Source organism: Actinomadura physcomitrii, assembly GCF_008923205.2.
In the GTDB taxonomy this organism is placed as follows: domain Bacteria; phylum Actinomycetota; class Actinomycetes; order Streptosporangiales; family Streptosporangiaceae; genus Spirillospora; species Spirillospora physcomitrii.
Genome location: NZ_WBMS02000001.1, coordinates 191236 through 248054 on the forward strand (window position 1 = coordinate 191236; position 56819 = coordinate 248054).

The 56819-nt window shown below is 74.2% G+C and carries 54 protein-coding genes (2 of these 54 only partly in view); 22 read left to right on the plus strand and 32 right to left on the minus strand.

Translation table 11 applies throughout. From position 1 onward, the window contains the following. Positions 1-653, plus strand: the 3' portion of a protein-coding gene (locus F8568_RS00845) for a DUF58 domain-containing protein (RefSeq protein ID WP_151590127.1). It extends 640 nt beyond the left edge of the window; the window shows 653 of its 1293 coding nt (coding positions 641-1293); its start codon lies beyond the left edge, outside the window; the stop codon is at positions 651-653. A 123-nt stretch (positions 654-776) separates the two neighbouring features. Here the strand turns inward: F8568_RS00845 and F8568_RS00850 are convergent, their stop codons facing one another. Then, entirely contained in the window at positions 777-1772 is a 996-nt protein-coding gene (locus tag F8568_RS00850; RefSeq protein WP_151590129.1) for a stage II sporulation protein M, read from the minus strand. Positions 1773-1841: 69 nt separating this feature from the next. Between F8568_RS00850 and F8568_RS00855 the strand changes: the two genes are divergently transcribed. Next, complete coding sequence (locus F8568_RS00855; protein WP_151590130.1) at positions 1842-2885, plus strand: RDD family protein; 1044 nt, start codon at positions 1842-1844, stop codon at positions 2883-2885. 41 nt (positions 2886-2926) lie between these two features. Here the strand turns inward: F8568_RS00855 and F8568_RS00860 are convergent, their stop codons facing one another. From F8568_RS00860 to ahcY (F8568_RS00875), 4 genes are all read right to left on the minus strand, one after another. Further along, positions 2927-4183 carry an MFS transporter gene (locus F8568_RS00860; protein ID WP_160573454.1) on the minus strand — a complete coding sequence of 419 codons (1257 nt, stop codon included), beginning with the start codon at positions 4181-4183 and terminating at the stop codon, positions 2927-2929. 57 nt (positions 4184-4240) lie between these two features. Next, a complete protein-coding gene (locus tag F8568_RS00865; protein WP_151590132.1) occupies positions 4241-4819 on the minus strand; it encodes a hypothetical protein in 579 nt (192 codons plus the stop codon). A 3-nt stretch (positions 4820-4822) separates the two neighbouring features. Next, positions 4823-6079 carry an adenosylhomocysteinase gene (ahcY, locus tag F8568_RS00870; protein WP_151590134.1) on the minus strand — a complete coding sequence of 419 codons (1257 nt, stop codon included), beginning with the start codon at positions 6077-6079 and terminating at the stop codon, positions 4823-4825. A 68-nt stretch (positions 6080-6147) separates the two neighbouring features. Continuing rightward, complete coding sequence (gene ahcY, locus F8568_RS00875) at positions 6148-7578, minus strand: adenosylhomocysteinase (RefSeq protein WP_151590136.1); 1431 nt, start codon at positions 7576-7578, stop codon at positions 6148-6150. A gap of 215 nt (positions 7579-7793) precedes the next feature. Between ahcY (F8568_RS00875) and F8568_RS00880 the strand changes: the two genes are divergently transcribed. Beyond that, positions 7794-8177 (plus strand): MerR family transcriptional regulator, encoded by a 384-nt coding sequence (locus F8568_RS00880; RefSeq protein ID WP_151590138.1) that lies wholly within the window; start codon positions 7794-7796, stop codon positions 8175-8177. A 64-nt stretch (positions 8178-8241) separates the two neighbouring features. Continuing rightward, complete coding sequence (locus F8568_RS46485; protein ID WP_202124345.1) at positions 8242-8727, plus strand: hypothetical protein; 486 nt, start codon at positions 8242-8244, stop codon at positions 8725-8727. A 24-nt stretch (positions 8728-8751) separates the two neighbouring features. Here the strand turns inward: F8568_RS46485 and F8568_RS00890 are convergent, their stop codons facing one another. The 7 genes from F8568_RS00890 to F8568_RS00920 form a co-directional block, all read right to left on the minus strand. Further along, a complete protein-coding gene (locus F8568_RS00890; protein ID WP_151590140.1) occupies positions 8752-9423 on the minus strand; it encodes a response regulator in 672 nt (223 codons plus the stop codon). A 36-nt stretch (positions 9424-9459) separates the two neighbouring features. Further along, positions 9460-11073: a sensor histidine kinase gene (locus F8568_RS50110; RefSeq protein ID WP_328600660.1), complete on the minus strand. Its 1614-nt coding sequence runs from the start codon at positions 11071-11073 to the stop codon at positions 9460-9462. Between the two features lie 367 nt (positions 11074-11440). Beyond that, positions 11441-12400, minus strand: coding sequence for a cation diffusion facilitator family transporter (locus F8568_RS00900; RefSeq protein ID WP_151590142.1), 960 nt, complete (start codon positions 12398-12400; stop codon positions 11441-11443). Then, a complete protein-coding gene (locus F8568_RS00905; RefSeq protein WP_328600661.1) occupies positions 12401-13537 on the minus strand; it encodes a bifunctional phosphoglucose/phosphomannose isomerase in 1137 nt (378 codons plus the stop codon). After that, positions 13534-13716 (minus strand): Trm112 family protein, encoded by a 183-nt coding sequence (locus tag F8568_RS00910; RefSeq protein ID WP_151590144.1) that lies wholly within the window; start codon positions 13714-13716, stop codon positions 13534-13536. Before F8568_RS00910 ends, F8568_RS00905 begins: the two co-directional genes overlap by 4 nt. Before the next feature lie 7 nt (positions 13717-13723). Further along, a complete protein-coding gene (locus F8568_RS00915) occupies positions 13724-15079 on the minus strand; it encodes a phosphomannomutase/phosphoglucomutase (RefSeq protein ID WP_151590146.1) in 1356 nt (451 codons plus the stop codon). A gap of 128 nt (positions 15080-15207) precedes the next feature. After that, positions 15208-15585 carry a DUF3499 domain-containing protein gene (locus F8568_RS00920; RefSeq protein WP_151590148.1) on the minus strand — a complete coding sequence of 126 codons (378 nt, stop codon included), beginning with the start codon at positions 15583-15585 and terminating at the stop codon, positions 15208-15210. 231 nt (positions 15586-15816) lie between these two features. Here F8568_RS00920 and F8568_RS00925 point away from each other — a divergent pair, with 231 nt between their 5' ends. Further along, positions 15817-16233, plus strand: a complete 417-nt coding sequence (locus F8568_RS00925; RefSeq protein ID WP_151590150.1) for a metallopeptidase family protein — start codon at positions 15817-15819, stop codon at positions 16231-16233. 20 nt (positions 16234-16253) lie between these two features. On the opposite strand, the gene F8568_RS00930 is transcribed toward F8568_RS00925, so the two are convergent. From F8568_RS00930 to F8568_RS00945, 4 genes are all read right to left on the minus strand, one after another. Beyond that, positions 16254-17699: a DUF5719 family protein gene (locus tag F8568_RS00930; RefSeq protein WP_151590152.1), complete on the minus strand. Its 1446-nt coding sequence runs from the start codon at positions 17697-17699 to the stop codon at positions 16254-16256. 1 nt (position 17700) lies between these two features. After that, positions 17701-21009, minus strand: a complete 3309-nt coding sequence (locus F8568_RS00935; RefSeq protein ID WP_151590154.1) for a glycosyltransferase — start codon at positions 21007-21009, stop codon at positions 17701-17703. Between the two features lie 233 nt (positions 21010-21242). Next, positions 21243-21458 (minus strand): WhiB family transcriptional regulator, encoded by a 216-nt coding sequence (locus F8568_RS00940; protein ID WP_171064042.1) that lies wholly within the window; start codon positions 21456-21458, stop codon positions 21243-21245. Positions 21459-21739: 281 nt separating this feature from the next. Then, positions 21740-22654, minus strand: coding sequence for a hypothetical protein (locus tag F8568_RS00945; protein ID WP_160573455.1), 915 nt, complete (start codon positions 22652-22654; stop codon positions 21740-21742). 172 nt (positions 22655-22826) lie between these two features. On the opposite strand from F8568_RS00945, the gene cofD reads away from it, so the two are divergent. Further along, complete coding sequence (gene cofD / locus F8568_RS00950; RefSeq protein WP_160573456.1) at positions 22827-23777, plus strand: 2-phospho-L-lactate transferase; 951 nt, start codon at positions 22827-22829, stop codon at positions 23775-23777. Beyond that, positions 23774-25060 (plus strand): coenzyme F420-0:L-glutamate ligase, encoded by a 1287-nt coding sequence (locus F8568_RS00955; RefSeq protein ID WP_328600662.1) that lies wholly within the window; start codon positions 23774-23776, stop codon positions 25058-25060. The genes cofD and F8568_RS00955 overlap by 4 nt, the downstream gene beginning before the upstream one ends. Before the next feature lie 11 nt (positions 25061-25071). Here the strand turns inward: F8568_RS00955 and F8568_RS00960 are convergent, their stop codons facing one another. Together F8568_RS00960 and F8568_RS00965 are read right to left on the minus strand one after the other, a co-directional pair. Beyond that, a complete protein-coding gene (locus F8568_RS00960; RefSeq protein WP_151590158.1) occupies positions 25072-26088 on the minus strand; it encodes a substrate-binding domain-containing protein in 1017 nt (338 codons plus the stop codon). Between the two features lie 505 nt (positions 26089-26593). After that, positions 26594-27532 (minus strand): GlxA family transcriptional regulator, encoded by a 939-nt coding sequence (locus F8568_RS00965; RefSeq protein WP_151590160.1) that lies wholly within the window; start codon positions 27530-27532, stop codon positions 26594-26596. 184 nt (positions 27533-27716) lie between these two features. On the opposite strand from F8568_RS00965, the gene F8568_RS00970 reads away from it, so the two are divergent. The 3 genes from F8568_RS00970 to F8568_RS00980 all read left to right on the plus strand — a co-directional run bounded on the left by F8568_RS00970 (position 27717) and on the right by F8568_RS00980 (position 29248). After that, the gene (locus F8568_RS00970; protein ID WP_151590162.1) at positions 27717-28352 is read left to right on the plus strand and encodes a DJ-1/PfpI family protein; all 636 of its coding nucleotides are present in this window, start codon (positions 27717-27719) and stop codon (positions 28350-28352) included. Between the two features lie 2 nt (positions 28353-28354). Continuing rightward, positions 28355-28801, plus strand: coding sequence for a hypothetical protein (locus tag F8568_RS00975; RefSeq protein WP_151590164.1), 447 nt, complete (start codon positions 28355-28357; stop codon positions 28799-28801). Between the two features lie 84 nt (positions 28802-28885). Continuing rightward, positions 28886-29248 carry a DoxX family protein gene (locus F8568_RS00980; RefSeq protein ID WP_151590167.1) on the plus strand — a complete coding sequence of 121 codons (363 nt, stop codon included), beginning with the start codon at positions 28886-28888 and terminating at the stop codon, positions 29246-29248. A 2-nt stretch (positions 29249-29250) separates the two neighbouring features. Here the strand turns inward: F8568_RS00980 and F8568_RS00985 are convergent, their stop codons facing one another. The 6 genes from F8568_RS00985 to F8568_RS01010 form a co-directional block, all read right to left on the minus strand. Beyond that, on the minus strand, positions 29251-30222 hold the full coding sequence (locus F8568_RS00985; RefSeq protein WP_151590169.1) for a serine/threonine-protein kinase: 972 nt from the start codon (positions 30220-30222) through the stop codon (positions 29251-29253). A 50-nt stretch (positions 30223-30272) separates the two neighbouring features. Continuing rightward, a complete protein-coding gene (locus F8568_RS00990; protein WP_160573473.1) occupies positions 30273-31004 on the minus strand; it encodes an anti-sigma factor in 732 nt (243 codons plus the stop codon). Further along, entirely contained in the window at positions 31001-31627 is a 627-nt protein-coding gene (gene sigK, locus F8568_RS00995) for an ECF RNA polymerase sigma factor SigK (protein ID WP_151590173.1), read from the minus strand. Before sigK ends, F8568_RS00990 begins: the two co-directional genes overlap by 4 nt. A 32-nt stretch (positions 31628-31659) precedes the next feature. Then, on the minus strand, positions 31660-33069 hold the full coding sequence (locus F8568_RS01000; protein WP_151590175.1) for a sulfite exporter TauE/SafE family protein: 1410 nt from the start codon (positions 33067-33069) through the stop codon (positions 31660-31662). Beyond that, on the minus strand, positions 33066-34439 hold the full coding sequence (locus tag F8568_RS01005) for a tetratricopeptide repeat protein (RefSeq protein WP_151590177.1): 1374 nt from the start codon (positions 34437-34439) through the stop codon (positions 33066-33068). The genes F8568_RS01000 and F8568_RS01005 overlap by 4 nt, the downstream gene beginning before the upstream one ends. Positions 34440-34549: 110 nt before the next feature. Continuing rightward, the gene (locus F8568_RS01010; RefSeq protein ID WP_151590179.1) at positions 34550-36085 is read right to left on the minus strand and encodes a DUF4331 domain-containing protein; all 1536 of its coding nucleotides are present in this window, start codon (positions 36083-36085) and stop codon (positions 34550-34552) included. A 418-nt stretch (positions 36086-36503) separates the two neighbouring features. On the opposite strand from F8568_RS01010, the gene F8568_RS01015 reads away from it, so the two are divergent. From F8568_RS01015 to F8568_RS01030, 4 genes are read left to right on the plus strand one after another with little or no spacing between them, the layout of a single operon-like run. Beyond that, positions 36504-36884: a hypothetical protein gene (locus F8568_RS01015; RefSeq protein ID WP_151590181.1), complete on the plus strand. Its 381-nt coding sequence runs from the start codon at positions 36504-36506 to the stop codon at positions 36882-36884. A 1-nt stretch (position 36885) separates the two neighbouring features. Further along, positions 36886-37635 (plus strand): transcriptional regulator, encoded by a 750-nt coding sequence (locus F8568_RS47580; protein ID WP_151590183.1) that lies wholly within the window; start codon positions 36886-36888, stop codon positions 37633-37635. A gap of 1 nt (position 37636) precedes the next feature. Further along, on the plus strand, positions 37637-38089 hold the full coding sequence (locus F8568_RS47585) for a roadblock/LC7 domain-containing protein (RefSeq protein ID WP_328600663.1): 453 nt from the start codon (positions 37637-37639) through the stop codon (positions 38087-38089). A 50-nt stretch (positions 38090-38139) separates the two neighbouring features. Continuing rightward, on the plus strand, positions 38140-38511 hold the full coding sequence (locus F8568_RS01030; RefSeq protein WP_151590185.1) for a hypothetical protein: 372 nt from the start codon (positions 38140-38142) through the stop codon (positions 38509-38511). 192 nt (positions 38512-38703) lie between these two features. Here F8568_RS01030 and clpB read toward each other — a convergent pair whose 3' ends face one another. From clpB to dnaK, 5 genes are all read right to left on the minus strand, one after another. Next, entirely contained in the window at positions 38704-41301 is a 2598-nt protein-coding gene (clpB, locus tag F8568_RS01035) for an ATP-dependent chaperone ClpB (RefSeq protein WP_151590186.1), read from the minus strand. A gap of 22 nt (positions 41302-41323) precedes the next feature. Next, positions 41324-41770 carry a heat shock protein transcriptional repressor HspR gene (locus F8568_RS01040; protein WP_151546116.1) on the minus strand — a complete coding sequence of 149 codons (447 nt, stop codon included), beginning with the start codon at positions 41768-41770 and terminating at the stop codon, positions 41324-41326. 4 nt (positions 41771-41774) lie between these two features. Continuing rightward, the gene (dnaJ, locus tag F8568_RS01045) at positions 41775-42941 is read right to left on the minus strand and encodes a molecular chaperone DnaJ (RefSeq protein ID WP_151590188.1); all 1167 of its coding nucleotides are present in this window, start codon (positions 42939-42941) and stop codon (positions 41775-41777) included. A 100-nt stretch (positions 42942-43041) separates the two neighbouring features. Further along, on the minus strand, positions 43042-43665 hold the full coding sequence (gene grpE, locus F8568_RS01050; protein ID WP_151590190.1) for a nucleotide exchange factor GrpE: 624 nt from the start codon (positions 43663-43665) through the stop codon (positions 43042-43044). A gap of 148 nt (positions 43666-43813) precedes the next feature. Further along, positions 43814-45673, minus strand: a complete 1860-nt coding sequence (gene dnaK / locus F8568_RS01055) for a molecular chaperone DnaK (protein WP_151590192.1) — start codon at positions 45671-45673, stop codon at positions 43814-43816. Between the two features lie 302 nt (positions 45674-45975). On the opposite strand from dnaK, the gene F8568_RS01060 reads away from it, so the two are divergent. The 7 genes from F8568_RS01060 to F8568_RS01090 all read left to right on the plus strand — a co-directional run bounded on the left by F8568_RS01060 (position 45976) and on the right by F8568_RS01090 (position 55184). Further along, entirely contained in the window at positions 45976-49362 is a 3387-nt protein-coding gene (locus F8568_RS01060) for a S8 family serine peptidase (RefSeq protein ID WP_151590194.1), read from the plus strand. Between the two features lie 74 nt (positions 49363-49436). Next, positions 49437-50048: an RNA polymerase sigma factor gene (locus F8568_RS01065; protein ID WP_151590196.1), complete on the plus strand. Its 612-nt coding sequence runs from the start codon at positions 49437-49439 to the stop codon at positions 50046-50048. Continuing rightward, complete coding sequence (locus tag F8568_RS01070; protein WP_151590198.1) at positions 50041-51246, plus strand: hypothetical protein; 1206 nt, start codon at positions 50041-50043, stop codon at positions 51244-51246. Before F8568_RS01065 ends, F8568_RS01070 begins: the two co-directional genes overlap by 8 nt. Before the next feature lie 77 nt (positions 51247-51323). After that, positions 51324-51893: an RNA polymerase sigma factor gene (locus tag F8568_RS01075; protein WP_236008230.1), complete on the plus strand. Its 570-nt coding sequence runs from the start codon at positions 51324-51326 to the stop codon at positions 51891-51893. Continuing rightward, positions 51890-53101, plus strand: coding sequence for a CU044_5270 family protein (locus F8568_RS01080; protein WP_151590200.1), 1212 nt, complete (start codon positions 51890-51892; stop codon positions 53099-53101). The genes F8568_RS01075 and F8568_RS01080 overlap by 4 nt, the downstream gene beginning before the upstream one ends. 152 nt (positions 53102-53253) lie before the next feature. Next, positions 53254-53868 (plus strand): RNA polymerase sigma factor, encoded by a 615-nt coding sequence (locus F8568_RS01085; RefSeq protein WP_151590202.1) that lies wholly within the window; start codon positions 53254-53256, stop codon positions 53866-53868. Then, entirely contained in the window at positions 53865-55184 is a 1320-nt protein-coding gene (locus tag F8568_RS01090; protein ID WP_151590204.1) for a hypothetical protein, read from the plus strand. The genes F8568_RS01085 and F8568_RS01090 overlap by 4 nt, the downstream gene beginning before the upstream one ends. 27 nt (positions 55185-55211) lie before the next feature. Here the strand turns inward: F8568_RS01090 and F8568_RS01095 are convergent, their stop codons facing one another. The 3 genes from F8568_RS01095 to F8568_RS01105 form a co-directional block, all read right to left on the minus strand. Then, positions 55212-55649, minus strand: coding sequence for a YdeI/OmpD-associated family protein (locus F8568_RS01095; RefSeq protein WP_202124347.1), 438 nt, complete (start codon positions 55647-55649; stop codon positions 55212-55214). A gap of 85 nt (positions 55650-55734) precedes the next feature. Then, positions 55735-56127, minus strand: coding sequence for a VOC family protein (locus tag F8568_RS01100; protein ID WP_151590207.1), 393 nt, complete (start codon positions 56125-56127; stop codon positions 55735-55737). Positions 56128-56205: 78 nt separating this feature from the next. Next, complete coding sequence (locus tag F8568_RS01105; protein ID WP_151590209.1) at positions 56206-56619, minus strand: VOC family protein; 414 nt, start codon at positions 56617-56619, stop codon at positions 56206-56208. Between the two features lie 128 nt (positions 56620-56747). Between F8568_RS01105 and F8568_RS01110 the strand changes: the two genes are divergently transcribed. Beyond that, on the plus strand, positions 56748-56819 hold the 5' portion of the coding sequence (locus F8568_RS01110; RefSeq protein ID WP_151590211.1) for a sigma-70 family RNA polymerase sigma factor. 804 nt of this gene lie beyond the right edge of the window; 72 of the gene's 876 nt are visible here — the first part of the coding sequence; the start codon lies at positions 56748-56750; the stop codon falls past the right edge of the window.

Here is a 56819-nt window from a genome sequence, read left to right on the forward strand (position 1 = left end):
ACGTGGTGGTCCGGACGTGGCGTCCCGAGCGCGACCGCCGGATCTACCTGGTGCTGGACACCGGCCGCACGTCCGCGGGCCGGGTCGGGGACATCCCGCGCCTGGACTGCTCCATGGACGCGGCGCTCCTGCTGGGCGCCCTGGCGTCCCGGGCCGGGGACCGCGTCGACATGCTCGCCTACGACCGGCGCGTCCGTGCGCGCGTCGAGGGCGCGTCCCGGACCGACCTGCTGCCGTCGATGGTGCACGCGATGGCCCCGCTGGAGCCGGAGCTGCTGGAGTTCGACGCGGCGGGGATGGTGTCGACGCTGATGGCGCGGGTCCGCCAGCGGTGCCTGGTGGTGCTGCTGACCGAGCTGAACACCGCGGCGATCGAGGAGGGGCTGCTGCCGCTGCTGCCGCGGCTCACCGCGCGGCACCTCGTCATGATCGCCGCCGTGTCGGACCCGCGGGTCGGCGAGATGGCCGGCGGGCGCGGCGACCTCGCGGCGGTGTACGACGCGGCGGCGGCGGAGCGGGCGCGGGCCGAGCGGGGCCGGCTGACCGCCGAGCTCCGCACGCACGGGGTCGAGGTCGTGGACGCGCCGCCTCAGGACATCGCTCCGGCCCTCGCGGACGCCTACCTCGCCCTCAAGGCCGCCGGGCGGCTCTGAACGGCTCAGCGGCCTTCTCAGCGACATCTGGACGGCCATCGGAGGCCGTGAGCCCCCCGGCCGGACGGACACTCGCGCCGGTTAATGGCGGTTTCACCTGGTATGACGCGTTCAGTCGAGGGATCAGCCGGCGACCGGGGCGAGGTCGGGGCGCAGCTCCGCGTCGCCCGTCTCGCCCCGCCGGGTGGCGCGCCGGCCCAGCACGATCACGTACCCGAGGAACGCCGCCTCGGCGGCGACGCCGATCGCGATGCGCAGCCACGTGACGTGCACCCAGCCGGTGACGAAGCCCTCGATCAGCCCGGACACCAGCAGCACGCCGACGAGCCCGATCGCGATGCTGATCGCGGCGCGCCCCTCCTCGGCGAGCGCCTGCCCGCGGCGGCGGCGCCCGGGGTCCACGACCGTCCAGCCGAGCTTCAGGCCCCCCGCGCACGCGAGGTAGACCGCGGTCAGCTCCAGCAGTCCGTGCGGCAGGATCAGGCCGAAGAACACGCCGCCCTTGCCGTAGGCGAACATCAGCCCGCCGTTGATGCCGAGGTTGACCTGGTTCATCAGCAGCACGTACACGGTCGGGATGCCGAGCAGGATGCCGAAGATGAGCGCGATCGCCGACACCCACGCGTTGTTCGTCCACACCTTGAACGCGAACGACGCCGCGGAGTGCTCGGTGTAGTAGTTCGCGAAGTCGTGCTCGACGAGGTCCCGGAGCTCGTTGGGGGTGCCGATGCTCGACTGCACGTGCGGGCTGTGCACGATCCAGATCGCCAGGGCCAGCGCCAGCAGGTTGCCGATGACCGCGTTCCCCAGCCACCACCACCGCATCCGGTAGGCGGCGGCGGGGAACGACACGGTCGCGAACCTCGTGACGTCCCGCCACATCGGCGCATGGGCGCCCGCCACGGCGGCCCGTCCGCGCGCCACCAGCGATGACAGCCGCCCCACGAGCTCGGGGTCCGGGGAGCTCGACCGGACGACCGACAGGTTCGTGGCGGTCCGCTGGTACAGCTCGACCAGTTCGTCGGCCTCCGCGCCGGTCAGCCTGCGGCCGCGGTTCACAAGATGCTCGAGGCGCAGCCAGTCGGCGTTGTGCGCGGCCACATAGGCGTCGACGTCCACCCGGGGAGACTAACGCCTCGGCCGGCTAAGGCGGCAAAATGGACCGCCCCGGCATTGGAGGATCAGGACATGGCCGAACTCGTCACCGGCGAGGCCGTCGCGCTCGACATCCGGGTCGCGCGGCTGGCCAGCCGGGGCTGTGCCCTGCTGCTGGACCTGATGTTCCAGCTCATCCTGCTGAACGTCGCCGTCTACGTGACGGGCCTGACGGCCCTGGTCGCCGACGAGGCGTGGACCATCGGGCTGTCCCTGGTCGCCGTCGTCGCCGTGATGGTCGGCTACCCGTGCGCGTTCGAGACCCTCTCCAGGGGGCGGACGCTCGGGAAGATGGCCCTGCGGATCCGGGTGGTGGCCGACGACGGAGGCCCGATCAGGTTCCGGCAGGCGCTCGTGCGCGCGCTCGCCGGGTTCATCGAGTTCTGGACGCTCTACGGCGCGCCCGCCCTGATCACCTCGTTCTGCAACCGGCGCGGGAAGCGCCTCGGCGACCTGTTCGCCGGGACGATCGTCATCCAGGAGCGGATCCCGTCGTCCGGCCTCTTCGGCCCCGTCGCCGTCATGCCCCCGCAGCTCGCCTGGTGGGCGCGGTCGCTGGAGATCTCCATGCTCTCGGACGAGCTGGCGATGACGGCCCGCCAGTACCTGTCGCGGTTCTGGGAGTTGCTGCCGGAGGTCCGGGACTCTCTGGGCCAGCGCATAGCGGCCCAGGTCGTCGCCGCGATCAGCCCGCCGCCGCCTCCGGGCGTCCGCCCGGAGATCCTGCTGTCCGCCGTCCTGGCGGAACGCCGCCACCGAGAGGAGTGGCGGCTGGCACAGCGCCGGGCGCGCCGCCTGCGCCGCAGCGGGCGGACGGACTGGGCGCAGCCTCCTGCTCCCGGCGCCGTCCCTATACCCGTCCCGGCGATGGCCACGGCCGGAGCAGGCCAGCCTCCCCCGCCCGGGTGGCAGGGACCTCCTGCCGGTCCGCCGTGGAGGCCCGGCCCTTACCCGACGGGTCCTTATCCCACAGGCGCTTATCCGGCCGCCCCTTACCCGACCGGCTCGTACCCGTATCCGGCGCAGGGCGTGCCGCCAAGTGCCTACCCCAACAACGGCGTACAGCCGGGCCGGTAGCCGAACCTTCCACTGGGCCGCGCCCCATCGGAGTGCGCCGGTCAGCGGCCGACGTGGTGCGGGGTGCGGCTGCGGCCCGGCTCAGTCGAGCCCGCGGACGTCCCGCGCCGTTCGAGCCGGACGAGCGCGACCAGCGCGGCGAGCGCGAGCACCGCGACGGCCGCGGTGAACGCCACGGCGGCGCCGCGCAGCCCGAGCACCTGGGCGGCGACCCCGACGAGGATCACCGGCAGGGAGATCCCCGCGTAGGCGGTGAGGAAGAAGCTCGACACCGTCTGGGCGCGCTGCGCGGCCTGGGTGCCCGCCGTGATGGCGGCCAGCCCGGCGCGGAAGCCTAGGCTCTGCCCCAGGCCCGCCACGACGGTCCCGGTGACGAGGAGGGGAAGGGACTCGGCCAGGAGCGCGCCCGCGATGGCGGCGAGCCCGGCGATGAGCACCGCGCAGCCCGCGGGCAGGGCGATCCTCTCCGGCACTTTGGCGAACACCACCTGCCCCACGGTGGACGCGCCGAACATGGCGAACACCACGGCGCCCGCCAAGGCGCGGTCGGGGCGGTGCAGCACGTTGACGAGGATCCCCGGCGCGACCGCCGTGACGAGGCCGAAGACGGCGAACGCGGAGAACGCCGCGATGGCGGCGGGCACGAACACCGGCCGCACCTCCGCCGGCACGGCCGGGCGCTGCGCGCGCGGCCACACGAGCCGGCGGCCCCGCACCGTCTCCGGTGCGGCCAGCACCGCCACCAGCGCGAGCGCCAGCACCACGAGGTCCACCACGAACGGCAGGGCCAGCGGATGGGGCGCGTACTCGGCGAGGAGCCCGGCGAGCAGCGGGCCGCTGCCGAGCCCGAACATGTTGACGGCCGCCGCGAGCAGCGCCGCCGCGCCACGGCGCTCGGGGCGGACGAGTTCGACCAGCGTGACGGTCCCGGTGGCGGTGACGACGCCCGCGGACAGGCCGGACAGCACCCGCGCCGCGAGCAGGACCGGGACGTCCTCGGCCACCAGGTAGACCACAGCCGCGAGCATCGACACCGCGACGCCGGCGAGCATCACGCGGCGGCGGCCGAGCGCGTCCGACGACCGCCCGAACAGCAACGCGAACATAACCCCCGCGGCGTAGACGGCGAAGACGACGGTCGTGACGAGGCTGCCGAAGCCGAGATGCCGCTGGTAGATGGGGTACAGCGGCGTCGCGAGCGTGGTGCCGAGCATGACGGCCCAGAAGGCGTACGCCATGCACGCCGGGCCGATGACCCTACGCAGGTGCCGCCCCGAACCGTGCCCCCGAATCCCCATCAATCCTCTCCTTCCACCCGAATCACCCTTCCCAGTGCCACGGGGTCGAACATCTGGTCAGGCCCGCAGGTTCGGTGGTGAGTCCAGGTCGGTGAGTTCCACACCGGGAGCCGCCACAGCGATGTCACCGGCCAGATAGAGCGACTCCACCTCGCCAGTCGACAGGTCGGTGATCTGGTATTCCGAGACGGGCAGCGGCTCCGTCTCGGTCTCGTAAGGGGTCGTCCCGCACCGGCGCCACCGCCACGACACCGATAGCGCCGACAGCGACGTCCCGCTCAATCGGACGAGACGCACATCGGCCTCGGCGCCCTCGTCCAGTTCCAGGGAACGCGCCACCGCGACGAGGAATCCCGGCGAGCCCGACACGAAGCCCGACGCCCGATCCCCGTGCTCGGTGCGGTCCTCTCCGGCCGCGCGCACCCACGCCAGTTCGGACCCGGTCAGCCCGCCGCGCAGCCACCAGCCCGGGGTGACGACCTCGACGCGGATCTGCCGCCAGCGCGCGTCCACGACGAGGTCCAGCCGGACGCCGTCGTCGCGCCGGGACGTGTAGCGCCAGCCGCCGGGCCCGGGAGCGCACTGGAAGCGCTCCTCGATCCCGTCGTCGAGATGCAGGTACGCCCCGGACGGCACGGGTCAGGACCCGATGCGCCAGGAGTGCAGGTAGTCCTCCTGGTCCGGGGTGAGCAGGTCGATGGAGATGGCCATGGACGCCAGCTTGAGCCGGGCCACCTCCGTGTCGATGTCCTTGGGGACGTCGTGGACGGCCGCGGGCAGCGACGCGTGCGCAGTCGCGAGCCACGCGCACGTGAGGGCCTGGTCGGCGAAGGACATGTCCATCACCGCGGCGGGATGCCCCTCGGCGGCCGCCAGGTTGACCAGGCGCCCCTCCGCCAGCAGGACCAGGCGCCGGCCGTCGGCCAGGACGTACTCGTCCGCCTGCGGGCGCACGCCGTGGTGGACGGCGACCGCCATCTCCTCCAGGGCGCGCACGTCGATCTCGACGTCGAAATGGCCGGAGTTCGCGAGGATCGCGCCGTCCTTCATCAGCGCGAGGTGCTCGGCGTTCACCACGTCGCGGTTGCCGGTGACCGTGATGAACACGTCGCCGTCCGCCGCCGCCTCCGCCATCGGCTGCACGGCGAAGCCCTGCAGCGCCGCGTCCAGCGCCTTCACGGGGTCGATCTCCGTGATGACCACGCGGGCGCCCAGTCCCCGCGCGCGCTCGGCGAGGCCCCGACCGCAGTAGCCGAAGCCCGCGATGACCACCGTCTTGCCCGCCAGGAGCGTGTTGGTCGCGCGCACGATGCCGTCCAGCGTCGACTGCCCGGTGCCGTAGCGGTTGTCGAACATGTGCTTCGTATCGGTGTCGTTCACCGCGACCATGGGAAACCGGAGGGCGCCCTCACGGGCCATCTGGTGCAGGCGGATGACGCCCGTCGTCGTCTGCTCGCAGCCCGCCTTCACCGTGGGCAGCAGATCAGTGCGTTCTATGTGGAGCGTGTTGACGAGGTCGCAGCCGTCATCCAGCACGAGATCGGGACCGGTCTCCAGAGCCTGGTGGATGTGCGCGTAGTAGCCCTCACGGTCGATGCCCGCGCGCGCGAAGACCTCCGTGCCGTCCTCCTGCACCAGCGCGGCGGCCGTGTCGTCCTGCGTGGACAGCGGGTTCGACGACGCGAGCGCCACGCTCGCCCCGCCCGCCTGCAAGGTCCGGATCAGGCAGGCCGTCTCCGTCGTGATGTGCATGCACGCCGCGATGCGCAACCCGTCCAGCGGACGCTCCCTGGCGAACCGCTCCCGGATCTGCCGCAGCACCGGCATGCTCCGGTCGGCCCACTCGATCCGCTTGACGCCCTCGTACGCCAGCGACACATCCGCGATATCGCTCATCCGTCCCCCTCAAGGCACAAACCGCCGCACGGCCCGGGGCCGTGCGGCGGTCCGAACGCTACAGGCGATCAGTAGCGGTAGTGGTCCGGCTTGTACGGGCCCTCGACGTGGACGCCGATGTAGGCGGCCTGCTCCTTGGTGAGCGTGGTCAGCTTGACGCCGAGCGCGTCCAGGTGCAGGCGGGCGACCTTCTCGTCCAGGTGCTTCGGCAGCACGTACACGCCGACCGGGTACTCCTCGGTCTTGGTGAACAGCTCGATCTGCGCGATGACCTGGTTGGTGAACGAGTTGGACATGACGAACGACGGGTGGCCGGTGGCGCAGCCGAGGTTCATCAGCCGGCCCTCGGCCAGCACGATGATCGAGTGGCCGTCGGGGAACCGCCACTCGTGCACCTGCGGCTTGATCTCGATCTTCTCGATGCCGTCGATCCTGGCGAGGCCGGCCATGTCGATCTCGTTGTCGAAGTGGCCGATGTTGGAGACGATCGCCTGGTGCTTCATCCGGGCCATGTGGTCGGCGCGGATGATGTTGAAGTTGCCGGTCGTCGTGACGAAGATGTCGGCCTTGTCGACGATGTCGTCCAGGGTGGTGACCTGGAAGCCGTCCATCGCGGCCTGCAGCGCGCAGATCGGGTCGATCTCGGTGACCACGACGCGGGCGCCCTGGCCCTTCAGCGCCTCGGCGCAGCCCTTGCCGACGTCGCCGTAGCCGCACACCACCGCGACCTTGCCGCCGATCAGCACGTCGGTGGCGCGGTTCAGGCCGTCGATCACCGAGTGCCGGCAGCCGTACTTGTTGTCGAACTTCGACTTGGTCACCGAGTCGTTGACGTTGATCGCCGGGAAGGCGAGGGTGCCGGCCTTCGCCATCTCGTAGAGGCGGTGCACGCCGGTCGTGGTCTCCTCGGTGACGCCCTTGATCGCGGCGGCCGTCTCGGTCCAGCGGCCCGGCTTCTCGGCGATGGTGCGGCGGAGGGTGTCGAGGATGATCCCCCACTCCTCCGGGTCGTCCTCGGTCGCCTGCGGGACCGCGCCCGCCTTCTCGTACTCGGCGCCCTTGTGGACGAGCAGGGTCGCGTCGCCGCCGTCGTCCAGGATCATGTTCGGGCCGGAGCCGTCCGGCCACTGCAAGGCCTGGTCGGTGCACCACCAGTACTCTTCGAGCGTCTCGCCCTTCCAGGCGAACACCGGGACGCCCTTCGGGTCCTCGGCGGTGCCGTCCTTGCCGACGACGATCGCGGCGGCGGCGTGGTCCTGGGTGGAGAAGATGTTGCAGGACACCCAGCGGACGTCGGCGCCGAGCTCGACCAGCGTCTCGATCAGCACGGCGGTCTGGATCGTCATGTGCAGCGAGCCCATGATCTTGGCGCCGCGCAGCGGCTTGGCGGCGGAGTACTCCTCGCGCACCGCCATCAGGCCCGGCATCTCGTGCTCGGCGAGCCGGATCTCCCGCCGGCCGAAGTCCGCCAGCGACAGGTCGGCGACCTTGTAGTCCATGCTTTCGTTGCTCCTTGTCTGCTTGCTCGCAGCAGGGTCCGCCTTGCAGCAGGTCCGCCCGTGCGCGGCAGGTCCGTTGGCGCCCGCGGGCCGCGTCGTTCGTCCGCGAGGACCGGCCCCGCGGGCCGGCCGACCCGGCCGAGTCTACGGGCGGGGACGGTCCCGAGGCACGGTCGGGGGCGCATTTCTGACACAGATTTGTCAGAATCGACGGTATGCGCATCACGGAGGCCGCCCGGCGGCTCGGCACCTCGCCCCGCATGCTCCGCTACCGCGAGACGCTCGGGCTGCTGCCCGCGACCCGCGACACCGCGCCGGCCTCCCCCGGCACCGGACGGAGCGGCGGGACCGGACGCGGCGGCGGGCACCGCCGGTTCGGCGACGCGGAGCTGCGCGCCGTCGCGCTCGCGCTGGCGCTGGAGAAGCGCTACGACATCGGTCCCGCCGAGCTGGCGTTCGGGCTGCGCGTCCTCGCCGAACCGCAGGTCCAGGCGCACGTCCGCGAGCTGGGCGAACGCATCGGACGGCTGTCCGCGCCGCCCGCGCGGGCGCTCGACTTCGAGAAGGAGAAGGCGCTGCGGCTGCTGCGCCGCCGGTAGCGGCCGGCTCACGTTCCGTCGGCGGCACCCACTACCATCCCGCTGGACGGACGGGAGACGGCGCGTGAAGAACTGGCTCTACGGGGTGCTCGGCCTCGTGCTCGGCATCGGACTGTTCGCGGGCGGCCTGGCGTCGATGCCCGGCGGCACGGTGAAGTGCGGCGAGCGGGTGATGTCGCCTGGCGACACGTGCACGACGCTCCGGAACGGGCGCGCCACCAACCGGTCCTACGACGAGCAGAAGTCCAAGGACGGCCGCGAGGCGGTCATCATGATGATCGTCGGCCCGTTGCTGGCGATCGGCTGCGGCGTGCTGTTCCTCGGCCCGGCCCTCACGCGCCGCCGCAAGGGCGCGGCGTACGCGGCCGGCCCCGCCCCCGGCCACGGATACCCGGGCCCCGCCGGCCCCGGCCACGGCGGCCCGCCACCCGCATACCCGCCACCCGCATACCCGCCACCTGCGTACCCGCCCGCACCGCCCCCGCCCGGCTACCCGCCCGCACCGCCCGCCCAGCCGTACGGCCCGCCGGGCCCGTACCCGCCCGCCTGACGCGGCGGCCCGGCCGGCCCCTGATCAGGTCGCGTTCTCTCCGGGGACGACGACGCCGGACTCGTAGGCGAGCATGACGGCCTGGGCGCGGTCGCGCAGGCCGAGCTTGGTGAAGACGCGCGCCACGTGCGTCTTCACCGTGTGCTCGCTGACCACGAGGCGGGCGGCGATCTCGGCGTTCGACAGCCCGCCCGCGATCAGCACGAGCACCTCGTTCTCCCGCGCCGTCAGCGTGGCCAGCTCCGACGGCGCCTGCGGCCGGTTGCGCCGCTGCTTGGTGAACTCCCGGATCAGCCGCCCGGTGACCTGCGGCGCCAGCAGCGAGTCGCCGCGCGCGACGACCCGGACCGCGGAGACCAGCTCGTCGGCGGTCGCGTCCTTGAGCAGGAACCCGGACGCGCCGACGGCCAGCGCCTCGTAGACGTACTCGTCCACGTCGAAGGTGGTCAGCACGAGGACGCGGACGCCCTCGGAGCCGGGCCGCGCGAGGATCCGGCGGGTCGCCTCGATGCCGTCCATGCCGGGCATCCGGATGTCCATGACGACGACGTCGGGGCGGTTCCGCTCGGCGAGCGCGACGGCCTGCCGCCCGTCGCCGGCCTCGCCGACGACGGTGATGTCGTCCTGCGCGTCGAGCAGCGCGGCGAACCCGGCGCGGACGATGGTCTGGTCGTCCGCCACCAGCACCCGGATCACCGGCGGGGCTCCGTCCCGGGGCGGGCGAGAGCGCGGTCAGCGGCGGCCGGGGGGCGCCTCGGAACCGTGTCCACTGGTGGAATTCCCCTCCCTCGTGAGCGGCAGTTCGGCCTCCACCAGGAACCCGCCGTCGGTGGCCGGGCCGGCGGAGAACCGTCCGCCCAGCATGGTCGCACGTTCCCGCATGCCGACGAGACCATGTCCGCCGCCCGGTCCGCCGCCCGGTCCGCCGCCCGGTCCGCCGGGCCGCGGCGGGGCGCCCTCCAGCCGGGTCGGACCGGCCGGGCCGCCGCCGGCCGGGTCCAGTACCGCGGTACGCGCGGCGGGATCGTCACGGTTCAGCACCCGCGTCGACCCGGCGGAACCCTCGTCGCGGACCCGCACCGCGAGCCGGTCCGGCAGGAAGGTGAGGTCGACGTGCACACCGGCGCCGGGCGCGTGCCGCCGCGCGTTCGTCAAGGCCTCCTGGACGATCCGGTACGCCGACAGCTCCACGGTCGTGGACAGCGCGCGCGGGTCGCCGTGCACGGCGAGGTCGACGGCGCCGCCCGCGCCGCGGTGCTGCTCGATGAGGTCGGGGAGCCGGTCGAGGCGGGGCTGCGGGGAGTTCGCGGCGTCCGGTTCCGGCTTGGCGTCGGCGCGCAGCACGCTGAGCAGCCGGCGCATCTCGACCAGCGCGTCCCGGGCCGTCTTGGCGATCTCGGTGTAGCCGGCGCGGGCCTCGGGCGACAGGTCGTCCATCGTGTACGGGGCGGTCTCCGCCTGCACGGCGATCATGGAGACGGAGTGCGCGACGACGTCGTGCAGCTCGCGGGCGATGCGGGCGCGCTCGCGCATGACGGCCTGCTCGCGCTGGACGGCGGTGAGCCGGGTCAGGGTCTCGTTGGTGCGCTCCTCCGCCTCCGCCTCGGTGCGGCCCGCGGACTCGACGGCGCGGCGCGCGTCGCCGAGGCCGATGGCGGCCAGCACGGCGACGACCGCGGCGGGCCAGGGGACGTCGTCGAGCGTGCCCGTGGCGAGGTAGACGACGGCGACGGTGGCGACGCTCCCGGCCGCGAGAACGCCCGCGGACTGCCGGGGCAGCTGCCGGCCGAGCGCGTACAGCGTGTAGAGCGCGGCGAACGCGGTGGTGATCAGCAGCTGCTGGCCGGTGAGCAGCCCGGCCGCGAACGCGCCGAGGACGACGGCCGCGACGGGCCGCAGGTTCTCGCGGCGCCAGACGAGCGGGACCGTCGAGGCGACCGCGAAGCCGCCGGCGAGGCTCACCGGGGACCCGGTGCTCGGCGCCAGCTCGGCGAGGGCGGCGATGGTCAGCGCGAGACCGGTGAGGGGCGCGAAGTACCAGGCGCCGGTGAACTCGGTCCAGGTGCTGATCCAGCGGGGCAGCGGCGCCGTCTCACCACCGGGACGCGGCGGCATGCCGGGAGCGCCGGGCATGCCGGGGACGGGCGCGCGGCCCGCGCCGTTCAGCCGGGCGCCGAGCCTGACGGCGAGCGGCCGCAGCAGGTGCCCGATGCCGGTGAGGATCCAGAGCAGCAACTGCCCCACCCCCGCGACGATCCGGCCGGACAGCCGCCACGCCTGGTGCGCGAGGGCTGGGCCGAACCCCGCGGGGTCGGGTCCGGTCCGGGCCTTGTCATCGGTGGTCACTCCTCAATACTGACCGCTGGTCGGGCATATCACCTCACCGTGCGGTGGTATGCGCGCGGCCGGAATCCCCCTGGAGGACGACCCCTGGTCCCTCCTTGCGGTGGACGTGCGGACGACCGGCGCAGACGTAATGTCTTAACCGTGACCGCGACGGCGGCGCCGCCGACGTAGGGGGTTCGGCGGGGCTGCCGCGGTCACGCCAACCGCCCGGTTTCAGGGGTCCGGGCGGGGAAGCATGGGAAGCACCTCGCCGGACGGCCGCGCCGCCCGCCTCCGCGGAGGCACTCGCCGGTCTCGCCTGGGCTGGGGTTCGGCCGGCATCCTGTGCCGGCCGCCCGGCGAGGGATCCCATGCGGCCGCCCGCGCGTCACACCTCGCCCGTGGCCTTCCCGGCCGGCTTGGCGGGGTTCCTGCGGTCCGCCTCGTCGAGCGCCGGCTCCAGGTAGATCAGTTCCGCCTCGGGGATCACCGCGCGGACCTTCGCCTCGGCGGCGTCGATGCCGCGCGCCACCTCGGCGGCCGTGTCGTCGTGGTAGACGGCGATCTTGGCGGCGATCAGCAGCTCCTCCGGGCCGAGGTACTCGGTCCGCATGTGGATGACGTGGTCGACCTGCTCCACCGACTCCAGCGCGTCGATGATCCGCTTCTCCTGCTCGGCGTCGACGCCCTCGCCGATCAGCAGGCTCTTGGTCTCGATCGCCAGCACCGTCGCGACCAGGCCGAGCAGCAGGCCGATGCCGACGGTGCCGATGCCGTCCCAGACCCCGTCGCCGGTCGCGACCGCCATCGACACGCCGAACAGCGCGAGGATCAGGCCGATCAGCGCCGCCGCGTCCTCCAGCAGGACGACCGGCAGCTCCGGGGCCTTCGCGCGGCGGATGAACGCCCACCACGAGTGCCCGCCGCGCAGCTGGTTCGACTCCTTGATCGCGGTGCGGAAGGAGAAGCCCTCCATCCCGATCGCGATGACCAGAACCGCGAACGCCCAGATCGGCGACTCGACGTCCTCCGGGTGCCGGATCTTGTGGTAGCCCTCGTACAGCGAGAACGCCGATCCGACGGTGAACAGCACGACCGCGACGACGAACGCGTAGAAGTAGCGTTCCCGGCCGAAGCCGAACGGGTGCTCGGGCGTCCGGTCGCGTTCGGAGCGCTTGCGGCCGAGCAGCAGCAGGCCCTGGTTGCCCGAGTCGGCGACCGAGTGGATCGACTCGGCCAGCATCGACGACGAACCCGTGAACGCGAACGCGACCATCTTGGACGCGGCGATTCCGAGGTTGGCGGCCAGGGCCGCGATGATGGCCTTCGTCCCACCCTCAGCACTCATCTAGGCAATCCTCGCTTTGAGCTCTTGAATGGCCGGCACGGGCGTCGGGTCGACGCCCAGCGTGATGGCCAAGTAAACCGTGACGTAGTCGGCCAGCGCGATCATTGTCGCGATCCTCTCGAGCGGATGGTCGCCCTCGGCGAGGATCTCGGTCACCGCGACGCCCCGGTCCCGGGCCATCTCGACGGACGCCGCGCGCCGCTTGGCGGTCTGCGGGTGCTCCTCGGTGTCGCGGAGGACGACCAGGTGCAGGCCGTGCTCGGCGTCCTCGGCGCGGTCGCGGAAGAAGTCGTCCGGATCGGCCGGCGAGCCGCCGCCCGCGAAGAAGCCGTCGAACGCCATCACCTGGTTGTGGTCCGCCTCCGGCAGGCCGCCGAAGACGCCCGGGTACTTGGCGTTCTCGTTCAGCTGGCAGCACATCCGGTACGCGGCCGTCTCGGCGAGCGGCGACGTCCCCCACACCAGCGGGACGTCGCCGGCGAGGTCCAGCGCGATCCGCTTCGCCGGGTTCACGAACGGCTCGCTGTCCGGGCGGCACCGGTGCGCGACGTCTTCCAGGCGGGCCGCCGTGGACTCCAGCACCGCGTCGGGGACGTCCGCCAGGCCGAGCGTGCGGGCCGCGACGAGCAGCGGGACGGTGAGCCCCCACAGCGTCGACCGGGGCTGCCCCACCGACCGCACCGGCACGAACAGGCCACGGCTTCGGGCGGCGAGGTCGGCCAGCGGCGAGCCGGCGCCGCCGACGCACAGCAGCCGGCAGCCGCGCCGGGCCGCCTGCGCCGCCACCTCGAGGGTCTCCTCGGTGGAGCCGGAGCAGGACACCGCGATCACCAGGTCGGCGGCGCCGACCCAGCCCGGCAGCCGGTACCCGCGGACGGTCGTGACCGGGACGGGGCAGCCGAGCCCGCACACCGCCGCGAGCACGTCCCCGGAGATCCCGGAGCCGCCCATGCCGGTGACGACGATCGCGCGGGGGCGGCCGTCCTCGGCGAGCGCCGCGACGCCCGCCTCCTCCGCCGCGCGCCGCGCCTCCCGGATCTGCGCCGCGGACGAGGCGACCTGGCGGAGCATCCCGCCCGGATCGGACGCCTCGACGTCCTGCGCGTCCTCCAGCCGGGCGGGGTCCAGCGTGCTCACGAAGCGGGGGCCCGGGCCTCGTCGACGAGGAGGACGGGGATGTCGTCGCGGACCGGGTAGGCGTAGCCGCAGGAGCCGGTGCACACCAGCTCGGCGGCCGCCTCGTCGGGGCGCAGCTCGCCGCCGCAGTTCGGGCAGGCCAGGATCTCCAGCAGCCAGTCGTCCAGCTTCATGCTCATAGCAGCGTCACTTCTCCCTCACGATGGCCAGGACCTCGTCGCGGATCGCCGCCATGGTGGCCTCGTCGCCGGCCTCCGCGTTGAGGCGCAGCAGCGGCTCGGTGTTGGACGGCCGCAGGTTGAACCACCATCCGGCGGCCTCGTCGCCCACGGTCAGGCCGTCCAGCTCGTCGATCGTAACGCCGGGGCGGCCGGCGAACGCCTCGCGGACCTTGCCGGCGGCGGCGTCCTGGTCGGCGACCTCGCTGTTGATCTCGCCCGACGCGACGTACCGCGTGTACTCGCCGAGCAGCGCCGACAGGGGGCCCTTCTGCTCGCCCAGCGCGGCCAGCACGTGCAGCGCGGCGAGCATGCCGGAGTCGGCGAACCAGAAGTCGCGGAAGTAGAAGTGCGCCGAGTGCTCGCCGCCGAACACCGCGCCCGTCTCGGCCATCGTCTGCTTGATGAACGAGTGGCCGACCCGCGTCCGCACGGGGGACCCGCCGTTCTCGGTGACGATCTCCGGGACGGCCTTCGAGGTGATCAGGTTGTGCACGATCGGGGCGCCCGGGTGCTTGGCCAGCTCGCGCACCGCGACCAGCGCGGTGATCGCGGACGGCGCGACGATCTCGCCGCGCTCGTCCACCACGAAGCAGCGGTCGGCGTCGCCGTCGAAGGCGAGGCCGATGTCGGCGCCGGTCTCGCGGACCTTGGCCTGCAGGTCGCGCAGGTTCTCCGGCTCGATCGGGTTGGCCTCGTGGTTGGGGAAGGTGCCGTCCAGCTCGAAGTACAGGGGGACGAGGTCGATCGGCAGCCCCGCGAAGACGACCGGGACGGTGTGCCCGCCCATGCCGTTGCCCGCGTCCACGACGACCTTCAGCGGGCGGATCGCCGACAGGTCGACCAGCGTCTTGAGGTGCTCGGCGTAGCCGTGCAGGACGTCGCGCCCCGACACCTTCCCGGGCTCGCCGCCGTACGCCGGGACGCCGCCGTCGACCATCTCGCGGATCTCGGTGAGGCCGGTGTCGCGGCCGACCGGCTTCGCGCCCGCCCGGCAGAGCTTGATGCCGTTGTACTTGGCCGGGTTGTGGCTGGCGGTGAACATCGCGCCGGGGATGCCGAGGTCGCCGCTGGCGTAGTAGAGCATGTCGGTGGAGCCGAGACCGGCCTCGACCACGTCCGCGCCCTGCGAGGTCGCGCCGCGCGCGAACGCGGCGGCCAGCGGCCCGGACGACTCGCGCATGTCGTGCGCGGTGACGACGGCGTCCGCCCCGGTCACCCGCACGAACGCCGCGCCGGCCGCCTCCGCGACCGCTTCGTCCAGCTCGTCGGGCACGACGCCGCGGATGTCGTACGCCTTGAAGATCTTGGCGAGGTCGCCCACTCCTGCTCCCCTGTACGCAAGTGATGGCCGTGTACGCATGTGATGGCCGACGGGTCGGCGGGACCACCGAGCCTACCGGGAAGCGCGGCGGCGGCCCGAGCCGGTGCCGGTCACCGGCGTGACCGGGGTCACTCCTGCGGCTGGGTGCCCGCCGGTTCGGAGCGCAGCACCCGCAGGTGCCCGCGGCGGCCGACCTCGGTGCCCTGGCCGACCGGCTCCTGGCCGGTGCCCGGCGCGGGCCGCGCGGCCTCGCGGACGGCGTCGGCGAGCGCCTCGAGGTCGTCGGCGCTCGGCTCGGTCTCCTCCTCGACGGGGAGCCGGACCAGCTCCCAGCCCATGGGGGCGGTCAGCCGCTCCGAATGCTCCGCGCACAGGTCGTAGCAGTGCGGCTCCGCGTACGTGGCCAGGGGCCCGAGGACGGCTGTCGAGTCGCGGTAGACGTACGTGAGCGTGAAGACTGCGGGCGCCTTGCAGGCGGTGCGGGAGCAGGTGCGGACGGGGCTCACGATGGCCGACCGTACCTCGCTCCCGGCGCCGCCGCCACCACCCGGGCGCACGTGTCGCCGTTACCGGCCGATTTCCGGGGTAACAGTTACATACCGTGTGGCCCTGAACCCTTACCGTGGGGTCGCTGTCCGGGACGTCACGATGGTGTTCCCGGGGTGGAGAAGGTGTTCCTGGTGCGGGGACCGGGATTCGCGTGCGGCGGGAGGTAACCTGAGGGAGTGCGATCCCGTGTGGCAGGCGTACGGCGCCGCGATCGGCACGGTCGCGGCGTCCGTGGCCCTCTGACGCCCCCGCAGGCGCCGGTCTCGCGGACCCGCGCGGAGAAGTTCGACGACCTCGTCCACGACGAGGTGCGGCGGCTCGGCGCGCGCTGGGGCCGGGAGCTGTCCGGTGTGGAGTTCGGTGTCGAGGAGGTGCCGGACGTCGAGCCGTGGTTCGACGGTCCCGTGCCGCTCGGCCGGACCCTGCCGAGCGAGGCCGGCCGGCCCGTCCGGATCGTGGTGTTCCGGCGGCCCGTGGAGGCGCGCGCGGCGGGCGAGCAGGAGCTCGGCCGGTTGGTGCGCGACCTGCTGGTGGAGGAGGTCGCCGACCTCCTCGGCCTCTCCCCCGAGTCCGTCGACCCGAGCTATGACTCCCCGGACGACTAGCGCGACGACCGGGACGGCCCCTAGCGGATGAGGGCGGTCTGGCTGTCGCCGGTCGGCGGGAGCCGGACGGTCGTCGGCGCGGGCATCAGCGGCAGGACGGTGAACAGGTACCCGTCGCCCTTGCCCTTCGCCATGGTCCGGGCCGCGTAGACCGGCCCTGAGCCCGGCTTGACCGTGATGACGGCCCCGTAGCCCTTGTCGCCGCTGCCGTGCGGCGCGGCGAGCTTGGTCTCGACGGTGCGTCCGGCGCCGATCTCGACGTTCTGCGGCGCGCCGCTCCCCTGCGCGTCCATCGTGGTGATCTGGACGGCGGCGCGTCCGGCCGGGGCGGTGAGGACGACGGACGCGTCGTAGCGGTCGTCGGCGATGACCGCGGACGCCCCGGACGCGCCGCCGAGCGGCTCGGTGGCGGTGCCGTAGGCGACATCGGCGCCGCGCGAGGCCGAGAAGCCCGCGATGATCGGCCGGTCGGAGTCCAGCCGGATGGCGGCGGCGCGGCCCGAGAGCGCGCCCGCCAGGTCGACGGAGGTGACGCTCTGCGCGGGGGCCTCCACGGTGTCCTGGCCCTGGGGGGCGAAGGCGCCGGCGGCGGTGACGGCCCGCACCCTGATCCGGGCATCGGCCTCGCCGGGCACCGCGACCAGCAGCTTGCGCTGCCCGTCGCCGCCGGGCACGCCGGGCACGACCACCGACCGCGCTGGTCCCGGCGAGAGCGGGAGCCACTCGACGCCCTTCCGCTCGCCGATCCGGACCCGCAGCGACGCGGCGACGCGGCCGGCGGTGGTGTGCACGTTGAGCGCGAGGTCGCGGGCGGTCTCGACGATGTCGCCGAGCCCCTCCGGCTGCTTCCCGATCTTGATGACGCTGGTGCTGTACGGGGCGACGGGCGTGGCGCGGCCCTCGGTGGTGTCGAGCGGCCCCTCCCCGGACAGGCCGGTGACATCGACGGACGCGGGCCGCCCGTCGATGTTGGTGAGGTACAGCTCGAGCCGGTCGGCGGCGAGCGGGCCGGGGCCGAGGAACCACAGGTCGGCGCCGGGCCGGGCGCAGCGGCCGGTGGCGAGGCCGCGGTCGTCGCCGTGCGGCCAGTAGGTGGTCTGCTCGGCCTCGAGCCCGGCGGCGAGGGCGCCGGTGGCCCGGACGGTGAAGGAGTCCTCGGTGGTGCCCATGTCCTTCTCCCAGCCCTGGCCGGTGGTGGTCATGGAGGCGAGCGGGGAGCCGCCGCGGGTCTCGGTCACGTCGAGGCGGCCGCCGGTGCGCTTCTGCCGAAGGGACTGGACGCTGACGCGGCCGCCCTCGTGCCCCGGGCAGACCATGACGGCGGCGTTCACGGGCGCGCTGCGTGCCTTCTCAACCGCGTTCCCGGGCCGGGAGAACGAGGCGGCACCGTAGAGGGCCGCCAGCCCGACCAGGACGAGGGCGGCGATGGCGTACCGCATGCCGAGGAGCTTCAGCACTCTGTCCATGTCAGCTCTGCTCCTCCGAGACCACAGGCTCCGGCTCGGTCTTCGGCTCGGGCGGAGTCTCGGCCGGCGGCTCCGGTGCCTCCGCGACCGGTGCCGGTTCGTGGCGGACGCCGGCGCGGTGCCCGCCGCGCGTGCCGCGCCTGGCCCGGCGGCCTCGCCGTTCGCGCCGCTCGCGGTTGCGGTCGCCGTCCGGCACGAGGGTGTCGGCGCGCGCGCCCGGCAGCGCGAGGACGGCGACCAGCAGCACGGCCACGCCCTGGACGGCGAGCCAGGCGTGCCGCATGAACATGCCGCGCGTCAGCGTGAACTCGCCGCCGGACGGCGGGACGTCGTAGCCCTGCGCCCATCCGTCGACGGTCCGCGACTTGAGGCCGTGGCCGTTCAGCCGCGCCTCCCAGCCGCCGTCGGCCGGTTCGGCGAGCAGCAGTGTGCGCGCGCCCGTACCGGCGGGGATGCGCACTCGCGCATCGATCTTGCCCGCGCGCAGCGGCGTGATGGCGGAGCCCTGCAGGAGCATCATGCGGGCGGAGTTCGCCTGCAGACGCCACACGGCGAACGATCCCGTGCGGCTGAGGCGCGACAGTTCCGGCGCCGCGTCCAGGACCTTGGTGACGGGGTCGGAGCCGGGATGCGGCACCAGCACGTACTGGACGCCCATACGCGACAGCGCGGGGCCGTCGTCGCCCTCCCGGTTCGCGGCGAGGCCTGCGACCAGCTCGTCCAGGCGCCGCGCGCCGGGCCCGTCCGCGAAGGTCTCGGCCTCGCCGAGCCTCGGCCGGTCGCCGCGCAGCAGCGTGTAGGAGACGCGTCCGGACGGGGCGCCGTGCAGCACGAGGGTGCGCGGCCCGCCCGGCGCCTTGACGAACTCGGGGACGGTGTCCGCGTCGACCGTGCCGAGCGGCCCGCCCGCGCCGTGCGCGATCCACGCGCCCGCCGCGAGCAGCGGCGCCGTCAGCGCGGCGAGGACGACGACCGCGCCGCCCGCCTTGTAGATCAGGTGCTTGCCGGCGAGGACCTCGGTGCCGCGCTGGACGGCGGCGGTCGCGGCCAGCAGCACCCCCGCGCCCGCGAAGACCAGCGCGACGCCGGGCCAGGCGGGCGCCGCGTCCGCGCCCTTGGTGACCGTCGCGGCGCCGGCGAGGATCGCGACGAGCAGCCCGGCGACCGCCAGCAGCCAGCCCGCGAGGACGGCGGTGCGGCGGCCGCGCAGCGGCAGCGCGCAGACGGCGGCGGCGAACAGCCCGGCGAACGTCCACCACACGGGCGTGCCGGGGCCGCCCGGGTTCAGGGCGAGCAGCTCGGTGGCCGACGCGGGGCCGAACGAGCGGTGCAGCCCCGCCTCCAGCAGGAACCGCGACGGATGCAGCAGCAGCCCGGCCGTCCAGGGGAACAGCAGCAGCGGCGGGACGGCCAGCGCGATGACGAGGTTGCGGCGGTCCTGCCCCCTGCGGCGGTCGAACAGCGCCCAGACCAGGCCGCCGCCCGCCAGCGCGAGCGGCCATGCGAGCGGGACGAACGCCGTCGCGACGGTCAGCAGCAGCGCGACCGCCCAGGCCGCGCGTCCGGCGCGCTTGCGCAGCGTGGCGGGGTCGGCGGCGAAGCGCGGCAGCCCGTACATGCGGGCGACCTGCACCGCGATCAGCGGCAGCAGGACGAGGACGACCGCGGTGCCGATCCGGCCGCCCGCGATGGCGCCGGTCGCGGCGGGCAGCAGCGCGTACACGGCGGCGAACCACACGCGGACGGCGGAGACGGGGACGCGGCGGCCGGCGGCGGCGCGGGCGCGGCGGCCGGTCCGCGGCGGCTCCAGCACCAGGATCCGGGACGCGCGGTAGGCGGTGAGCCCGGCGAGCGGGACGCTGCCGAGCAGCAGGACCGCGACCGCGAGCCACGGCTTGCCGAACAGGACCGTCGACAGCAGCGCGAGGAAGCCGACATACGGGGGGCTGCCCGCGCCGGTGCCGAGCCCGACCGGGTGGAAGCCGGACAGGTACTGGTCCCACAGGTCGCTCGCGCCGCCCCACGCGGGCACGAGCGCCCCGCCGCCGAGCCGCGCCGCTCCGGTGATCAGCGACCGTTCCGCCGCGACGGTGACGGCGGCCAGCGCCAGCACCAGCAGCACGCCGGGGCGGGCGAGCAGCCGGCGGATCGGACCGGGCTCGTCGGTGATCTCGTCCTCGGACTCCCGCTCGTGCTCGTGCGCCGCGAAGAACTCCGAGACCGCCTCGGCGCCGCGGCGCAGCACGACCATCCGGGGCTGGAACCGCCGGACGCTGCGGTGCACGCGCGCCCGCCCCTCGGCGCGGACGGCACGGGCCCGCCGCAGCCGGCCCGGATCGCGCAGCACGTCGGCCAGCGCCGCGAGCTCCGCGCGCGCTTCGGCGGGCCGCTTGGTGATCGTCAGGGCGAGCGCGTGCAGCAGCGACGCCCACACGTTGCGGACCAGCGACCGGAGCATGGCGCGGAACGGCTGGTTCGCCAGCAGCGTCCACAGCGCGTTGCGGCGGTCGCGGCGCAGCGGGTGCTCGGACGTCATGCCGATCTCGCGCAGGCCCCGCCGCGCGGCCTCGGCGTGGTACACGACCGCGTCGGTCGCGACGACGACGCGGTGCCCGGCCGCGTGCGCCCGCCAGCAGAAGTCCAGGTCGTCGCGGAAGATGCCGTACTCGACGTCGAACCCGCCGAGCCGGTCCCACACGTCGCGCCGCACCAGCATCCCGGCGCTGGAGACGGCCAGCACGTCGCGGACGCCGTCGTGCTGGCCCTGGTCGAACTCGCGGCGGTCGACGCCGGTCCAGCGGCGCCCGGCACCGTCCACGGACGTGCCGGTCTCGCGCAGCACCCGCCGGTCGGCGAAGTCGCGGATCTTGGGGCCGAGGACGGCGATGCCCGGGTCGGACTCGGCGGTCCGCAGCAGGTGGCCGAGGGCGTCGCGGTCGGGCACGGAGTCGTCGTGCAGCAGCCAGATCCACTCCGTCCGCGCCGGGAGGTCGGTCGGGGTCGGTTGGTTGGGGTAAAGGCGGCCCGGCTCGTCGTCGGGGACCGGGGCGGACGCGGCGTCCTGGCGCAGCGCCTCCGCGACGGCCTCGCCGTAGCCGGTGGTGCGGGGCAGCGTGAGGACGTCGTGCCCGCCGATCACCTCGGCGAGGACGGCGGGGCCGCGGTCGCGGCTCCCGGTGTCCACGGTCACGAGGCGCTGCACGGGCCGCGCCTGCGTCAGCAGCGCCTTGAGCGCCTCGGGCAGCCAGCGCGCGCCGTCATGGGCGACGAGGACGGCCGTGACGACATGGCGATCGAGTGTGGGGGCCAAGGATCGCTCGATCTGTGGGACGACGGTTGTTCCCTGCTGAGAAGACAGCAGCCGTGCCGACCATCGGGTCGGCACGGCTGCTTACTGTACGCGTGGCCTCGCGAGCACGCTCCGGATCCCCGGGATCCGGGCCCCGGCGCGGCCGCCGCGGGCGTTCCGGAGGGGCTCAGCGCGGCGCCGCTCCCCTTCGGCGCCCGCGAACCGGCCTGCCGGTGACCCGCGGGTCGTGGACGTCAGACGGCTTGGCGCTTCAGCTTGCGGCGTTCGCGTTCGGACAGTCCCCCCCAAATACCGAAACGTTCATCGTGCTGCAGCGCGTACTCCAAGCACTCCGTCCGCACCTCGCATGCCCGGCACACCTTCTTGGCCTCGCGAGTGGAGCCGCCCTTCTCCGGAAAAAACGCCTCCGGGTCCGTCTGCGCGCACAGTGCGCGCTCCTGCCAGCCCATCTCTTCGCCGTCTGTGCCGTGCGCCAGCGGGATGACGACCTCGCTCACAGCGCACCTCCTGCCCGTGGAACCCCCTGGTCAATGCCGTCCTCAAGATCTCTCCCCCGGGAAGGCATTGAAACTACACCGACGAAATTACACGCGTGTAGCGCCCGCCCCGTCAAGCGGAACGAGTTTCCAGGGCGACATAACGGGCTATGTGGTGAACCCCTCGCCGACCCTCAGATGAAGATCAGTCAATCGGCGGGTCAGCGCGGCGGATCACCGCGGACCGGCGCCGGTCACTGCGGCGGCGGGGGCCGGTCGTCGCGGTACCAGTCGCCGCCCTCGTCGGGCCGCTGCTCGCCCTGCGGCTGCCCCGGGTGGGTGCCCTGCGGGCCCGCGCCCTCCTGGCCGGACCCGCCGTAGGCGCGGGTCCACTCGCCCATCTCCTCCTGCTGGTCGGCGGGCTGCTGCGGCTGCTCGCCCCCCTGCGGCTGGGACGGCTGCCCCGGCTGCGGCTGGCCGGGCTGCGGCTGGCCGGGCTGGCCGGGCTGCGGCTGCACCGGCTGGCCGTACTGCTGGTACTGCGGCTGGCCGTACTGCTGCTGCCCGTACTGCTGGGCGTACTGCTGCTGGGCGGCCTGCTGGCCCTCCGCGCCCGGCTGGCCGTACTGCTGGTACTGCTGGTAGCCCTGCTGGCCGTAGCCCGGCTGCCCGTACTGCTGCTGCCCCTGCTGGTAGCCGAAGTCGGGGTAGCCCTGCTGCATCTGCGGCTGCGGGCGGGCCGGCTGCATGGCCTGGAAGACGGTGAAGACGAACCAGGCGCCGACACCGATCACCGCGAGCTTCCCGCCGCCGGCGAGGAACACCGCGAGCTTGCCGAGCGCGCTCACGCCGTCGGCGGCCATCGCGCTCAGCCAGGAGATGACGGCGAACAGCGCGGTGACGCCGAGCACGCCGAGCGCGCCCATGGTGATGGTGCGCGCCTGCGGGGTCGGGGCGCCCCAGGTGCTCAGCAGCACCGCCAGGACGACCAGCCCGACACAGACGATCTGCGTGAACAGGGTGTCCTGGGCGGCCGACAGCGCGCGGTACGTGAAGGAACCGTCACCGCCGAGCAGCAGGATGATGCCCGCGAGCAACTGGACGCCCGCGGAGGCGAGCAGTACCCAGGCGGCCGGTTCGCGCAGGCGCTGGACGGCTTCCTTGTTCACGGTGGCTTCTCCAGACCGAGGCAATCGGATGACACGCAAAGCTTTGCACATCCCACCCGGCCCCGTCTCTGTCCCCCGCGGCACGCCAAACCGCTGGAAAGGCCCGGTTCGCGGACGCGGAACCCGCACCGCGCGTCGAGAACCGCCCATTCGGCGCCCTAGGCTGATCCGCATGAGGATCGTGGCGCTGGCGGGCGGCATCGGGGGCGCCCGCTTCCTGCGCGGGCTCCAGGCCGCCGCCCCCGAGGCGGAGATCACCGTCATCGGCAACACCGGGGACGACATCTCCCTGTTCGGGCTGCGGGTCTGCCCCGACCTGGACACCGTGATGTACACCCTCGGCGGCGGGATCAACGAGGAGCAGGGCTGGGGACGGACGGACGAGACGTTCACCGTCAAGGAGGAGCTGGCCGCCTACGGCGTCGGGCCCGGCTGGTTCGGCCTCGGCGACCGCGACTTCGCCACCCACATCGTCCGGACGCAGATGCTGGCGGCCGGGTACCGGCTGTCGTCGGTGACCGAGGCGCTGTGCGACCGGTGGAAGCCGGGCGTGCGGCTCATCCCGATGACCGACGAGCAGGTCGAGACGCACGTGGTCGTGGACGACCCGGAGCACGGCCGGCGCGCGATCCACTTCCAGGAGTGGTGGGTGCGGCTGCGCGCGTCGCTGCCGGCGCTGTCGATCGCACCGGTCGGCGCCGACGAGGCGAAGCCGGCGCCGGGGGTGCTCAAGGCGATCGAGGAGGCCGACGTGGTGCTGTTCCCGCCGTCCAACCCGGTCGTCAGCATCGGGACGATCCTGGCGGTCCCCGGCATCCGGGAGGCGGTCGCGGCGAACACCGTGGTCGGCGTGTCGCCGATCATCGGCGGCGCCCCGGTGCGCGGGATGGCGGACGCGTGCCTGACCGCGATCGGGGTGGAGACATCGGCGAAGGCGGTGGCCGAGTACTACGGGCTCGGGCTGCTGGACGGCTGGCTGGTCGACGGGGCGGACGGCGACGTGCGGGTGGAGGGCATCGAGGTGCGGTCCCGCCCGCTGCTGATGAGCGACCCGGAGGCCACGGCGGCGATCGCGCGCGCGGCGCTCGACCTGGCCCTCGAACTGAAGAAGGAAGCCCCGTGAACCTGCAGGTGTCCGGCATCCCCGGGCTTCCGGAGGTCGGCGAGGGCGACGACATCGCCGCGCTCGTCCCGGCCGGCCTGGTCGAGGACGGGGACGTCCTCGTCGTCACGTCCAAGATCGTGAGCAAGGCGGAGGGCCGGGTCCTGGTCGCCGGCGACCGGGAGAAGGCGATCGACGCCGAGACGGTGCGGGTGGTCGCGCGGCGCAGGCACGCGCGCGGCGAGACCCGGATCGTGGAGACGCGGCAGGGCCTGGTGCTGGCGGCGGCGGGGGTGGACGCGTCCAACACCGCGCCGGGCACCGTGCTGCTGCTGCCGGAGGACCCCGACGCCTCCGCGCGCCGCATCCGCGCGGGCGTGCGGGAGCGCACGGGCCGGGACGTCGCGGTCATCGTGTCCGACACGCTCGGCCGGCCGTGGCGCACCGGGCTGACGGACGCCGCGATCGGCGTCGCGGGACTCGCGCCGCTCAGCGACCTGCGCGGCACCGACGACAGGTACGGCAACCGGCTCGAGGCGACCGTCACGGCCGTCGCGGACGAGATCGCGGCGGCGGCCGAGCTGGTGAAGGGCAAGCTCGACGGGGTGCCGATCGCGGTGGTGCGCGGGCTGTCACACCTGGTCACGGCCGATGACGGGCCGGGGGCGCGGCAGCTCGTCCGGCCGCCCGCCGAGGACATGTTCCGGTACGGGTCGGCGGACGTCCTGCACGCGCGCCGCACCATCCGCGAGTTCACCGGGGACCCGGTCGACCCGGAGGCGGTGCGCCGCGCGGTCGCCGCCGCGATCACCGCGCCGGCGCCGCACCACACGACGCCGTGGCGGTTCGTCCTGCTGGAGTCGGCGGAGTCGCGGACGCGGCTGCTGGACGCGATGCGCGACGCGTGGGAGGGCGACCTGCGCCGCGACGGGTTCTCCGAGGAGTCGGTCGCGAAGCGGCTGCGCCGCGGCGACGTGCTGCGCCGCGCGCCGTACCTGGTCGTCCCGTGCCTGGTGATGGACGGCTCGCACGACTACCCCGACGCGCGCCGCGCGACCGCGGAGCGCGAGATGTTCGTCGTCGCGGCCGGCGCGGGCGTGGAGAACCTGCTGGTCGCGCTGGCGGTGGAGGGGCTCGGGTCGTGCTGGGTGTCCAGCACGATGTTCTGCCGCGACGTCGTCCGCGAGGCCCTGGACCTGCCCGACGAGTGGGACCCGATGGGCGCCGTCGGCGTCGGCCACCCGGCCGCGCCGCCCCGCGACCGCCCGCAACGGACACCCGACGCCTTCATCGAGGTCCGCTAACCCGCCGCGCCTCAGCGTTTCCAGGAGGAGAGGGCCGCGGCCAGCTCCTTGGACGTGGGGAGGCGGAGGGCGCGCGGCGGGGTCGCGGCGAGGCCGTGGTCGCGGGCGTAGGCGTCGCCGAACGTGCCGTCGGGCGCCCGGAACCCGGCCTGCTGGAGCGCCTCGCGGGCGGACCGCGCGCCGAGCGCGTCGCCGAACGCGGCCGCCGCGTCGCGGTGCCGCCGGTCGCGGGCGGTGACGGCGTACGGGTGGTCGAGCATGAGCGTGCCCTCGTCCGGGACGATCGGGGTGACCGGGTTCGGGCGGTGCGCGCCGTTGTAGGCGACGGCCGCCTGCTCGGTGGTGACGACGAGCGACCGGTCGAGGCGTCCGGCGGTGGTGAGCCCGGTCAGGACGGCGGCCGATCCGCCGGCCGCGTCGTCGGCCGGTGACGGTGCGGCGGCGCGCAGGTCGCCGGCGATGTCGCGGGCCTTCCCGCCGGTCTGCTCGACGGCGAGCATCGCGACCATCCCGCTGAGGCCGACCGCCGGGTCCGCCGCCCTGCGGGCGAGGCCGACGCCGTCCGCCCTGTCCTTGATCAGCAGTTTCCAGCTCATGGCGACGTGGTCGGCGGCGAACTCCCCGGCCACCGGCCGGGTCATGGCGAGCACGACGGGCGTCGCGGCGAGCGGCGTCCCGCCCGCCGGGACGCTCTTGTCGCCCGCGTCGCGGACGATGCCGAGCCACACCGACGACTCCGGCACCCACGCGTCCGCGCGCCGCCGCAGCTCCGGCCGGCGGGCGAACTCGGCGGGCGCGACGGCCGTCACGCGCGCGCGGACGCACCGTCCGCCGACGCGGTGCTCCTCCACGTTGAACCGGGACGCGACGTCGCGCAGCGCGGGCGCGATCTCCGGCTGCGCGGCGACGGCGACGCGCACGGTCCCGCCCGCGCACGACGACGGCCCGGGCAGCAGCCCCAGCGCCCACGCCCCGCCGCCCAGGCCCGTCACGACCAGCAAGGCCGCCGCCCACACCTTCCACCGCACGCGTCAGTCATAACACGCGTTCACTTGTGGCGGGGGGGGGGGGGGGGGCCCCCCCAAAACACCACACACCCCCCCAAAACCGGGGGGGGGGGGTTTGGGGGGGGGGGGGGGGGGGGGGGGGGGGGGCGCGCCCCGGGGCGGGGCAGGCGGAGCCTGCCCCTATCACCTGCCCAGGGGCCGCAGAGGCTCCAAAGTCCAGGGTGGACGAAGTCCATCGCGAAGCGACGCCGAAGGCGCCCTTGACTTTGGAGGGGCGGCCCCGTACGCAAGCGCCACCCCACCACCCGAACACCCCTCTTGCCCTTTCGGATATTGCCCCTTCGAACATTTTTCTCTCCCGAACCACCCCAGTGCACTCCTCCAGGGCGTCCTGAAGAAGCGCCACAAGAGCTGCTCGCTCATCGGGGCTGACCGCGTCAATGGCGCCAGGGTATGGGACCTGCGCAATCCCACGATTCCCGAAGGCCGGTTTAACTGTTTCTCCGCTGGGCCCGGCGAGTGTTCGTTAGGTGAAGGCGCGGCGGTAGGTGTGGGGGCTGACGCCGGTCGTCCTTTTGAAGCGGTCGCGGAAGGCGGCCGGGGAGCCGAAGCCGACCTGCTCGGCGATGCGCTCGACCGGATGGTCCGTGGTCTCCAGCAGGTGCTGCGCGCGGCGGACGCGGGCTCGGTGCAGCCATTGCAGCGGCGTCGTGCCGGTCTGCTCGCGGAACCGGCGGATCAGCGTGCGGGTGCTCGTCCCGGCGTGCGCGGCGATGTCGGCGAGGGACAGTTCGAGGGCGAGGTTCTCCTCGAGCCAGCCGAGCAGCGGTTCCAGCGCGGACCCGCGGGGTGCCGGCACGTGGTCGTGGACGATGAACTGCGCCTGCCCGCCCTCGCGTTCGAGGGGCATGACCGACAGGCGGGCCGCGTCGGCGGCGACGGCCGAGCCGTAGTCGCGGCGGATCATGTGCAGACACAGGTCGAGGCCGGCGGCGGCGCCCGCCGAGGTGAGGATCCGCCCGTTGTCGACGTAGAGGACGTCGGGGTCGACGTCGATGTCCGGGTGCGCGGCTGCGAGGTCGTCCGCGGCGAGCCAGTGCGTGGTCGCGCGCAGACCGTCGAGGAGCCCGGTCGCGGCGAGGGGGAACGTCCCCGTGCAGATGGACGCGAGGCGCGTGCCTCGGGCGGCGGCCGTCCGGAGCGCGTCTTGCACGGCCGGGGACGGCGGGTCCAGTGGGGTCGCGGTGCCGGGGATGATGACGGTGTCCGCGCCTTGGAGTCCGTCGAGTCCCCAATGTGCGCGCAGCGTGAAGGCGCCCGCGTCGATCTCCGGACGTTCGGCGCATACGCGGATCCGGTAGCCGGGGCGTCCGTCGGGGAGGCGGGTGCGGGTGAACACCTCGATCGGCGTGGACAGGTCGAACGGGATCACCCGGTCCAGCGCGAGGACGGCGACGGTGTGCATGGCGAGAATCTAGCTTTGTGCCAGGGTGGGTGAGAGCACTTGCGCCTTATTAGTGCAGTTCAACGACCTGGGTGTGGGTTGGCATTATTCCGTTGAAGGATGGCGTTAATGCCACTGGGGGTGAAGGGTGACGGCGCTCTAGCGTCGGGTGTGATCCCGGCGCCGCTACCCGAAGGAGCCCCTGATGCATGCCCAGATCGTCCTGTTCGACGGTTTCGATCCGCTCGATGCCGTCGCGCCCTTCGAGGTGCTGCACGCGTCCGGTGCGGTGACCGTGGAGCTGGTGACCGCCGAGGGGCCGCGCGAGGTGGTCGGTGGCACCGGCGGATTGACGCTTCGCGCCACGGCCGCCCTCGACCCGGGGCGCGCGGGCCTTGTCGTGGTGCCCGGGGCGTCCGGCGCGGCCGAACCGCAAGCCGATGACAGCATTCCCGCCGTGCTCGGACGCACCCTGAGCACCGCGTTGCCAGCGCTTCTCAAGACGGCGATGGACGACCCGGACGTGACGGTCGCGACCGTCTGCGGCGGCTCGCTCGTCCTGGCCATGGCCGGTCTGCTGGACGGACGCCACGCCGTCACCCACCACCTGGGCATGGACATGCTCGACGCGACCGGGGCCCGCGCCGTGCACGCCCGGGTCGTCGACGACGGGGACCTCGTCACCGCCGGGGGCGTCACCTCAGGCTTGGATCTCGGGCTCTACCTGCTGGAACGCGAGGTGGGCCCGCGGATCGCGCACGCCGTCGAGGAGTTGTTCGCCTACGAGCGGCGCGGCACCGTCTGGCGCGCCGCCGGGCCCGTGCCCGCCGGGGAGCGCTGACCGTGGCGAAGCTGTTCCTGATCCTGCACGTCCTGGCCGCCGTGATCGCCATCGGGCCCGTCGCGGTCGCCGCGAGCATGTTCCCCGCGACGCTGCGCCGCGCGCAGGCCGCCCCCGGCGACGCGGAACCGCTCGCGATGCTGCGGACGCTGCACCGCATCTGCCGCGTGTACGCCGCGGTCGGGCTCGCCGTCCCCGCGTTCGGGTTCACCACCGCGAGCGCGCTCGGTGTCCTCGGCGATGCCTGGGTGATCGTGTCGATCGTGCTGACCGCCATCGCCGCCGCCGTGCTGGTCCTGCTGGTCCTGCCCGCCCAGCACGGCGCCCTTGCCGCCGCCCGCGACGTCGCGCCCGGACGCCTCGCCATGCAGACCGGCCTGTTCAACGTGCTGTGGGCTGCGGTCACCATCGTGATGATCGTCCGTCCCGGTTCGACGACGGGCGTGTGACGAGGCTCATGGCCGGTTCCCGTGACGCCCGGCCGGCGGGCGGTGTCTCGTGCACGACACACCGTCCCCGGGAGGGAGAACCCGATGGACCTCGCGCTGTGGATCGTCGCGGGCCTGCTGTGCGCCGTCATGCTGTTCGGCGGCGCGACGAAGCTGATCGTGCCGAAGGAGAGGCTGGCGGCGGCCCCCGCCGGCGGCTGGACGGGCGACCGGAGCGCCGCGTTCGTCAAGACGCTCGGCGGCCTGGAGGTCCTCGCGGCGATCGGCATCGTGGTGCCCGCCGCCGTCGGCGTCGCGCCGGTCATGGTGCCGGTGACGGCCGTCTGCTGGGTGCTGCTGATGGTCGGCGCGATGGCCACCCACCTGCGCCGGGGCGAGCACACGGCCGTCCTGGCGAACGTGGTCTACCTGGCCATGGCCGCGTTCATCGCCGCCGGCCGCTTCTGACCTCACCGGGGGAGCAGCAGGACGCCGAGCACGAGGAGGGCGACACCTACGGCGAACGTCGCCGCGCCGATGAGGAGCCGACGCACGGGCCATGACCGTGCGTCGGGATAGGACGGCGGGTCGGGGCGCAGGTCGAGACGGGTCGAGGCGGCCAGGGGCGCGGGCGCGGCGTCGCCGCCGGTAAGGGTGAGCAGCAGCTTCCGTGCGGTCGGCCGGCGGGCGGGATCGACCGACAGCGCCGACCGGACGACATCCGACAGTCCGGCGGGCAGCCCGTCCAGGTCGGGTTCGGCGTGCAGCATCCGCTCGGCGACGGCGATCAGGCCGCCGGTGCCGTACGGGTGGCGGCCGAGCCCGGCCCAGGCCACCAGGCAGCCCCAGGCGAACACGTCGCACGCCGGGGCCGGGTCGGCGCCGTGCAGCTGCTCGGGCGCCAGCCAGCCGGGCGTGCCGAGGACCACGCCGCGAGCCGTCAGGGCGGGGGCGTCCAGGGCCCGGGAGATGCCGAAGTCGATGACGCGGGGCCCGGTGATCGACAGGATGACGTTCTGCGGCTTGACGTCGCGGTGGACCAGCCCGGCCGCGTGCACGGCGGTCAGCGCGGCGGCCACCCCGACGGCGAGGCTGTGCAGGGTGCCGGACGGCAGCGGGCCGGTCTCGGCCACGTGGGCGTCGAGCGTGGGGCCGTCGATGTACTCGGTGGCCAGGTACGGCTGGTCGTCGTGGACGCCGTGGCCGAGGACGGCGGCCGTGCAGAACGAGGCCACCCGCCGGGCGGCGTCGACCTCGGCGGCGAAGCGGCGGCGGAAGCCCGGGTCGGCGGACAGGTCGGGACGGATCAGCTTCACGGCGGCGTCGCCGCCCTCGGCGGTGCGGCACAGGTAGACGGTGCCCATGCCGCCCTCGCCGAGCCGCCGCACCACCGTGTACGGGCCGATGGCCGCGGGGATCGGAGGGTTCGCGGTCGTGTCCATCGGCTTTCCCAGGGCTCGGCGGGCGGTGCGGGTGCGGGGCGGGGCGCCGGTCACAGCCGCAGGACGGTGATCGGCGTGGTCGTCGGCTGCGGCGACCCGCCCGCCGGCTCCACGGTGACGCCGACCCGGTCGGCGCCCGGCGGGACGTCGACGACGCGCGGCGCGATGCGTCCGGACGGGCCGGGCCGGACCAGCCCGGCGGGACGCACCCCGCGCGCGCCCATCGTCCACAGCTCGTACGTCCTGGACCCGGGCAGGGCCGTCACGCCGGACCCGGCCACCACCGCCTCGCCCCGCGCGGCGGACGACACGACGGTGAAGGTGCCGCCGGACCCGGCGGCCCCGGTGACGGTCCGGGCGTCGCCGGCCGACAGCACGCCGGCGATCGCGGCGGCGCGGCCGTCGGCGCGGTCGAGGCTGCGCCGCGTCTGGGCGGCGTAGCCGCCCGCAGCCACGGCGATGAGCAGGCACGCGGCGGCCAGCAGCGGCGCGATCCGCAGGTGCGGACGGCGGCGCGGGACGCGGGCGCGCGGCGCGGCCGGGGGCTCGTCCGCGCCGTCTTGCGGGGTTCGCGCGATCTCGGTCAGGATCCGCTCGCGCAGCCGCGGGGGCGGCGGCGCCGCGACCGCGCGGCCGAGCACCGCCGAGGTCGCCAGCAGGCCGCCGACCTCCTCCGCGCACGGCTCGCAGCGGGCGAGGTGCTCCTCGAACGCGGCCCGCTCGCCGTCGCCGAGGCTGTCCAGCGCGTACGCGCCGGCGAGGGTGTGGACGTCCTCGTTCACGACGCGACCCCCAGGCAGTCGCGGAGCCGGATCATCCCGTCCCGCATCCGGGTCTTGACCGTGCCGAGCGGGACGCCGATCCGGTCGGCGACCTCGCGGTAGGTGTGGCCGTCGTAGTAGGCGAGCGTGATGGACTCGCGCTGCGGACCGGTCAGGTGGTCCATGCAGTCGCGCAGCCGCTGCCGGTCCAGGCGGTCCATGACGAGGTCGGCGACCCCGTCGTGCGCGGCGGGCGGCTCCAGCCGGGCGGCGCGGTCGTCGCGGGCCGCCGCGGCGTGCTCGGAGCGGACCCGGTCGACGGCCCGCCGGTGCGCCATCGTCATGATCCAGCCCATGGCGCCGCCGCGGGACGGGTCGTAGCGGCGGGCCGTCCGCCACACCTCGGTCAGGACCTCCTGCGCGACCTCCTCGGCCTGTGCCGGGTCGCGCAGCACGCGCAAGGCCAGCCCGTGGACCGCGGCGGCGGTCGCGTCGTACAGCTCCTCGAACGCGCCGGCGTCGCCTCCGGCGACGCGGCGGAGCAGCGCGTCCAGCCGGGCGCCGCGCAGGTCCTCGCGCCGCCCCGCCATCGGCCCGCGCGGACGGCGCGCCGTCCTGGACGGGTCGTGCGGTCCCGTCGTCATGGCCCAGCCCCTTTCCGGAAGTCCGGCCGTTGCTATCCGAGTACGGCGGGCAGGCTCCGCAACGTCAAGCCCGAACCGAGAATCACCACCAGGACCGCCGATCCGGTCGGCACCAAATGCGCGGGAATGCGCGGCAGCCGGGGGATCCGGGCGCGCAGCCGCGGCAGGACGGCGGCGAGCCGCCGGCCGATCCCGGTGACGAGCGCGCCGATCGCGGTGAGCGTCAGCGCCAGCCCGGCGCCGTACGCGAGCACCAGCAGGAACCCGAACCACGCGTGGCCCACGGCCGCGGCGCCCAGCAGGACGACGACCGCCGACGGGCTGGGCAGCAGCCCGCCCGCGAACCCCATCAGCAGCACGGTCCCGCGCCGCGGCATCGCCGCCGACGCGTGCCCGTGCCCGTGCCCGTGCCCATGGCCGTGCGTGTGCGTGTGATGGCCGTGGTGGCGGGCGCGGCGGAGGAGGGCGACGCCGGCGAGGACGACGAAGAGCCCGCTCGCCACGCCCAGCCAGCCGAAGGCGGACGGCCCGGCGAGCGTGGAGCCGCCCGCGACCAGGAGGGCCAGCCCGAGCACGCCCGCGGTGTGCGTGGCCGTGACGGTCAGGCCGAGGACCAGCACGTCCCGCCGGCTCCGCCGCCCCCGGCCGACGGCCTGCGCCGCCATGATCGTCTTGCCGTGGCCGGGGGCCAGCGCGTGCGCGGCGCCCAGCATGACCGCGAGCAGCAGCGCGACCAGCGCGAACCCCGGGGTGAGCGGGCGCCGGGCGATCAGCCCGGTGAACGCCGAGGTCAGCCGGTCGACGCCGCGCGGCAGCACCCGCGCCGCACCGGGCGGCCGGGCGGGCGCCGCCGGGGCGAGCGCGGGCCCGCCGGGGACGGCCCGCAGCGTCGCCGCGCGCTGGTCGGGCGGCGAGCTCAGCATGTCCTGCGGGTACGAGGTCAGCCGGGCGCTCCTCGACGCGGCGGGGACGTCCGAGGCCCGCAGCGTCGTCCGGTCCCCGGCGGCGGTGATCTCGTGCCAGCCGGTCCGGCCGGCGGCGCCCGCGTCCCGGACGGCGATCACCGAGCCGTCCGGCCGCAGCCGGAGCGGTGCGCTCAGCGCGCATTCCAGCCGCAGTGTCGGCAGCCCGGCCTGGCCGGGCCGGGTGCGGGCGGCGGCCGAGCGGACGGCGGTCCGCACCGGCGTCCCGTCGACGGTGACGTGCAGCGCCGCCGCCGCGTCGGCGCACGCCCGCCCGGCCCACCGGTCCGGGTCGGTGCCGCCCTGCAGCACCTGCGCGGCCGGGATCTCGGCGAGATCCTGCACGTGGTCGACGCGCAGCTCGCGCGCCGCCACCACGAGCCCGTCGTAGCGGTTGACGGTGAAGTTCCCCAGCGGATGCACCGGTTGCAGCGGCCCGGTCGCGAGCGCGACGGCGGCCAGAGCGGTAGCGATGATCATGCCGCACCTCCGAGCGCGGACAGCGCCGCCCTGGCCTTCGGGGCGTGCAGCGGCGAGAAGTACGGGTCGAGTTTCAGTGCGGCCGCCAGGTCGCGGCGCGCTGCGGACCGCTTGCCGAGCGACTTCTCGATCATCCCGAGGTGGTAGCGGAACGACGCGTTGCGGTAGCCGGTGGCGAGGGCCTTGCGGGCGTACGGCAGCGCCTCCGCGTCGTGCCCGCTCGCGTGCAGCGCCCAGCCGAGCGCGTCGGCGACGTGCACGCTGTGCCGGCGGCCCCATTCGGCGCGCGCGGCGGCGACGGCCGTCGCGGCGTTGCCGTGGTCGGCCTCGAACAGCGCGGTCTCCAGGTCGGTGGCGACGCCGCTCGCCCGCGCGAGCGTCGACCAGCTCCCGGCGACCGCGTACTGCCGCCGCGCGTCGGCGGTGCGCCCGCGCGCCTCCAGCAGCTCGCCGTAGCCGGTGAGGTACTGCGGCAGCGGCAGCGCGGCGACGACCCGCGCGTGGTCGGCGAGCGCCCGCGCGGTGCGGCCCCGCGCCGCCTCCACGCGCGCGCGGCCGTCGACGGCCGGCAGGTAGCCGGGGTCGTGGCGCAGCGCGAGACCGAACTCCCGGCCCGCCGTGGCGAGGTCGCCGCCGCTCCAGGCCAGCTCGCCGAGCTGGTCGTGGACGTAGGCCTGGTCGGCGGGGGCGGTGGCCGACGACGCGGCCAGGCCGAGGATGCGGCGCGCCTCGCCCGTCCGGCCGTACAGCTCGTTGACGTAGGCGAGCCGCGTGAAGACCGGCGTCCCCGGACGGACCGCGTCGGCGTGCTTCGCCGCGGCCATCGCCTCGGGGTAGCGGCCGAGCTCGACCAGCGCGTCGATCCGCACCGCGAGGGCGCTCTGGCCGTAGGGGTTGATCGCCAGCGCCGCGTCCGCCTCGGTGAGCGCCGTGCCGAAGTCGTGCCGGGCGGCGGCCAGCGCGGCGAGCCCGGCGTGCGCGCCGTCGTTGCCGGCGGGCCGGACGGCGAGCGCCCGCTTCAGGGCCGCCGCCGACTTCGGGTAGAAGGACGGGTCGGCCGTCAACCGGGCCTGCTCCACGTAGGACAGGCCGAGCGCCGTCCAGCCGTCCGCGTCGCGCGGCTGCGCGCGCAGGTGCCGCTGCAGGCGGCCGATCCCGGCGGCGACGTCACCGCCCGCCGCCTGCCCGTACGCCTGCGGCGCGATGCCGCCGGCGCCGGGCCCGGGATCGGCGGGACGGCCGAGGACGCCGCCGGCGACCGCGGCCGCGACGGTCAGCGCGACCGCGAGGCCCGCCACGATCGCCGCGGTGGTCAGCCGGGTGAGGGACGCAGGCCGTGGAACCCGCCGCCGGGCCGGCACAGCACGCATGACATCTCCATAAGGTCAGGAAGGACAGGGCAGATGGGGAAGCCCGGCCGCGCCGCGAGGGGCGGCGCGGCGCGACCGGGCGGGCTTCTCGGGTCGTGGCGCCGGAACCGCTAGGCGCGGCGGCGCAGCCACCAGACGGCGCCGCTGCCGCCCAGGAACAGCGCACCGGCCCCGATCGCGGCGATCGGCAGGACCCGCGACGAGCCGCCGTCCGCCGGCTCGGTGTTCGCGGCGTTCCCGGCGTTGAGCTGGGTGGTGCGGTTGCCGCTGCCCTTCGCCGCGGCGTCCTTGACCGGCCCGCCGCGGACCGCGGAGCCGGAGTACGGCAGCGCCAGGTAGGGGAACGAGGAGCCGATCGCGCGGTCCGGCGCGTCGACGCCGTCCCCGAGGTCGGTCTTGGCGCCGAGCAGCTTGCCCTCGGTGACCTGCAACGCCGCGTCCACCACGTCGTCGCCGAGCCGGCGCCCGTTGGGGAACCCGGCCTTGTCGCCGGCCAGCACGCCCATCCGGTTCGGGGTGCGCGCGGGCGGGATCGAGGTGTTGAGCCGCAACTGCTCGGACGGGCGGACGTTCGGCGGCTGGTTCAGCCCCGGCACGCCCGTCAGGAACACCTGCACGAGGTCCTTGCGCGGCGCCGCCGGGGCGGGGATCTTGTAGACCTTCTGGATGACCTTCGGCAGGCCCGGGTCGTTCACGTAGGGCAGGAACTGCGCGTCCTCCCACGGGAGCGACGCGTTGAACCGGTCCTTGTCCTTCGTGCCGATCACGACCTCGTTGACCAGCGGGTTCCCGAGCCGCGAGACCTGGGTGTACGAGCCGCTCGCGTTGCCGCGCTCGGTGCTGGACCACACGCCGACGATCGGCTGCCCGCCGCCCGTGAGCATCTTGGTGGGCACCTGGAGGGCCACGCTGTTGACGTTGTAGCCGCGCAGCGTGTTGTTGCCGACCTCGGACAGGTTCCCGCCGTACAGCAGGTCGAAGACGCGCAGGTCGAGGAAGAACGGGTCGGCGGCCTGCCCGGCGAACACCTGCCCGCCGTCGGCCCAGCCGCCGGCCCCGCCGGTCAGCGGGTGCAGCGCCTGCCGGCGCAGCGCCGCGTAGTCCGGCATCGACGCCCGGCCGGCGTCGGACGGCGCGACGGGCACGCCGCGCGCGAGGGCCGTCCGCGACACCACATCGCCGTTCGACTTCTTGAGCAGCGTCAGGTCGTAGGTCTGCAGGACGTTGAGGTTCGGGTCGGTGAGGCTGCGGACGGGCCCGGTGTTGTAGAGGAAGGTGCTCCCGTCGCGGACGTGGTCCTGGAACGTCCACCGGAACGTGAGGTCGGCCGACGCGTTCCCGTCGGTGTCGACGTTGATGTCGTAGTGGGCGTCGGTGGCGAACTTGTAGAAGTTCGGGCCGCCGGCCGGCTCCTCGAACGGCAGCCAGTTCGCGATGAGCGTGGTGGTGCCGGGCCGGTCGGGGCTGACGAACGCGTACACGTCGGTGTTGTCGTACTGCGGCTGCCCCGAGATGAGCGGGGCCTCCCGGTGGCTGCTGGCGGTGGCGGCGCCGGGCGCGAGGCCGGCCAGGCCTCCCGCGACGAGCGCGGCCCCGGCGGCCAGCAGGACGGCGACCCTGGAGCGGGCCGAAGCGATCCCTGGCATTGCGTACTTCCTTCTTCGCGACGGCGGCGCGCTCTGGGCGCCGCTTGCGAAGACCATTCGGACCGGCCGGCCGTCCGGATGGCGCACTGGCCAACTCGGGACAAACCCCCATAAGCCACGAACCGCATCGCCCTGCCGCGCGTCCAAGGCGCCCCGCACCGCGCTCCGGCCTGCCGCGGTCCGTGCCGAGACGCCCGTCGCGGTGATTGCGGCCATTCCGCAACGGGCGGGAAAGTTCCGGCCGATTCCAGACCACCGGGAGTATTCCGTCCCCCGGAGGCCGCTGACCGGTTGCGATACTGAAAAGTATTTATACCCCGTTTCATGCTTCGTGTGGCGCATTACTGCTTTCGCGGCGCGAGAGGCAAAGATCGGGTTACGGTGGTTTTCTTGCAACTCTCATTCGGTGGGGGAATGAGTGGCCGATATCGACGACCACCTGGCACGGATGATGACGATTCCGGGGGCGCGGCGGGTGACCCTGATCGACTGCGCGAGCGGCCTCGCCGTCGCGAGCGCGGGCCGCGAGGACCTCGTCGACCGGCACGAGGACGCCGCCGGCGCCACCGACGTCGTCCGCGCCGTGCTCGCCTCGCCCGCGCTCAGCGCCACCGCCGCCGGCGACGACGTCGAGGAGATCATCGTCTGCGGCACCGGCGGGTACCACCTGCTCGCCCTCACCGGCGCCGACCTCGACGGGCACCTGTTCGTCCACCTGCTCATCGACCGCGAGAACGGCAACCTCGCCCTCGCGCGGCTGCGGCTGCAGGGCCTCGTCGACGCGATGACCGGACGCTGACATGGCGGACCGGACCCGTACACCCACCGATGACCGCGCCACCGGCGACCGCGTCGCGCGGACGCTCGGCACGCTGGAACGCGAACGTGCCACCGGCCTGCTGCGCGTCGGCGACGACGGCGCCTTCCACCTCGACCGCGGAGCCGTCACCCGCGCCGAGAGCCGGCACGCGCCCGGCCCCGGCGACCTCATCGGGGCCCTCGGCGGCCCCGACCCCGAACTGCCGGCGCTGCTCGCGCTGTTCGACGCCGCCTACTTCCTGCTCGGCTCGCGGGCCGAGCCGGTGTTCACCGGAGGGCCCCCGGCGCACGGGCCCGTCCGGCGGATCACCGCGGCGACGCTCGACCACGAGCGGCGCCGGCGCCGCACCCTCCTCGACTCCGCCTGGCCGTACGACGACGCCGACACGGCGGCCGTCGTGCCGGTGCGGCGCGTCCGGCGCCAGCGCGTCATCCTCACCGGCCTCCAGGCGGAGATCCTGCTCAACGCCGACGGCCGGCGCACCCCCGCCGAACTGGCCCGCGACCTCGGCCGGACGGCGTTCGCCTGCCTGCTCGCGGTGCGCGGCCTCGCCGCCGCCGCGCTGCTGCGCACCCGCCCGCACGACCCGGCGCCCGCCTCGCCGGTCACGCCCGCGGCCCCGCCGCCGGCGCAGCTCCCGCCGCGGGAGGCCGGACCGCCCACCGAGTGGGCGCCGGCCGACCACGACCTGCTCGCACGGCTCCGGGCCGCCCTGGCGGAGCTCGGGTGACGTGCGCGACCGCTTCGGGAAACTGATCGAAAGGCTGACGAAGGTGGCCGTACCGGCGACGACCGCGACCGCACCGACGACCGAACCGGACGTGACGGCGGAGCTCCGGACGCTGCGGGCCCGCGTCCCGCGGCTCACCGGGAGCCTCGTCGCGTCCGCGGACGGGCTGCTCGTCGCGGCGGACCTCCCGCCGTCCGTCGAACCGTCCGGTATGGCGGCGGTGACCGCGTCCGGGCTGTCCCTCGCACACCGCATCGCGCAGACCGCGCACGGCGGCGCCTTCCACGAGGTCGTCATCCGCGGCGTCGACGGCTACGTCGTCACCTACGCCGCCGGGCCCACCGCGTCCCTGACCGTCCTCGCCGAGGCGGACGCCAACGTGGGCCGCCTCCATCTGGAGGCCCGCCCCGCCGCCCGCGCCATCGCCGCGCACCTCGCCCGCTCCCGCACCTGACCGCGCCCCGACCCTCGTCCCGCAACGACGAACCGAAAGGGAGAACCCATATGTCCAACCTGGACCTGTCGCTCAAGGACATGATGACCATCGACGGCGCCATCGGCGCGGCCGTCGTCGACTACAACAGCGGCATGGCCCTCGGCCACCTCGGCAGCTCCAAGGCGCTCGACCTCACCGTCGCCGCCGCCGGGAACACCGAGGTCGTGCGGGCCAAGCTCCGCACCATCGAGCAGCTCGGCATCAAGGAGGAGATCGAGGACATCCTCATCAGCCTCTCCGCCCAGTACCACATCATCCGGCCCGTGACCGGCCGCAAGGGCAAGGGCCTGTTCCTCTACATGGTGCTGGACCGCGGCCGCGCCAACCTCGCCCTCGCCCGCCACCGCCTCCGCGAGATCGAGGAGAACCTCGAGATCTAGGCCCCGCAGGCCCCGCAGGCGCGCCACCGGCGGCTACCGGCCGCCGGTGGCCCGCGCCGGCCGCCCGGTCCACCGCCGCCTTCAACGCCTCCCGGCCCTGCTCCGAAACCTGTGCTCCACGCGCGACGGCTCCGCTCGGGGGATGGCGACTTCCGCCGCCATTGTGCCCCGAGCGGAGCCGCCGCAAGATCCCTACTTGGTGAGCGTCAGGCCGCGGGACGGCTGGACCGTCAGCTTGTCGGCGTCCTCGTCGAGGTCGACGACCACGTCATCGCCGTCGCGGACCTCGCCCGTGAGCAGCTCGCGGGCCAGCTGGTCGCCGATCGCCGTCTGCACCAGGCGGCGCAGCGGACGCGCCCCGTACAGCGGGTCGTAGCCGGTCAGCGCCAGCCACTCGCGCGCCGCCTCGGTCACCTTCAGCGTCAGCTGCCGGTCCGCGAGACGGTCGGCGAGCCGGTCGACCTGCAGGTCCACGATCCGGGTCAGCTCCGCCGTGGACAGCGCGTCGAACAGGATCACGTCGTCCAGCCGGTTCAGGAACTCCGGCTTGAACGAGTCGCGGACCGCGGCCCACACCGCCTCCCGCTTCGCCCCGTTCTCCATCGCCGGGTCCACCAGGAACTGCGACCCGATGTTGGAGGTCAGGATCAGGATGGCGTTGCGGAAGTCGACCGTGCGGCCCTGCCCGTCGGTGAGGCGCCCGTCGTCCAGCACCTGCAGCAGGATGTCGAACACCTCCGGGTGCGCCTTCTCCACCTCGTCCAGCAGCACCACCGAGTACGGGCGCCGCCGGACGGCCTCGGTGAGCTGGCCGCCCTCCTCGTAGCCGACGTACCCGGGCGGCGCGCCGACGAGCCGCGCGACGGAGTGCTTCTCGGAGTACTCGCTCATGTCGATGCGGGTCATCGCCCGCTCGTCGTCGAACAGGAACTCCGCGAGCGCCTTCGCCAGCTCCGTCTTGCCGACGCCCGTCGGGCCGAGGAACAGGAACGAACCGGTCGGACGGTCCGGGTCGGAGATGCCCGCGCGCGCACGGCGCACCGCGTCCGACACCGTCTTCACCGCGGCGGTCTGGCCGATGAGCCGGTGCCCCAGCTCCTCCTCCATCCGCAGCAGCTTGCCCGTCTCGCCCTCCAGCAGCCGGCCCGCCGGGATGCCCGTCCACGACGCGACCACGTCCGCGACGTCGTCCGGGCCGACCTCCTCCTTGACCATCGTGTCGCGGCTGTCCGCCGCCTCCGACGCGGCTTCGAGCTGCTTCTCCAGCTCCGGGATCTCCCCGTACACCAGCCGCGACGAGGTCTCCAGGTCGCCGTCGCGCTCGGCCCGCTCCGCTTCGCCGCGCAGCTGGTCGATCCGCTCCTTGATCTCGCCGACCCGGTTCAGCTCGCCCTTCTCCCGCTCCCAGCGGGCGTTCAGGCCGCTCAGGTGCTCCTGCTTGTCCGCCAGGTCGGCGCGGAGCCGCTCCAGGCGCTGCCGGGACGCCTCGTCGGTCTCCTTCTCCAGGTTCATCTGCTCCATCTTCAGCCGGTCCACCGCGCGCTGCAGCTCGTCGATCTCGACGGGCCGCGAGTCGATCTCCATGCGCAGCCGCGACGCGGCCTCGTCCACCAGGTCGATCGCCTTGTCCGGCAGGAACCGGGACGTGATGTAGCGGTCCGACATCGTCGCCGCCGCGACCAGCGCCGAGTCGTTGATCTGCACCTTGTGGTGCGCCTCGTAGCGGCCCTTCAGCCCGCGCAGGATCGCGATCGAGTCCTCCACCGACGGCTCGCCCACGAACACCTGCTGGAACCGCCGCTCCAGCGCCGGGTCCTTCTCGATCCGCTCCCGGTACTCGTCCAGCGTCGTCGCGCCGATCATCCGCAGCTCGCCGCGCGCCAGCATCGGCTTCAGCATGTTGCCGGCGTCCATCGCGCCCTCGGCCGCGCCCGCACCGACGACGGTGTGCAGCTCGTCGATGAACGTGACGACCTGCCCCTCCGACTCCTTGATCTCGTTCAGCACGGCCTTCAGCCGCTCCTCGAACTCGCCGCGGAACTTCGCGCCCGCGACCATCGCGCCGAGGTCCAGCGACACCAGCCGCTTGCCGCGCAGCGACTCCGGCACGTCCCCCGCCACGATCCGCTGCGCGAGGCCCTCGACGACGGCGGTCTTGCCGACGCCCGGCTCGCCGATCAGCACCGGGTTGTTCTTCGTCCGCCGCGACAGCACCTGCACGACCCGGCGGATCTCCGCGTCCCGCCCGATCACCGGGTCGAGCCGGCCGTCGCGCGCCGCCGCCGTCAGGTCGACGCCGTACTTCTCCAGCGACTGGTAGGTGCCCTCCGGGTTCTCGCTGGTCACCCGGGCGTGCCCGCGGACCTTCTCGAACGCGTCGAGCAGCGCCTGCGGCGTCGCCCCGAACTCCTTCAGCAGGCCCGCCGCCGGGCCGCCGTCCGCCGCGAGGCCGACCAGCAGGTGCTCGGTCGAGACGTACTCGTCCTCCAGCTGCCGCGCCCGCGCGCCCGCCGTGTTGATCGCCCTGCTCAGCTGCCCCGAGATCTTCGGCGTCGCGACCGTCGACCCCTGCGCCTTCGGCATCGCCGCGAGCTGCTCCTCGGCCCGCCGCCGGATCACCTGCCAGTCCGCGCCGACCGCCTCCAGCAGCGGCACCGCGGTGCCCTCCGGCAGCGCGATCAGCGCGACCAGCAGGTGCTGCGGCTCCACCTCCGGGTGCCCCTCGGCCGCCGCCCGGCGGACCCCGATCGACACCGCCTCCTGGCTCTTCTGCGTCAGCTTGACGTCCATGTCCCCGTACTCCTCGAGAGAGTTACTCCCGGTTGCGCTCGTGCCACACCACGACGCTGGTCTGCCTGATCGGCACCAGGTCGGAGCCGGGAGTGCCGCCCGGGTCCCCGCGCCGCCGCTGCTGCGCCAGGCGCGCCGCGACCGACCGGGTCGATTCGAGTTCGTTCGCGAGCTCCTCCAGGGCGGCGTGCGCCTTGGCGAGCTCCTCGCGGAGCCGCACGTTGTCGCGCTGCAGCTCCAGGATGTGCTTGATGCCGGAGAGGTTGACGCCCTCCTCCTGGGAGAGCCGCTGGATCTCGCGCAGCATCACGATGTCGCGCATCGAGTACCGGCGGCCCCGGCCGGCCGTCCGGCCCGGGCACACCAGCCCCATCCGGTCATAGGTGCGCAGCGTCTGCGGGTGCAGCCCGGACAGCTGCGCCGCCACCGAGATCACATAGACCGGTGTGTCGTCGCCGAACGGATCCATGACCTCACTCCGTTCTCGCCTGCTGGAGCAGCTCGCCGCGCAGGTCGTCGCCCGCGCCCGCGTCGCGCAGCCGCTCCAGCGCCTCACGGGCCTGGTCGTCGAGCTTCTGCGGCACCTGCACGTCCACGGTGACGAGCAGGTCGCCCTTCGTGCCGTCGCGCCGCGTCGCGCCGCGGCCCCGCACCCGGAACGTCCGGCCGTTCGGGGTGCCTTCCGGCAGCCGCAGCGTCACCGGCTGCCCCTGGAACGTCGGTACCCGGATCTCCGCGCCGAGCGCCGCCTCCGGGAACGTCACCGGCACGGTCATCGTCAGGTTGTCGCCGGTGCGGCCGAACACCTTGTGCGGCAACACCTTGATGTTCACGTAAAGGTCGCCCTGCGGGCCGCCGTTCTCGCCCGGCGCGCCCTTGCCCTTCAGCCGGATCCGCTGCCCGTCCGCGACGCCCGCCGGGATGCGGGCCTGGATGGTGCGGTCCGACTGCTTGCGCCCGCTGCCGTGGCAGGTCGGGCACGGGTCGTCCACGACCAGCCCGCGGCCGTGGCACTCCCGGCACGGCTCCTGGAAGCCGAAGTTGCCGAGGTTGCGGGTCTCGTGCCCGGTGCCCTCGCAGCTCGGGCACACCCGCGGCACCGTGCCGGCCTTCGCGCCGGTGCCCCGGCACGACGGGCACGCCGCCTCGCTGGTCAGCTTGATCGGGACGGTCACGCCGTTCATCGCGCGGCCGAACGACAGCGTCACGTCCGTCTCCACGTCCGCGCCGCGCCGCGCCCGCCGCGTCCCCGTCGTGCGGGTGCCGCCGCCGCGGTTGAACAGGCCGCCGAACAGGTCGCCGATGCGCTCGCCCGCGCCGCCCGTCTGGGTGCCCCCGGTCTGCCCGAAGATGTCCCCCAGGTCGAAGGGGAAGCCCCCGCCGCCCTGCTGGCCGCGGAACCCGCCCGGCATGGACCGCACCGCGTCGTACTCCTTGCGGCGCTTGTCGTCCGACAGGACGTCGTACGCCTCGGAGACCTCCTTGAAGCGGTCCTCGGCGTCGGCGTCCCCCTTGTTGGCGTCCGGGTGGTACTTGCGCGCCAGCTTCCGGTAGGACTTCTTGATCTCCTCCTGCGAGGCCGACTTCGAGACACCGAGGACTTTGTAGTAGTCCTTCTCCAGGTAGTCCTTGGTGCTCACGGCGCCCCGCTCTCTGCTATCGCCACTTGCGTCTTGTCTTCACCTGCGCCGCCGGGCCCGTCCCGTCCCGTCTGCGAGACGGGACGGGCCCACCGGTCGATCACTCGCCCTCGTCGCCGCTCTCGTCGTCGGCGCCGGCGTTCGGGTCGGGCTCGGCCACCGCGACCCGGGCGGGCCGCAGGACCCGCTCCCCGATCCGGTAGCCGGGCTGCAGGACGTCCACCACGCTCGTCTCGGTCACGTCCGCCGAGTACGAGTGCATGAGCGCCTCGTGCACGACCGGGTCGAACGGCTCGGACTTCTCGCCGAACTTCTCCAGGCCGAGCTTGCCGGTGACCGCCTCGAGGCTCTCCGCGACGGACTTGAACCCGCCGGTGAGCTCCTCGTGGTCCCGGGCGCGGCCGATGTCGTCCAGCACCGGGAGCAGCTCGGACAGCACCTGCCCGAGGGCCTGCTCGCGGACCGCGACCCGGTCCCGCTCGACCCGCTTGCGGTAGTTGTCGTACTCGGCCTTGAGCCGCTGGAGGTCGGCCAGCCGCTCGTCCAGCTGCGTCTTCAGCGAGGAGACCTCCGCATCGGATCCGCCGGTGTCGCCCGCGGCCGGGGCCTCCGGGGCCGGCGCCTCCGCCGGCTCCCGGAGCTTGCCCGTCTTCGGGTCGATGCGCCGCTTGTCGCGGATCACCGGGCCCTCCTTCTCCTCGCCCTCACGGGGAGAGGACGTCACGAGGCACCGCCCTTCTGGGGGGCGACCGCCAGACCCCCGAGGGGGAGGGCCGAAGATCCTCGCTTCGCTGCGGTCATCGGCCGTTCCTTCTGGGGGGCGACCCCCAGACCCCCGAGGGGGAGCGCCGAAGATCCTCGCTTCGCTGCGGTCATCGGCCCTCCTCCTTCGGCTTGTCGTCGTCCACGATCTCGGCGTCGACGACCTCGTCGTCCTGCGCGCCCTGGGCGTCGGCCGTCGGGCCGGCGTCCTCGGCGCCCGGCTGGGCGCCCTCGGGGTTCTGCGCGTACATCGCCGCGCCCATCTTCTGGGAGACCTGCGCGAGCTTCTCGGCGCTGCCCTTGATCGCGTCGACGTCGGTGCCCTCCAGGGCCTTCTTCACCTCGGCGATCGCGTCGTTGACCTCGGTCTTCAGCTCCGCGGGGACCTTCTCGTCGTTCTCCCGCAGGAACTTCTCGGTCGAGTACGCGAGGGTGTCGGCCTGGTTGCGGACCTCGGCCTCCTCCTTGCGCTTGCGGTCCTCCTCGGCGTAGTTCTCGGCGTCGCGCATCATCTTCTCGATGTCCTCCTTGGGCAGCGCGCTGCCGCCCGTGATGACCATCGACTGCTCGCGACCCGTGCCCTGGTCCTTCGCGCTGACGTTGACGATGCCGTTGGCGTCGATGTCGAAGGTGACCTCGATCTGCGGGACGCCGCGCGGCGCCGGCGGCAGGCCGGTCAGCTGGAAGGTGCCGAGCTTCTTGTTGTACGCGGCGATCTCGCGCTCGCCCTGGTAGACCTGGATCTCCACGGACGGCTGGTTGTCGTCGGCGGTGGTGAACGTCTCCGACCGCTTGGTCGGGATCGTGGTGTTCCGCTCGATGATCTTGGTGAAGATGCCGCCCTTGGTCTCGATGCCGAGGCTCAGCGGGGTCACGTCCAGCAGCAGGACGTCCTTGACCTCGCCCTTGAGCACGCCGGCCTGGAGGCTGGCGCCGATCGCGACGACCTCGTCGGGGTTGACGCCCTTGTTCGGCTCCTTGCCCCCGGTCAGCTCCTTGACCAGCTCGGACACCGCGGGCATCCGGGTGGAGCCGCCGACCAGGACGACCTGGTCGATGTCGCCGACGGTGATGCCGGCGTCCTTGAGCACCGAGTTGAACGGCGCCTTGGTCCGGTCGAGCAGGTCGGAGGTCATCCGCTGGAACTCGGCCCGGGTGAGCTTCTCGTCCAGGTGCAGCGGGCCCTCGGCGGAGGCGGTGATGTAAGGCAGGTTGATCTGCGTCTCGGACGAGCCGGACAGCTCGATCTTCGCCTTCTCCGCGGCCTCGCGGAGCCGCTGCAGCGCCATCTTGTCCTTGGACAGGTCGACGCCGTTGGCGTTCTTGAACTTCTCCACCAGCCAGTCGACGACCTTGTTGTCCCAGTCGTCGCCGCCGAGGTGGTTGTCACCGGAGGTGGCCTTGACCTCGACGACCCCGTCGCCGACCTCCAGCAGGGACACGTCGAACGTGCCGCCGCCGAGGTCGAACACCAGGATGGTGGCCTCGTTCTCCTTCTCCAGGTGGTAGGCCAGCGCGGCCGAGGTCGGCTCGTTGATGATGCGCAGGACGTTCAGCCCCGCGATCTGGCCGGCCTCCTTGGTGGCCTGGCGCTGGTGGTCGGAGAAGTAGGCCGGGACGGTGATGACCGCGTCGGTGACCGTCTCGCCCAGGTAGGACTCGGCGTCCCTCTTCAGCTTCTGCAGCACGAACGCGCTGATCTGCTGGGGGGTGAAGTCCTTGTCGTCGATCTTGGTCTTCCAGTCGGTGCCCATCTCGCGCTTGACCGACCGGATCGTCCGGTCGACGTTGGTCACCGCCTGGCGCTTGGCGACCTCGCCGACCAGGACCTCCCCGTTCTTGGCGAAGGCGACGACGGACGGCGTGGTCCGCGACCCCTCCGCGTTGGCGATGACGGTGGGCTCGCCGCCCTCCAGGATCGCGACGACCGAGTTGGTCGTCCCGAGGTCGATGCCGACCGCACGTGCCATGTCTCTCGTCCTCCGTCGTTTCCGGTGTTATCGCGCCCCGGTCGCCCCCCGGGGTGCGGCCGGTCGATGTCTGTCTGTCCGCAAGAGTGCCCGGCCGCCGTCTCGTTGTCAAATGACTTGAGTCGGCCAGACTCAACTTTGCTGACGCTCTCCTCAACAGGACGTGTGAGCCACCTATTCCAGTTCCCGCCGAGGTGTAAGAAGTCGGGACGCACCGGGACTTCCCTCGCGAAGGCGATCACCCGCTCCGGGTGATCACTAAGGACCGTCCCCCTCCCGGACGGCCTCGCAGAGGAGACTCGATGACGCACAGACGCTGGAGCCGGGCCCTGCCCGGCGCCCTGCTCGGCACGCTGCTCGCGGCGGGAGCGCTCGCCGTGCTCCCCCCGCCTCCCGCCCAGGCCGCGCCCGCGGGCGGGCTCGCGCCCGGACGGTCCTGGAAGGTGACGCTGCTGACCGGCGACGTCGTCCGGGTCCGGACGGCGAAGGGCCGCGCGCCCATGGTCGCGGTGACCCCGGCGCCGGGCCGCGGCAACCACCTGTTCCGCACGGTCACCCGGCCGGACGGGCACGTGCTGGTCACCCCGCTGGACGTCGCGCGGCTGGTCGGCCCGGTGCTCGACCCCCGCCTTTTCGACGTCACGGACCTGATCGCCGCGGGCTACGACGACGCCCGCAGCGCCGACCTCCCGCTGATCGTCCAGCGCGGCGCCGGGGCGCGGACGCTGTCGGCGCTCGCCGGCGGGACGATGCGACAGGGCGTGGCGCTGCCGAGCATCGGGGCCGTCGCGGCGCGGCAGCCGAAGAAGGACGCGCGGCGGCTCGGGTCGTCGCTCGCCGCGATGGCGGGGCCGTCGCTGAAGGCGACGGGCGGTATCCGGCACGTCTGGCTGGACGGCAAGGTCAAGGCGTCGGCCCTGCCCGCCGCACCCGCCGCGCCCGCTGCGAAACTCGACGGGAACCTGGAGCAGATCGGCGCGCCGAAGGCGTGGAAGGCCGGGTACACGGGCGCGGGCGCGACGGTCGCCGTCCTCGACACGGGCGTGGACGCGACGCACCCCGATCTGAAGGGCCGGATCGCGGAGACGAAGGACTTCTCCGGCTCGCCCGACACCGGCGACCGGTTCGGGCACGGCACGCACGTCGCCGCGACGGTCGCCGGGACGGGCGCGGCGGCGGGCGGCGCCCGCACGGGCGTCGCGCCGGGTGCGAAGCTGCTGGTCGGCAAGGTGCTCGGCGACGACGGGTACGGCAGCGACTCCGCCGTGATCGCGGGCATGCAGTGGGCGGCGCCGCGCGCGAAGATCGTCAGCATGAGCCTCGGCGGCGGCGTGAGCGACGGCACGGACCCGGTGTCGCAGGCGCTGAACGGGCTGAGCGGCGAGTACGGCACGCTGTTCGTCGTCGCCGCCGGCAACGAGGGCACGATCGGCTCGGTCGAGTCGCCCGGCACGGCGGACGCGGCGCTCACCGTCGGCGCGGTCGACGGCCGGGACCGGCTCGCGGACTTCTCCAGCCGCGGCCCGCGCGCCGGCGGGCACGCCGCCAAGCCGGAGATCGTCGCGCCGGGCGTCGACATCGTCGCGGCCCGTGCGAAGGGCACCGCGATGGGCACGCCGCTCGGGCCGCTGTACACGCGGGCGTCGGGCACGTCGATGGCGACCCCGCACGTCGCGGGCGCCGCGGCGCTGCTCGCCGCGCGGCATCCGCGCTGGACGCCCGCGCAGCTCAAGGCGGCGCTGGTCGGGACGGCCGCCCCGGCGACCGGCGGCGACCTCTACGAGCGCGGCGCGGGACGGCTGGACGCCGGCGCCGCTGCGACGGGCTCGGTGCTGCCCGCGCAGGGCGTCGTCGACCTCGGCACGTCGGCGTTCCCGCAGCACAAGGCGCTGTCGGCCAAGCTCGGCTGGACGTCCCTGGCCGGCGCCGCCCAGGCCGCGCTGAGCGTGCGGGTCGTCGACCGGAAGGGCGACGAGGTGTCCGGCGCGGCGAGCCTGTCCGCGACCCGGGTCGACGTCCCGGCGGGCGGGAGCGCGTCGGCGTCGCTGACGGTCGACGCGGCGAAGCTGGCCGCGCATCCCGGACTGTACGACGCGGAGGTGACGGCGAGAACCGGCACGACGTCCGTGCACACCTCGGTGACGTTCTACGTCGAGCCGCCGGCGCACACGCTGACCGTGAAGGCGAACCCGCTGCCCGGCACCGACCCGGCCGACTTCTCCGGATATGCCGGAGTGGTGAACCTGGCCGACTGGGCGCTGTTCGCGCAGGCGGTCGACGCGACGCCCGACGGGACGAAGGTCCGCGTGCCGGAGGGCCGCTACAGCGTGCTCGGCACCGTGGACGACTTCAAGGAGGGCGCCTGGCGCTCGGCGCTCGCCGGGACCCCGGAGGTCCTCGTCGACCGCGACATGACCGTGACCCTGGACGGGGCGGCGGCGAAACCGGTCACCGCGAGCGTCCAGGGCGTGTCGACGACGATGTCGATGGCCAGCGCGTCCGTCGTGCGCGGCGACCGGCAGGGCCTGTGGACGGAGGGCGTCTACACCGACGACCCGGCCGTCGCGCCCGTGTACGCGCAGCCGATGGGCGGCGCGACGACCGGGACGTTCCGCGCCTACACCGCCCACCGGCTGACCGCGCCCGGCGAGGTCTACGACCTGATCCACCCGCTCGGTGACGCGATCCCGGCGGACCCGTCGCACGTCGTCGGCGCGGCCGAGAAGGCGCGGATGGCCCGCGTCGACCAGCGGTTCGCGGCTTTCGACGGCGACACCGGCAAGGGGATCGTCGAGCACCGCTACGGCACGTCCCCCGAGGGGCTGCTGCTCGCCGGCCTCGACGCCAGCGATCCGGTCGAGTCGGGGACGGCCCGCACCGACTACGTGTCGACGGGCAAGGGCATGCTGTGGGCGGACGAGGCGTCGCCCGCCGCGATCGGGGACGGCCAGTGGGTCGACGAGCTGCCGTTCACCGAGCTGCGGCCTGGTCAGCGGCTCGCGCGCACGTGGGGCCGCCAGCCGGTGCGTCCCGGCCCGGTGGCCGGGTCGGGCGTCGCGCTGAGCGACTGCACCCCGGCTCCGCCGGCCCGCACGCGCGACCACGTCCGCGTCCAGCTGGTCGACGTCCAGACCAGGATCGACGGGTTCGACTGCGGCATCGACGGCGTCACCGGCACGCTCGCGCTCTTCGCGAACGGTGCGAAGATCGGCGGCGCGGACGGGCCGTCCGGCGACTTCGACGTCCCGTCCGGGGCGGCGGACTACCGGCTGACCTACGACAACGACGCCTCGAAGGCGCTGCCGGTGTCGGTCCGCACCTCGACGGCCTGGACGTTCCGCTCGGCCACGCCGCGCGGCAGCGCGAGCGCAATGCTGCCGCTGCTGCTCGTCGACTACGACCTCGGCCTCGACCTGCGCAACCAGCCGTCGGGCGAGCCCGCCGTGTTCAGCGTCGCGCGGGTCGCGGGCGCGGGCCGGGCGAAGGTCACCGGGCTGCGGTTCTGGACGTCGGTGGACGACGGCGCGACCTGGCAGGCCGTCCCGGTGAAGGCGCTCGGCCACGGCCGGTTCAGCGCCCCGCTCCCGGCGGCGGTGCAGGGGCAGGCCGTGTCGCTGCGCGTCAGCGCCGGCGACGCGGGCGGCAGCGGCGTCGACCAGCGGATCATCCGCGCCTACCGGGTCCGGTAGCCGGGCTGCGAAAGCGGCGGGGGGTTCCGGGTGATACGTCTGTGACCGCCATCCGTGCGACGGAAAGGCACCAAATGACAGGGGAACCCCTCGCCGCGGCTCCGGCCCGGGCCCCGCTCGGCCCGGCCGCGCCGCGGCCGTCCCTGCGCGACCCGGACCGGTTCGGCGAGGTCTTCGACGCGCACTTCGCCGAGATCCACGGCTACGCGGCCAAGCGGCTCGGCCCGGACGCCGCGTCCGACGTCGCCTCCCAGACGTTCCTGGAGGCGTTCCGCCGCCGCGACCGCTACGACCCCGCGCGGGCGGCCGTCCGCACCTGGCTGTACGGCATCGCGACGAACCTGATCGCCAAGCACCGGCGCAGCGAGGTGCGCGCCCTGCGGGCCCGCGCCCGGCTCGGCCCCGGCGACGCCCCGGGGGAGGGCCACGCCGATGTGGTGGACGCCCGCGTCAGCGCGCAGGGCCTGCGCGGCCGGCTGGCCGGCGCGATCGCGGCGCTGCCCGCGGGGGAGCGCGACGTGCTGCTGCTCGTCGCGCTCGCCGACCTCAGCCACGAGGAGGTCGCGGCGGCGCTCGGCGTCCCGTACGGGACGGTCGGCTCCCGGCTCAGCCGGGCCAGGAAGAAGGTGCGCGAAGCACTCGGCGGGACCAACCCGATGCGCGATGTGGAGGACGACCATGGATGAGCTGCGGACCGTCCGGGAGGCCTACGGCGAGCCCGCCCCGCCGACCGCCCGCGAGATCGCCGAGGCGCGCGCGCTGTGGGACGGGAAGCCCGCCGTGCGCCGCGCCCGGTTCGGCTGGCCGTTCCGCGCCGGCCTGGGCGTGGTCGCCGCCGGTGCCGCGGCGGCCGTCGCCGTCGCGCTGATCGGCCACGGCACGCCGGACGGCGGACCGCGCACCGGCGCGGGCGGGCGGGGGGTGCTCGACCTGAACGAGCAGGCGGTGCTGCAGGCGGCGGCGAAGGCGGAACTGGTGCCGACCGGCAAGTACTGGTCGTCCGACCACATCCTCGGCCAGTCCTACGTCGTCCGGGCGAAGACCGGGACGTACGCGATCACCGGTGCGCTCACCGAGTCGTTCAGCTGGGCCGGGGCGCGGAAGGGGACCGGCGAGGGGTACGCGGACCGGGACCTGCCGGCAAGGCCGGCCACCCCGCAGGACGAGGCGGCGTGGCGGCGCGCCGGTTCCCCGGCGACGCTGCGGGTCTGGTCGTCCGACAAGTGGCTCACCTTCCCCACGAAGGCGACGAAGGCGGCGCGATGGCGATCGGACGGCCCCGAGGCCGGCGAGGACGCCCGGGGCGGCGGTGACTTCCTCGGCGAGTCGGTCGAGGACCTGCAGAAGCTGCCGTCGGACCCGGCCGAACTCGCCGAGATGTTCCTGACTCCGGAGCGGCTGGGAAAGGCGCTGCGCCTGCAGGCGGGACGGCAAGCGGGACGGCCGGTCGAGCCGCCCGGCGGGTGGGCCGTCCCGCAGATCGCCCGGGTGGCGTCGCTGCTGCACGCGCCGGTCCCGCCGAAGGTCCGGGCCGGGCTGATCCGCGCGCTGACCGCCCAGCCGGGCATCCACGCGATCGGCCGGGTCACCGACCCGCTGGGCCGCCGGGGGGTCGCGCTCGCCGCCGACGAGCGCGCGGTGAAGGTCACCGGCGAGTTCGGCGGGCCCGCCGACCAGCGCGGCACGTACCGCTCCCGCGAAGTGATCGTCTTCGACGAGCGCACCGGTGCGCTGCTGGCCCGCCAGAACCAGCTGACCGTGCCCGGCGGGCCGTACGCGCAGATGAAGCCGGGCTTCATCATCGACTACTCGGCCGTCCGCTCGGCGCAGTGGACCGACGCGAAGCCAAAACCGCCCGCCTCGCTGCCGTTCCCGGTCCGCTGATCCGGGACGCTCCGGTAAGAAGCGGCGGCCCCGGACCACTACCCGGGTGACGGAACCCCGGACGAAGGGCTCGGACCTTGTCGGACCCCGAAGACACAGCCCGGTTCACGGCGCTGTACGACGCGCACCATCGGCGCGTCCACGCCTACGCCGTGAGCCGGGTCGGCGTGCAGGCCGCCGAAGAGATCACCAGCGAGACGTTCTGCGTCGCGTGGCGGCGCGTCCGCGACCTGCCGGACGAGCCGCTGCCGTGGCTGCTCGGCATCGCCCGCAACCTGCTGCGCGAGTCGTACCGGGCGCGGGACCGGCAGGACGCGCTGGCCCGCGAGCTGCGCACCTGGGCGGCCGGCGCGCCGCCCGCGGGCGACGTCGGGGAGGCGGTGACCGAGCGCGCCGGGATGCTGCGCGCGCTCGCCGCGCTGCCCGACGACGACCGGGAGCTGCTCGCCCTCGTGGCCTGGCACGGGCTGGCGCCGGGCGAGGCGGCGAAGGTCCTGCGCTGCTCGAAGGCCTCGTTCTACGTGCGGCTGCACCGGGCGCGGCGGCGGCTGGAGCGCGCGCTGACCGCGGAGTCGCGGGCGCCCGACCCGGGCGCGCCCGCCCGCGCCCCGTCCCTGGTCAGTGCCGAGAGGAAGGCCGTCCGATGAAGCACGACGTCATGAAAGCGCTGGCCGACGCGCGGCCGGAGCAGCTCGACCCGCCGGCGGACCCGGCCGCGGCCCGCGCGCGCCGTGAGCGCGACCTCGGCCGCGCGTTCCTGGCCGACCCCGACGCCGCGCCCGCCGGGGGACGGGCGCGGGTGGGACGTCCCGTCCGCTGGACGCTGCTCGGCGTCGTCGCGGCCGGGGCCGCGGCCGCCGTGGCGGTCGCGACGGTCGGCTCGTCCGGATCGTCGCGCGCGCCGGGCGGGCCCGGGGCGTCCGGGAGCATCGACCTGAACAAGCAGGCGGTGCTCGCCGCGGCCACCAAGGCGGAGCAGGCGCCGACGGGGAGGTACTGGTACACCGACCAGCTCGACGGCCAGTCCTACATCATGCGGGCGAGAACCGGCGCGTACGCGATCGCCGGCGCGCAGAGCGAGTCGTTCAGCTGGCACGGCGCGAAGTCCGGCATGGGCGAGGCGTACTACCTGCGCGACCTGCCCGCCCGCCCGCTGACCGAGCGGGACGAGGCGCTGTGGCGCAAGGCGGGCGCGCCGTCGACCTTCCGCGTCCGGACCGACGGCGGCACCACCACGTACTCCACCAGGGCCACGAAGTGGCGGTCGAGCGGCCCGGAGGCGGGCGCCGACCCGCGCGGCGGCGGGGAGTTCCTCGGCATGTCGGCCGAGGAGCTGTGGAAGCTGCCGGCGGACCCCGCGAAGCTCGCCCGGATGTTCCTGAGCCGCGCCGAGGCGGGTGCCGCCACGGGCGCCGACCCGAAGAGCGGGCGCGCCCCGGACACCGGGCACGCCGCCGACGCCGGGCTCTGGCGGGTCGCGTCGCTGCTCGGCGGCGCGCCGGTGCCGCCGAAGGCGCGGGCGGGCCTGATGCGGGCGCTGGCCGCGCAGCCGGGCGTCCAGGCGATCGGGCGCGTCACCGACCCGCTGGGCCGCCGGGGCGTCGCGCTGGCCTCCGCCGAGCGCACCACGACGATCACGGACGGGCCGGCGGCCGAACGCGGCACGTACGGCTCCCGCGAGGTGATCGTCTTCGACGAGGCGACCGGCGCGCTGCTGTCCGTGCAGGACACCCTGACCCGGCCGGGCGGCGAGTACGCGCAGATGAAGCCCGGGTTCATCATCAGCTACACGGCGACCCGCACGGCGCAGTGGACCGACGCGAAGCCGGAACCGCCCGCGAAGCTTCCCTTCTAGCCCCCCGCCCGGGGTGAGCGCTGCCGTTGTCCCATGGCGATCGCCCCCGTCTCGCCCTCCGCCCGACCGTCCCGGGCGGAGGGCGAAGGCGTTCGAGGGGATCGGTTGAGAACGGGGTGTTCCGTCCCTCCCCCCACAGCGAGGATTCGTCCATGGCACACGACCGCCCGCCGGAGCGCGAGGCCCCGGCCGGGCCACGCTCCGACGCCGAGGTGATCGTCCGTTCGCGGCGAGAACCGGACGCGTTCGCGGAGATCTTCCACCGCCACTTCGCCGAGATCCACCGGTACGCGGCCCGCCGGCTCGGCCCCGACGCGGCCGACGACATCGCCGCCGAGACCTTCCTCGTCGCGTTCCGCAAGCGCGGCCGCTTCGACCCCGAGCGCGGCACGGTCCGCCCCTGGCTGTACGGGATCGTCACCCGGCTGATCGGCCTGCACCGGCGCAGCGAGGGCCGGCGGTACCGGGCGCTCGCCCGCACGCCCGCCGAGAACGTCCACGACGGGCACGAGGACCTGGTCGCGGCGCGCGTCACCGCCGGCGACGCCGGCGCGGACATCGCGGACGCGCTGGCCCGGCTGCCGCGCGGGGAGCGGGACGTCCTGCTCCTGGTGGCACTGGCCGACCTGTCCTACGAGGAGGTCGGGCAGGCGCTCGGCCTGAAGACGGGCACGGTCGCGTCCCGGCTGCACCGGGCCCGGCGCCGGCTGCGCGAGGCGCTCGGCGCGGAGTTCAAGGCTTCGATCACGGAGGAGGCGACGGCATGACGGGAATCGACGAGATGGACGGCGTGCGGCGGCTGCTGGCCGAACCGCCGGAGCCGTCGCCCGAGGCGTCCGCGAAGGCGTTCGCGAAGCTTGCGGACGAGATGTCGGGCGGCCGGTCCCGGACGTCCCGTGCGGGCCGGCCGTGGTTCGCCCGGCCGCTCGGGCTCGGCGCGGGCCTGGTGGCGGCGGGCGCGGCGGCGGCCGTCGCGATCGCGGTCACCGGGCCGGGGACGTCCGGTTCGCCGGGCGCCCGGGGCACGGCGACGCCGCCGGAGAAGGTCGACCTGAACAAGCAGGCCGTCCTCGCGGCGGCGGCGAAGGCCGCGCTGATGCCGACGGGGAAGTACTGGTACACCGACCAGGTCAGCGGCCAGTCGTACATCGTGCGGCCGAAGACCGGCGCGTACGCGGTCGTCGGCGCGCACAGCGAGTTCTTCCAGTGGTCGGGCGCGCGGAAGGGCATGGGCGAGGCGTTCTTCGGGCGGGACATCCCCGCGCGCCCGCTGACCCCGAAGGACGAGGCGCTCTGGCGAAGGGCCGGGTCCCCGTCGGCGTTCCGCGTGTGGTCGAACGACCACTACTACACCTACGACCGGCACGTCTCGAAATGGGACGCGGACCGGCCGGACGCGCAGGGCGGCGGCCGGTGGCTCGGCGACGGGGACGCCGGCCTGACCGTCGACGACCTGCAGAACCTGCCGACCGACCCCGCGAGCCTCACCGCGCGGTTCCTGAAGGGCGCGTCCGGGCCCGATCCGCGGCGGATCGAGCGGACCCTGGCGCAGAAGCAGCGGGAGCCGGTGCCGGCGGATCCGAACGCGCGGGCCGCGCGCGCCGCGGCCATCCAGTCGCTCCAGAACGACCTCGAGAAGGCCGAGCAGGCTCAGCGGGAGGACCCGCACGGCTCGCGCGCCAAGGTGATGGACGCCGAGGAGGTGATGATGGAACTGCCGCTCCCGCCGGCGGTGCGGGCCGGGCTGATGCGCGCCCTCGCCGCGCAGCCCGGAGTCCGGGCGATCGGGCCGGTGACGGACCCGCTCGGCCGCAAGGGCACCGCGCTGGCCGCCGCCGACACCACCACCGAGGTCACCGGCGAGTTCGGCGCTCCCGCCGCCGAGCAGGGCTCCTACACCTCCCACGAGGAGATCATGTTCGACCCCGCGACGGGTGAGTTGCTCGGCAGCCGGGACGTGCTGGACAGGCCGGGCGGCGCCTACCGGTCGCAGCCGCCCGGCTTCGTGATCAACTACTGGCTGGTGCGGTCGTCCGGCTGGACCGACGCCAAGCCGAAGCCGCCCGCCAAGCTCCCCTTCTGACCACCGTCGAGGCACGGCGTGCCGCCCCTAAAGAGCTCGCAGTGCCGAGAGGACCTGGTCGATGCGGCGTGCCCGCGTTTCCGGCTTCTTCGCGCCCTCCACCGCGAGGATGTGGCGGCGCCGCCGGCTGTGCGACAGGCGGTCGAAGCCGGCCCGGGCCGCCGGGTCGGCGTCCAGAGCGCGGGCGAGGTCCGCGGGTTCGGCGAGGGCGGGCGGCTCGGTGTCGAGTACCACCTCCACCTCGACCTCGTCGCCGACGGTGACACCCGCGGCCGTCCGGTTGGCGTTGCTGAGACCGAGCAGGTGGCGGCCGCGCATGATGGCGACCCTGCTGTGCCACGAGTGCCCGTTGAGGGTGATCGCCACCCTCGGCCGGGCGCCTCCGCCGAGTTCCTCGACGACCTCGGCGGGGACCTCCAGCCCCCGCATGGGCTCCGGAGGCTCGACCACGGTGCGGAACTTCACGATCGTCCCCTTTCTGCTGCTCCGGATCGCCACGGCCGCGTGGGCCCCGGTCTGATGGCCGGGCCCCACGCGGCCGGGCGGGCGGTCACGAGCCGTAGGTCGTGACCTTCCACAGGTACCCGTCGGGGTCGGCGAAGTAGCCGTAGTAGCCGCCCCACTTGGCGGGGGCCGCTTCCCTGACCACGGTGCCGCCGGCCGCGACGGCCTTGCTGATCGTCTCGTCCACGGCGTCCCGCGAGTCGGGGTTCAGGTGGAACGAGGCCCCGCGGAACCCGGATCCCTCCGGCGGAACGCCGGCGTCCTTGGCTGCGGCGTCCCACTCGTAGAGGGCGAGCTGCGGGGCCCCCTCCCCGAGGTGGAACGAGACGAAATGGCGGGTGTCCTTGTCGATCTCGCACCCCAGCCCTTCGGCGTAGAACCGCTTGGCGCGGTCCAGATCATCGACGCCGAGCATGACAGCGCTCATCTGCGGTGACATGGCGTTCTCCTCACAGGTGCCCAGCGGTGTCATGGGGTGCCCGGGCCGGTGTCCGGAACACCTGGACGACCGCGTGCGTTACTCGGCGTACGGCTGGTCCTCGCCCTGATCGCTGTAGCCGAGGCTCCAGATGTAGCCGTCGGGGTCGGCGAAGGTGGCGCCGTAGCCGCCCCACGGCAGGGGACCAGCGGGCTTGAGGACCGTGGCGCCGGCCTTCTCGGCCTCCGCCAAAACCTCGTCGACCCTCTCCTGGCTGCGGACGACGTAGGTGAGGACCACGCCGCCGAAGCCGCTGCCGTCGGGGCTGGTGCCGACCTGGTCGGCCAGGCCCTCCCGGTTGTAGAAGCCGACGGGCGAGGCGCCGTCGGAGTCGAAGAACACCGAGACGCCCCAGTCGTTCTTGATCGTCCAGCCCAGTCCGCCGGTGTAGAACCGCTTGGCGCGGTCCATGTCGCGGACGCCGAGGAGGATGGAGCTGACGTGGGCCTTCATAGTTTCTCCTTCATGTTCGGGTGACCCGCTGGATGCGGCGGGCAGGGCGCGATCGGGGCCCTGGTGTCACATCGACGCGAGCGCGCCGGTCACTTCGTATGACAGGAGTTCCCGGGGGAGTGTGACCGATGACCGAGCAGGACTGGCTCACCGCGCGGTTCGCCGAGTACCAGAAGCACTTGCAGGCGGTGGCGTACCGC

Excerpts from the sequence above, each read along its gene's own strand:
- F8568_RS00855 (WP_151590130.1), top strand. The coding sequence starts at position 1,842 with ATGGCCGAACTCGTCACCGGCGAGGCCGTCGCGCTCGACATCCGGGTC.
- F8568_RS00860 (WP_160573454.1), bottom strand. The coding sequence starts at position 4,183 with ATGGGGATTCGGGGGCACGGTTCGGGGCGGCACCTGCGTAGGGTCATC.
- ahcY (WP_151590134.1), bottom strand. The coding sequence starts at position 6,079 with ATGAGCGATATCGCGGATGTGTCGCTGGCGTACGAGGGCGTCAAGCGG.
- ahcY (WP_151590136.1), bottom strand. The coding sequence starts at position 7,578 with ATGGACTACAAGGTCGCCGACCTGTCGCTGGCGGACTTCGGCCGGCGG.
- F8568_RS00880 (WP_151590138.1), top strand. The coding sequence starts at position 7,794 with ATGCGCATCACGGAGGCCGCCCGGCGGCTCGGCACCTCGCCCCGCATG.
- F8568_RS00900 (WP_151590142.1), bottom strand. The coding sequence starts at position 12,400 with ATGAGTGCTGAGGGTGGGACGAAGGCCATCATCGCGGCCCTGGCCGCC.
- F8568_RS00910 (WP_151590144.1), bottom strand. The coding sequence starts at position 13,716 with ATGAGCATGAAGCTGGACGACTGGCTGCTGGAGATCCTGGCCTGCCCG.
- F8568_RS00930 (WP_151590152.1), bottom strand. The coding sequence starts at position 17,699 with ATGGACAGAGTGCTGAAGCTCCTCGGCATGCGGTACGCCATCGCCGCC.
- F8568_RS00940 (WP_171064042.1), bottom strand. The coding sequence starts at position 21,458 with ATGGGCTGGCAGGAGCGCGCACTGTGCGCGCAGACGGACCCGGAGGCG.
- cofD (WP_160573456.1), top strand. The coding sequence starts at position 22,827 with ATGAGGATCGTGGCGCTGGCGGGCGGCATCGGGGGCGCCCGCTTCCTG.
- F8568_RS00965 (WP_151590160.1), bottom strand. The coding sequence starts at position 27,532 with ATGCACACCGTCGCCGTCCTCGCGCTGGACCGGGTGATCCCGTTCGAC.
- F8568_RS00970 (WP_151590162.1), top strand. The coding sequence starts at position 27,717 with ATGCATGCCCAGATCGTCCTGTTCGACGGTTTCGATCCGCTCGATGCC.
- F8568_RS00980 (WP_151590167.1), top strand. The coding sequence starts at position 28,886 with ATGGACCTCGCGCTGTGGATCGTCGCGGGCCTGCTGTGCGCCGTCATG.
- F8568_RS00985 (WP_151590169.1), bottom strand. The coding sequence starts at position 30,222 with ATGGACACGACCGCGAACCCTCCGATCCCCGCGGCCATCGGCCCGTAC.
- sigK (WP_151590173.1), bottom strand. The coding sequence starts at position 31,627 with ATGACGACGGGACCGCACGACCCGTCCAGGACGGCGCGCCGTCCGCGC.
- F8568_RS01000 (WP_151590175.1), bottom strand. The coding sequence starts at position 33,069 with ATGATCATCGCTACCGCTCTGGCCGCCGTCGCGCTCGCGACCGGGCCG.
- F8568_RS01005 (WP_151590177.1), bottom strand. The coding sequence starts at position 34,439 with ATGCGTGCTGTGCCGGCCCGGCGGCGGGTTCCACGGCCTGCGTCCCTC.
- F8568_RS01010 (WP_151590179.1), bottom strand. The coding sequence starts at position 36,085 with ATGCCAGGGATCGCTTCGGCCCGCTCCAGGGTCGCCGTCCTGCTGGCC.
- F8568_RS47580 (WP_151590183.1), top strand. The coding sequence starts at position 36,886 with ATGGCGGACCGGACCCGTACACCCACCGATGACCGCGCCACCGGCGAC.
- F8568_RS01030 (WP_151590185.1), top strand. The coding sequence starts at position 38,140 with ATGTCCAACCTGGACCTGTCGCTCAAGGACATGATGACCATCGACGGC.
- clpB (WP_151590186.1), bottom strand. The coding sequence starts at position 41,301 with ATGGACGTCAAGCTGACGCAGAAGAGCCAGGAGGCGGTGTCGATCGGG.
- F8568_RS01040 (WP_151546116.1), bottom strand. The coding sequence starts at position 41,770 with ATGGATCCGTTCGGCGACGACACACCGGTCTATGTGATCTCGGTGGCG.
- dnaK (WP_151590192.1), bottom strand. The coding sequence starts at position 45,673 with ATGGCACGTGCGGTCGGCATCGACCTCGGGACGACCAACTCGGTCGTC.
- F8568_RS01060 (WP_151590194.1), top strand. The coding sequence starts at position 45,976 with ATGACGCACAGACGCTGGAGCCGGGCCCTGCCCGGCGCCCTGCTCGGC.
- F8568_RS01065 (WP_151590196.1), top strand. The coding sequence starts at position 49,437 with ATGACAGGGGAACCCCTCGCCGCGGCTCCGGCCCGGGCCCCGCTCGGC.
- F8568_RS01070 (WP_151590198.1), top strand. The coding sequence starts at position 50,041 with ATGGATGAGCTGCGGACCGTCCGGGAGGCCTACGGCGAGCCCGCCCCG.
- F8568_RS01080 (WP_151590200.1), top strand. The coding sequence starts at position 51,890 with ATGAAGCACGACGTCATGAAAGCGCTGGCCGACGCGCGGCCGGAGCAG.
- F8568_RS01085 (WP_151590202.1), top strand. The coding sequence starts at position 53,254 with ATGGCACACGACCGCCCGCCGGAGCGCGAGGCCCCGGCCGGGCCACGC.
- F8568_RS01090 (WP_151590204.1), top strand. The coding sequence starts at position 53,865 with ATGACGGGAATCGACGAGATGGACGGCGTGCGGCGGCTGCTGGCCGAA.
- F8568_RS01100 (WP_151590207.1), bottom strand. The coding sequence starts at position 56,127 with ATGTCACCGCAGATGAGCGCTGTCATGCTCGGCGTCGATGATCTGGAC.
- F8568_RS01105 (WP_151590209.1), bottom strand. The coding sequence starts at position 56,619 with ATGAAGGCCCACGTCAGCTCCATCCTCCTCGGCGTCCGCGACATGGAC.